The sequence below is a fragment of the Enterococcus sp. DIV1067f genome (assembly GCF_050543505.1).
In the GTDB taxonomy this organism is placed as follows: Bacteria; Bacillota; Bacilli; order Lactobacillales; family Enterococcaceae; genus Enterococcus_D; species Enterococcus_D entomosocium.
This window is the reverse complement of sequence record NZ_CP172940.1, coordinates 3186593-3242920: the sequence shown is the minus strand read 5'-3', so window position 1 is coordinate 3242920 and position 56328 is coordinate 3186593. Positions and strand designations below refer to the sequence as shown.

59 protein-coding genes and 1 other RNA gene (2 of these 60 only partly in view) are annotated in these 56328 nt (G+C 44.7%); 47 read left to right on the top strand and 13 right to left on the bottom strand.

Annotation, left to right across the window (positions count from 1 at the left end):
* From IGJ42_RS14980 to IGJ42_RS14970, 3 genes are all read right to left on the bottom strand, one after another.
* On the bottom strand, positions 1-742 hold the 5' portion of the coding sequence (locus IGJ42_RS14980; RefSeq protein ID WP_420657249.1) for a peptidylprolyl isomerase. The gene continues 293 nt to the left of window position 1, outside the view; the window shows 742 of its 1035 coding nt (coding positions 1-742); the start codon lies at positions 740-742; its stop codon lies beyond the left edge, outside the window.
* 115 nt (positions 743-857) lie between these two features.
* Positions 858-1232, bottom strand: a complete 375-nt coding sequence (locus tag IGJ42_RS14975) for a YtxH domain-containing protein (RefSeq protein ID WP_005227717.1) — start codon at positions 1230-1232, stop codon at positions 858-860.
* Positions 1233-1658 (bottom strand): HIT family protein, encoded by a 426-nt coding sequence (locus IGJ42_RS14970; RefSeq protein ID WP_005233401.1) that lies wholly within the window; start codon positions 1656-1658, stop codon positions 1233-1235.
* A 211-nt stretch (positions 1659-1869) separates the two neighbouring features.
* Between IGJ42_RS14970 and IGJ42_RS14965 the strand changes: the two genes are divergently transcribed.
* The 15 genes from IGJ42_RS14965 to IGJ42_RS14895 all read left to right on the top strand — a co-directional run bounded on the left by IGJ42_RS14965 (position 1870) and on the right by IGJ42_RS14895 (position 14000).
* Positions 1870-2349, top strand: a complete 480-nt coding sequence (locus IGJ42_RS14965; RefSeq protein ID WP_005233404.1) for a hypothetical protein — start codon at positions 1870-1872, stop codon at positions 2347-2349.
* 84 nt (positions 2350-2433) lie between these two features.
* Positions 2434-3168, top strand: a complete 735-nt coding sequence (locus IGJ42_RS14960; RefSeq protein ID WP_005233406.1) for an ABC transporter ATP-binding protein — start codon at positions 2434-2436, stop codon at positions 3166-3168.
* Positions 3165-4376 (top strand): ABC transporter permease, encoded by a 1212-nt coding sequence (locus IGJ42_RS14955; protein WP_061053365.1) that lies wholly within the window; start codon positions 3165-3167, stop codon positions 4374-4376. Before IGJ42_RS14960 ends, IGJ42_RS14955 begins: the two co-directional genes overlap by 4 nt.
* A gap of 104 nt (positions 4377-4480) precedes the next feature.
* Positions 4481-5260 carry a phosphotransferase family protein gene (locus tag IGJ42_RS14950; RefSeq protein ID WP_005233409.1) on the top strand — a complete coding sequence of 260 codons (780 nt, stop codon included), beginning with the start codon at positions 4481-4483 and terminating at the stop codon, positions 5258-5260.
* A 57-nt stretch (positions 5261-5317) separates the two neighbouring features.
* The gene (gene trmB, locus IGJ42_RS14945; RefSeq protein ID WP_005233410.1) at positions 5318-5974 is read left to right on the top strand and encodes a tRNA (guanosine(46)-N7)-methyltransferase TrmB; all 657 of its coding nucleotides are present in this window, start codon (positions 5318-5320) and stop codon (positions 5972-5974) included.
* 88 nt (positions 5975-6062) lie between these two features.
* Positions 6063-7025 (top strand): competence type IV pilus ATPase ComGA, encoded by a 963-nt coding sequence (gene comGA / locus IGJ42_RS14940; protein ID WP_016612984.1) that lies wholly within the window; start codon positions 6063-6065, stop codon positions 7023-7025.
* Complete coding sequence (gene comGB / locus IGJ42_RS14935; protein WP_016612983.1) at positions 6979-8007, top strand: competence type IV pilus assembly protein ComGB; 1029 nt, start codon at positions 6979-6981, stop codon at positions 8005-8007. The genes comGA and comGB overlap by 47 nt, the downstream gene beginning before the upstream one ends.
* Positions 8004-8309, top strand: a complete 306-nt coding sequence (gene comGC / locus IGJ42_RS14930; RefSeq protein WP_005233413.1) for a competence type IV pilus major pilin ComGC — start codon at positions 8004-8006, stop codon at positions 8307-8309. The genes comGB and comGC overlap by 4 nt, the downstream gene beginning before the upstream one ends.
* Positions 8293-8757: a competence type IV pilus minor pilin ComGD gene (comGD, locus tag IGJ42_RS14925; RefSeq protein ID WP_430615785.1), complete on the top strand. Its 465-nt coding sequence runs from the start codon at positions 8293-8295 to the stop codon at positions 8755-8757. Before comGC ends, comGD begins: the two co-directional genes overlap by 17 nt.
* Positions 8738-9052, top strand: a complete 315-nt coding sequence (locus IGJ42_RS14920; protein ID WP_005233415.1) for a hypothetical protein — start codon at positions 8738-8740, stop codon at positions 9050-9052. The genes comGD and IGJ42_RS14920 overlap by 20 nt, the downstream gene beginning before the upstream one ends.
* The gene (comGF, locus tag IGJ42_RS14915; protein WP_005233416.1) at positions 9042-9467 is read left to right on the top strand and encodes a competence type IV pilus minor pilin ComGF; all 426 of its coding nucleotides are present in this window, start codon (positions 9042-9044) and stop codon (positions 9465-9467) included. Before IGJ42_RS14920 ends, comGF begins: the two co-directional genes overlap by 11 nt.
* Complete coding sequence (gene comGG, locus IGJ42_RS14910; protein ID WP_008382038.1) at positions 9430-9801, top strand: competence type IV pilus minor pilin ComGG; 372 nt, start codon at positions 9430-9432, stop codon at positions 9799-9801. The genes comGF and comGG overlap by 38 nt, the downstream gene beginning before the upstream one ends.
* 167 nt (positions 9802-9968) lie before the next feature.
* A complete protein-coding gene (locus tag IGJ42_RS14905) occupies positions 9969-10973 on the top strand; it encodes a class I SAM-dependent methyltransferase (protein WP_005233418.1) in 1005 nt (334 codons plus the stop codon).
* Between the two features lie 24 nt (positions 10974-10997).
* The gene (locus tag IGJ42_RS14900) at positions 10998-12182 is read left to right on the top strand and encodes an acetate/propionate family kinase (protein WP_005233419.1); all 1185 of its coding nucleotides are present in this window, start codon (positions 10998-11000) and stop codon (positions 12180-12182) included.
* A 357-nt stretch (positions 12183-12539) separates the two neighbouring features.
* Positions 12540-14000, top strand: a complete 1461-nt coding sequence (locus IGJ42_RS14895) for a peptide MFS transporter (protein ID WP_005227746.1) — start codon at positions 12540-12542, stop codon at positions 13998-14000.
* Between the two features lie 95 nt (positions 14001-14095).
* On the opposite strand, the gene abc-f is transcribed toward IGJ42_RS14895, so the two are convergent.
* Complete coding sequence (gene abc-f, locus IGJ42_RS14890; RefSeq protein ID WP_429946847.1) at positions 14096-15679, bottom strand: ribosomal protection-like ABC-F family protein; 1584 nt, start codon at positions 15677-15679, stop codon at positions 14096-14098.
* Between the two features lie 313 nt (positions 15680-15992).
* Positions 15993-17993, bottom strand: coding sequence for a KUP/HAK/KT family potassium transporter (locus IGJ42_RS14885; RefSeq protein ID WP_008382045.1), 2001 nt, complete (start codon positions 17991-17993; stop codon positions 15993-15995).
* A 270-nt stretch (positions 17994-18263) separates the two neighbouring features.
* On the opposite strand from IGJ42_RS14885, the gene IGJ42_RS14880 reads away from it, so the two are divergent.
* Together IGJ42_RS14880 and IGJ42_RS14875 are read left to right on the top strand one after the other, a co-directional pair.
* Complete coding sequence (locus IGJ42_RS14880) at positions 18264-19019, top strand: ABC transporter ATP-binding protein (RefSeq protein WP_005233426.1); 756 nt, start codon at positions 18264-18266, stop codon at positions 19017-19019.
* Positions 19020-20600 carry an ABC transporter gene (locus IGJ42_RS14875; protein WP_194199184.1) on the top strand — a complete coding sequence of 527 codons (1581 nt, stop codon included), beginning with the start codon at positions 19020-19022 and terminating at the stop codon, positions 20598-20600.
* 284 nt (positions 20601-20884) lie between these two features.
* On the opposite strand, the gene IGJ42_RS14870 is transcribed toward IGJ42_RS14875, so the two are convergent.
* From IGJ42_RS14870 to IGJ42_RS14855, 4 genes are all read right to left on the bottom strand, one after another.
* Positions 20885-21364 carry a universal stress protein gene (locus IGJ42_RS14870; RefSeq protein WP_008382048.1) on the bottom strand — a complete coding sequence of 160 codons (480 nt, stop codon included), beginning with the start codon at positions 21362-21364 and terminating at the stop codon, positions 20885-20887.
* A 64-nt stretch (positions 21365-21428) separates the two neighbouring features.
* On the bottom strand, positions 21429-21719 hold the full coding sequence (locus tag IGJ42_RS14865; RefSeq protein WP_005233435.1) for a hypothetical protein: 291 nt from the start codon (positions 21717-21719) through the stop codon (positions 21429-21431).
* A 168-nt stretch (positions 21720-21887) separates the two neighbouring features.
* Positions 21888-22082: non-coding RNA, 6S RNA (gene ssrS, locus IGJ42_RS14860), on the bottom strand.
* An 85-nt stretch (positions 22083-22167) separates the two neighbouring features.
* A complete protein-coding gene (locus IGJ42_RS14855) occupies positions 22168-23445 on the bottom strand; it encodes a replication-associated recombination protein A (protein ID WP_008382049.1) in 1278 nt (425 codons plus the stop codon).
* Positions 23446-23661: 216 nt separating this feature from the next.
* Here IGJ42_RS14855 and IGJ42_RS14850 point away from each other — a divergent pair, with 216 nt between their 5' ends.
* The 25 genes from IGJ42_RS14850 (at position 23662) to IGJ42_RS14730 (ending at position 50691) form a co-directional block, all read left to right on the top strand.
* Positions 23662-24360, top strand: a complete 699-nt coding sequence (locus tag IGJ42_RS14850; protein ID WP_005233451.1) for a DNA-3-methyladenine glycosylase — start codon at positions 23662-23664, stop codon at positions 24358-24360.
* Positions 24296-24784, top strand: coding sequence for a DUF3013 family protein (locus tag IGJ42_RS14845; protein WP_034872159.1), 489 nt, complete (start codon positions 24296-24298; stop codon positions 24782-24784). Before IGJ42_RS14850 ends, IGJ42_RS14845 begins: the two co-directional genes overlap by 65 nt.
* A gap of 11 nt (positions 24785-24795) precedes the next feature.
* Entirely contained in the window at positions 24796-25743 is a 948-nt protein-coding gene (gene prmA, locus IGJ42_RS14840) for a 50S ribosomal protein L11 methyltransferase (RefSeq protein ID WP_005233456.1), read from the top strand.
* 1 nt (position 25744) lies between these two features.
* Entirely contained in the window at positions 25745-26500 is a 756-nt protein-coding gene (locus IGJ42_RS14835) for a 16S rRNA (uracil(1498)-N(3))-methyltransferase (protein ID WP_008382053.1), read from the top strand.
* Between the two features lie 4 nt (positions 26501-26504).
* Positions 26505-27170 carry a hypothetical protein gene (locus IGJ42_RS14830; protein WP_005233460.1) on the top strand — a complete coding sequence of 222 codons (666 nt, stop codon included), beginning with the start codon at positions 26505-26507 and terminating at the stop codon, positions 27168-27170.
* Between the two features lie 187 nt (positions 27171-27357).
* Positions 27358-29568, top strand: coding sequence for a RelA/SpoT family protein (locus IGJ42_RS14825; RefSeq protein WP_005233463.1), 2211 nt, complete (start codon positions 27358-27360; stop codon positions 29566-29568).
* A 6-nt stretch (positions 29569-29574) separates the two neighbouring features.
* Positions 29575-30021 carry a D-aminoacyl-tRNA deacylase gene (dtd, locus tag IGJ42_RS14820; protein WP_008382058.1) on the top strand — a complete coding sequence of 149 codons (447 nt, stop codon included), beginning with the start codon at positions 29575-29577 and terminating at the stop codon, positions 30019-30021.
* Between the two features lie 313 nt (positions 30022-30334).
* Positions 30335-31885 (top strand): ABC transporter permease, encoded by a 1551-nt coding sequence (locus tag IGJ42_RS14815; RefSeq protein WP_429946845.1) that lies wholly within the window; start codon positions 30335-30337, stop codon positions 31883-31885.
* Between the two features lie 12 nt (positions 31886-31897).
* Positions 31898-32572, top strand: coding sequence for an ABC transporter ATP-binding protein (locus tag IGJ42_RS14810; RefSeq protein WP_005227776.1), 675 nt, complete (start codon positions 31898-31900; stop codon positions 32570-32572).
* Positions 32565-34112: a PASTA domain-containing protein gene (locus IGJ42_RS14805; protein WP_087664554.1), complete on the top strand. Its 1548-nt coding sequence runs from the start codon at positions 32565-32567 to the stop codon at positions 34110-34112. The genes IGJ42_RS14810 and IGJ42_RS14805 overlap by 8 nt, the downstream gene beginning before the upstream one ends.
* Before the next feature lie 186 nt (positions 34113-34298).
* A complete protein-coding gene (locus IGJ42_RS14800; protein WP_429946844.1) occupies positions 34299-36038 on the top strand; it encodes an ABC transporter ATP-binding protein in 1740 nt (579 codons plus the stop codon).
* The gene (locus IGJ42_RS14795) at positions 35977-37899 is read left to right on the top strand and encodes an ABC transporter ATP-binding protein (protein ID WP_430616156.1); all 1923 of its coding nucleotides are present in this window, start codon (positions 35977-35979) and stop codon (positions 37897-37899) included. The genes IGJ42_RS14800 and IGJ42_RS14795 overlap by 62 nt, the downstream gene beginning before the upstream one ends.
* A 201-nt stretch (positions 37900-38100) precedes the next feature.
* Positions 38101-38595, top strand: a complete 495-nt coding sequence (locus IGJ42_RS14790; protein ID WP_005233483.1) for a methylated-DNA--[protein]-cysteine S-methyltransferase — start codon at positions 38101-38103, stop codon at positions 38593-38595.
* A 103-nt stretch (positions 38596-38698) separates the two neighbouring features.
* A complete protein-coding gene (locus IGJ42_RS14785; protein ID WP_301388138.1) occupies positions 38699-40204 on the top strand; it encodes a phosphomannomutase/phosphoglucomutase in 1506 nt (501 codons plus the stop codon).
* Positions 40205-40223: 19 nt separating this feature from the next.
* Positions 40224-40427, top strand: a complete 204-nt coding sequence (locus IGJ42_RS14780; RefSeq protein WP_005227790.1) for a hypothetical protein — start codon at positions 40224-40226, stop codon at positions 40425-40427.
* 159 nt (positions 40428-40586) lie between these two features.
* On the top strand, positions 40587-41261 hold the full coding sequence (sapR, locus tag IGJ42_RS14775; protein ID WP_005227794.1) for a two-component system response regulator SapR: 675 nt from the start codon (positions 40587-40589) through the stop codon (positions 41259-41261).
* A complete protein-coding gene (sapS, locus tag IGJ42_RS14770; RefSeq protein WP_430615783.1) occupies positions 41258-42295 on the top strand; it encodes a two-component system sensor histidine kinase SapS in 1038 nt (345 codons plus the stop codon). Before sapR ends, sapS begins: the two co-directional genes overlap by 4 nt.
* Positions 42296-42410: 115 nt before the next feature.
* Entirely contained in the window at positions 42411-43277 is an 867-nt protein-coding gene (locus IGJ42_RS14765) for a GRP family sugar transporter (RefSeq protein WP_008379298.1), read from the top strand.
* 23 nt (positions 43278-43300) lie between these two features.
* A complete protein-coding gene (locus IGJ42_RS14760; RefSeq protein ID WP_005233503.1) occupies positions 43301-44686 on the top strand; it encodes an APC family permease in 1386 nt (461 codons plus the stop codon).
* 272 nt (positions 44687-44958) lie between these two features.
* Entirely contained in the window at positions 44959-46413 is a 1455-nt protein-coding gene (locus IGJ42_RS14755) for an ABC transporter permease (RefSeq protein WP_060792591.1), read from the top strand.
* Between the two features lie 12 nt (positions 46414-46425).
* Complete coding sequence (locus tag IGJ42_RS14750; protein WP_008379303.1) at positions 46426-47100, top strand: ABC transporter ATP-binding protein; 675 nt, start codon at positions 46426-46428, stop codon at positions 47098-47100.
* Complete coding sequence (locus IGJ42_RS14745; protein WP_430615782.1) at positions 47093-48406, top strand: PASTA domain-containing protein; 1314 nt, start codon at positions 47093-47095, stop codon at positions 48404-48406. The genes IGJ42_RS14750 and IGJ42_RS14745 overlap by 8 nt, the downstream gene beginning before the upstream one ends.
* A gap of 40 nt (positions 48407-48446) precedes the next feature.
* Positions 48447-48605: a hypothetical protein gene (locus tag IGJ42_RS14740; RefSeq protein WP_005233508.1), complete on the top strand. Its 159-nt coding sequence runs from the start codon at positions 48447-48449 to the stop codon at positions 48603-48605.
* A gap of 74 nt (positions 48606-48679) precedes the next feature.
* On the top strand, positions 48680-49366 hold the full coding sequence (locus tag IGJ42_RS14735) for a response regulator transcription factor (protein ID WP_140966112.1): 687 nt from the start codon (positions 48680-48682) through the stop codon (positions 49364-49366).
* Positions 49360-50691, top strand: coding sequence for a sensor histidine kinase (locus IGJ42_RS14730; protein WP_430615780.1), 1332 nt, complete (start codon positions 49360-49362; stop codon positions 50689-50691). Before IGJ42_RS14735 ends, IGJ42_RS14730 begins: the two co-directional genes overlap by 7 nt.
* A gap of 84 nt (positions 50692-50775) precedes the next feature.
* On the opposite strand, the gene IGJ42_RS14725 is transcribed toward IGJ42_RS14730, so the two are convergent.
* Together IGJ42_RS14725 and IGJ42_RS14720 are read right to left on the bottom strand one after the other, a co-directional pair.
* Positions 50776-51969, bottom strand: a complete 1194-nt coding sequence (locus IGJ42_RS14725) for a toxic anion resistance protein (RefSeq protein ID WP_005233515.1) — start codon at positions 51967-51969, stop codon at positions 50776-50778.
* A 97-nt stretch (positions 51970-52066) separates the two neighbouring features.
* Complete coding sequence (locus tag IGJ42_RS14720) at positions 52067-52708, bottom strand: 5-bromo-4-chloroindolyl phosphate hydrolysis family protein (RefSeq protein ID WP_008379306.1); 642 nt, start codon at positions 52706-52708, stop codon at positions 52067-52069.
* Between the two features lie 218 nt (positions 52709-52926).
* On the opposite strand from IGJ42_RS14720, the gene IGJ42_RS14715 reads away from it, so the two are divergent.
* Both IGJ42_RS14715 and macP read left to right on the top strand, forming a co-directional pair.
* Positions 52927-53505, top strand: coding sequence for an NUDIX hydrolase (locus tag IGJ42_RS14715; protein WP_430615779.1), 579 nt, complete (start codon positions 52927-52929; stop codon positions 53503-53505).
* Positions 53498-53794: a cell wall synthase accessory phosphoprotein MacP gene (gene macP, locus IGJ42_RS14710; protein ID WP_005233519.1), complete on the top strand. Its 297-nt coding sequence runs from the start codon at positions 53498-53500 to the stop codon at positions 53792-53794. The genes IGJ42_RS14715 and macP overlap by 8 nt, the downstream gene beginning before the upstream one ends.
* 57 nt (positions 53795-53851) lie before the next feature.
* Here macP and IGJ42_RS14705 read toward each other — a convergent pair whose 3' ends face one another.
* Positions 53852-54454, bottom strand: coding sequence for a class I SAM-dependent methyltransferase (locus IGJ42_RS14705; RefSeq protein ID WP_429946839.1), 603 nt, complete (start codon positions 54452-54454; stop codon positions 53852-53854).
* A 152-nt stretch (positions 54455-54606) separates the two neighbouring features.
* Between IGJ42_RS14705 and IGJ42_RS14700 the strand changes: the two genes are divergently transcribed.
* From IGJ42_RS14700 to IGJ42_RS14690, 3 genes are read left to right on the top strand one after another with little or no spacing between them, the layout of a single operon-like run.
* On the top strand, positions 54607-55302 hold the full coding sequence (locus IGJ42_RS14700; RefSeq protein WP_005227823.1) for a 5'-methylthioadenosine/adenosylhomocysteine nucleosidase: 696 nt from the start codon (positions 54607-54609) through the stop codon (positions 55300-55302).
* A gap of 43 nt (positions 55303-55345) precedes the next feature.
* The gene (locus IGJ42_RS14695; protein WP_008379309.1) at positions 55346-55909 is read left to right on the top strand and encodes a cysteine hydrolase family protein; all 564 of its coding nucleotides are present in this window, start codon (positions 55346-55348) and stop codon (positions 55907-55909) included.
* On the top strand, positions 55910-56209 hold the full coding sequence (locus tag IGJ42_RS14690) for a hypothetical protein (RefSeq protein ID WP_087664562.1): 300 nt from the start codon (positions 55910-55912) through the stop codon (positions 56207-56209). It abuts the gene before it with no gap.
* Positions 56210-56259: 50 nt separating this feature from the next.
* Here the strand turns inward: IGJ42_RS14690 and IGJ42_RS14685 are convergent, their stop codons facing one another.
* On the bottom strand, positions 56260-56328 hold the end of the coding sequence (locus tag IGJ42_RS14685; RefSeq protein ID WP_429946838.1) for a M13 family metallopeptidase. The gene runs 1824 nt beyond the window's last position; only the last 69 of its 1893 coding nucleotides appear in the window; the start codon falls outside the window, past its right edge; it ends in the stop codon at positions 56260-56262.

Below are 56328 nucleotides of genomic sequence, written 5' to 3'. Positions count from 1 at the left end.
CCATATCGTTGCCTTTGTCTTGGTTTTTCACCATTTTCACAATATAGTATTCCGTCGTGTAAGTTGACGTGTTGGTTGCAGAGATCACTTCAGAGATTTCACCATCTTTTAAGTCAAAAGCGGCTGTTTTTACTTCACTTGGTACAGCTGATGAAGTAGAATCGAATTTGATCGTTCCGCCATCTTCTTTTGTTGCCGCATCCGTTGATTTTTCTTTAGCGATTTCGCCAAAGTCTGCATCATCTTTTTTCGCTTCTTCTAAGACGTCTTTGGCATCATCTTCACTTGCTACTTTGATGATTTGTGCTTCTACTTCAGGGTGGAAAGAATCCCAAGCAGTTTTCATGTCTTCATCAGTGATATCCATGTTGGCTTTTAAGCCTTCACGTAACGCAAGTTGTTGTTTTAATTCTGCACGGTAAGATTTCACCGTATAACCAGAGGCAGTCAATGTTGATTCAAAGGAATCACTGCCGCCGTATTGCTCAGCCACGTTGTTGAATTGTTCGTCGATCATTTCTTCCGTTACGTCATCGCCGTATTTTTCATTAAAGACTTTCAAGACGATCATTTCACGCAACGCTTGTTGATTTTCTGTACTTGTTTTTGCTTTGTCATAAAAATCTTGAACAGTGATTTTACCGCCCTTCATTGTTGCGATTTCCTCACTTGAGTTACCACAAGCCGCTAATGCAAAAAGACTCATTGCACTGACTGCTACTAAAATTAATTTTTTCTTCATTCGTTTAAGCACTCCTAATTCTAAAAAGTTTCATAATAATCACTGCACCTACTATACCACTTCTAGAAATGGTTGGAAAGAAAACAGCGGATGTTTCAAACAAAATTCATAAAAACTACAAATTTTCGATTTGTTTGTCGTCCTCTGCGCTTTGGGCTTGAATCGTCGTGATGTGCTGATTCAATTGTTCCATTTGGGTTTTTATCCGAGCAAGGCGCGGTTGTGCTTGGAATTTGAAGGCTTCCAAATCTTTCGTGAAAGATTCGGTCACAACTGGGATCGTTTCGTCGATCGTTTTGCGGGTTACCATCACAGCATCTTTGAGCTGTTTGACACTGTCATTGAATTCTAAGGTCGCTTCTGTCGTGTCATCTAAATAGCGAATCAATTCTTCACGGGTTTCATTGCCGCTTTTTGGTGCAAAAAGCAAACCGCCTAAACCGCCGGCGATGGAACCGAACAAAAGTCCTTTAAGAAAATTACCGATCATTTAGTTCACCTGCTTTCCAATTTTTTCGGCGATTGCCGCCAGCTCTTCCCCCGTGTAATTCTCTGCATGATTGCCAAAATGGATCTTGAAATCATCGTCTTTGCTGTAGCGAGGAATCAAATGGACATGGGAATGGAAGACGGATTGGTACGCCAATTCTTTATTGTTGTTGATGATATTTAAGCCTTCGATCTCAGGGAATGCTTTTTCGATCGCCCGAGCAATCTTAGGGATACGGGCAAAAACCGCTGCTGCCAACGTTTCATCGTACTCGAAAATATCCGTCACATGCGTTTTGGGAATGACCAATGTATGACCAGGGGTGACTTGGGAAATATCTAAAAAGGCATAGACTTGCTCATCCTCGTAGACTTTGTAGCTAGGAATCTCACGATTATTGATTTTACAAAAAATACAATTTTCCATTGTAAAAAACCTCCTTGATCTATTACCTCTACTTTACCATATTTTGCTTTTTTTCGTCTGGTTTCCTCTTTGAAAAAGTCGCAACAAGGCAACTGTTCCTTCAACAAAGGCGCTTTTTTAAAGAAATGCGAAAAGCGAGCGAGAAACGCTTGCATTTAGATTCCAACAACCCTAGACTTAATATCAGAAATCATTTGGAAAGAAGGAACCTATGAAACCGATCATTAAAGAAACCTTACAGAAAAAAACAACGACTTCAGCGAAGCTTCGCTACTTAGCCTATGCCTATAAAGAGTGGTTGATCGCGATCACGCTGTTTGTGGTGTTTGCTGGTTCAATCACTTATTCTCTGACACGTCCGCAAGAAGAAGTAGTCAATGCCGCCATTGTCACTGAAACAGCAATGGACCCTGCGGTGCAAAGTGAATTGGAAGCAGCCGTTGAAGCATGGGCAATAGACCAAGGGTATCAAAAAGAAGAGCTGAGGATCAGCCTGGTTTCTTATGCCGAACCAGCCGCTGTCCAAGCCTTTACCACCCGTCTTGCCGCTGGTGCGATCCAAATGGTCGTTTTTCCAGCCAGCGAAGCACAAACGTGGCAAGAGCGCTTTGGCAGCCAAGAACTAGCGCAAGAAATCATTACAGTGGGAGAAAATGAATTTATCCTGCAAGTCACGAATAAAGAAAAATAAACAACTGTTTTGCCAGCTGACTGAATTGAACAAAAAGAGCCTACGTTGACAAAGAGCCATAATCAGGCGAATCGGAGGGAAAAAATGACTTTACAAGTAGCAAACGTGACAGGCGGCTATAATCAGCTGCCAGTCTTAAAAAATATTGATTTTACGATCGGCGATGGGGAGCTCGTTGGCTTGATCGGCTTGAACGGGGCAGGGAAGAGTACGACGATCAAAGAAATCATCGGTTTACTGCAACCTCACAGCGGCACCATCACGATTGACGGCTTGACCCTTAAAGAAAACCCAGAGCAATACCGCAAACAAATCGGGTATATCCCCGAAACCCCTTCTTTATATGAAGAATTGACCTTAAGAGAGCACATTGAAGTGACGGCGATGGCCTACGATCTTCCACAAGAAGAAGCCATGAAGCGAGCAGAACGCCTGCTAAAAACCTTTCGCTTAGAAAACAAACTCGATTGGTTCCCGGCAAACTTTTCAAAAGGGATGAAACAAAAAGTCATGGTACTGTGTGCCTTTTTGATTGAGCCGAGTGTCTACATCATTGATGAACCCTTTCTAGGATTAGATCCTTTAGCGATCAATGCGTTATTGGAACTGATGAATGAGATGAAACAAACCGGGGCATCTATTTTGATGTCCACCCACATTTTAGCAACCGCAGAGAAGTATTGTGACAAATTCATCCTCTTGCATAACGGTGAGATCCGCGCACAAGGGACATTGGCGGAACTAAGAAGCCAATTTCAAGCACCAGAAGCCTCCCTTGATGATCTGTACCTCGCACTGACAAAGGAGAGTCAAGCATGAAGCAGTTTTTCTCGCAACGCTTACAGCGGCATCAAAAACAGATGACACGCTATTTGCGCTATGTCTTCAATGATCATTTTGCTTTGATCAGCACCTTCTTAGTCGGAGGTCTGGGGCTCTATTATTCTGAATTGCTAAAAACATTGCCGCGGCCGTTTCCATTAGGCGGCATCATCGTGGTCGCTGTTTGGCTCTTTGTTTTACCGCTGGGACGCTTAGCGACACTGACGAAACCGGCAGATTTGATTTTTCTGTTAGCCAAAGAAGGACAAATGACAAGTTATCTCAGCCAAGCGTTACGTTATTCCCTCTGGCTGCCCTTTGGGGTTTTATTTTTAGCCGTAGGGGCAACGATGCCTTTGGTCGTGGTCACAGCAAACAGCACCTTTGCCTCATTCCCATACTTTTTAGGGATGATGTGGCTCTTAAAACTGGGGGATCTTTCACTACAACGGATTCGTTTGTATCAAGAAACTCAGCAGCAAGTCAAACAGCAGCGAGGCATCTGGTTCGCAAGTACGTTTGCTGCCACACTTGCCAGTATTTATGTAGCACCTTGGCTAGGATTGGGGATCAGCATCCTCCAAGCAATCTGGTTCCTCTTTGGACTGAAAGCCAATAGCCAGCTTTTGGATTGGGACTATATGATCCAAGCCGAACAGTCGCGCTTAATGCGTATCTATCGTTTTATCAACTTATTTACAGATGTTCCCCAAATCACGACGGAAGCCAAACGGCGCAAATACCTCGACTGGCTGCTGGCAAAGATCAAACCAGTGCACAGCAATACGTACCTCTATCTTTACTTGCGCCGAGTGATCCGTGGGGGGCAATATGGCGGGCTTTATGTCCGTTTGACTTTGATTGGTGGGTTCGTCTTATTCTTTGTCGATGAGCTTTGGATCAGTCTGCTGATCGGCTGCTTGTTTCTTTATCTGATCGGTTTCCAACTGATTCCTTTGATCAATGAGTTTCAATACATGGTTTTGACACATCTGTATCCCGTGCCAGAAAAACAAAAAGCCGCAGCGATCAAAAAAATTCTTGGGGCACTCTTACTGGTGACCGCAGTTCTTTTCGGTGTGATCTGTTGCTTGCGCTTGCCTTTTGTTTGGCAAGGCGGTATCGCGTTTCTTGGCTTCTTAGGGTTTGCGGGTCTTTTTTTAGGCATCTACTTGCCAGGGCGATTAAAGAAAATGCACGCCTGATCCACAAGTGGCCTCTCTTACAAAAAGCGAACGCATATGCGCTTGACGGCGACCCATTAGGAAGCTAGAATAAGAGGTACTGCGAAATAAGGAGAGAAGCTAGGATGGATATTCGCTTGGATCAAGATTGGCGTATGCGGCCAATCAAAGGCGACACCGGGAAAGCCTATATCGGGCTCAAGGACAACGACAAAGTCTTTATCAAACGAAATACGACCCCGATGCTTGCGGCACTCTCTAAAGAGGGCATTGCACCCAAACTCGTCTGGACGAAACGGACGGGAAATGGGGATACGCTCTCCGCACAAGAATGGCTGGATGGACGGGTCTTAGATCCCGATGAAATCGGCCAAAGAAATGATGTCATTGATGTGTTGTATCACTTGCATCATTCAAAAACGTTGGCACAGATGCTAAGCAAAATCGGCGGACAAGTCAGATCGCCTGAACAGATGCTGATGGATTATCAGGATCAGCTGCCTTCTGCGGTCGCCCAAAACCGTTTTATTCATTTGGTCACCGAGTATTTAAAAACCAATATTCCAGCTTTTGACGAGCAGAAAGCCGCGGTCGTCCATGGCGATGTCAATTATCGAAATTGGCTAGTTTGTCAAAACTATTTGTATTTAGTCGATTGGGATTCCGTGATGTTTGCAGATCCGGCAATCGATATCGGCACTATTTTAGGTCACTATGTGCCATTATCTGGCTGGTCTCATTGGCTCGTGCGCTATGGTATCCACAGCAGCAGCGAAGTGATCGAAAAGATTTATTGGTACGCATTGTTGAGTATGCTGCAAGAGGTCAAAAAATATTATCTGCGAGGCGATTACAAAGCCATGAATGCAGAGATTTTACAATTAAAACGAATTTATAGCGAATGAAGAGAAGATGGAGCGAGGCAATTTGGTTCCATCTTGTTTTTTCGGAAAGGAAGAAACATGAGAGTAAGAAAACGTGCAGGTGCAAAAGAGCTGATTGACGCTCATCCAGAATACGTCGTGGCAGAGCCTACTGAATGGAAAGGGCGTTGGCATGAACGCTTTGGCAATGATCACCCGCTGCATATCGAAATTGGAATGGGAAAAGGCCAATTTATTACGGAAATGGCGAAAGCTCATCCCGAGATCAATTATATTGGTGTGGAAATGCAGATTAGTGTCGTTTCGATCGCATTAGATAAAATGATCGAGCAGGAGATCCCGAACTTGCAACTGCTGCATGTCGATGGTTCCGCATTGACCAACTATTTTGCAGACAATGAAGTAGACCAGATCTATTTGAATTTTTCTGATCCATGGCCTAAGAAGAAGCATGAGAAGCGCCGTTTGACTTCCAAAGCCTTTTTAGCAGTCGACGAGCAGATTTTACGTCCCAACGGCGAGATCCATTTCAAAACGGATAACCAAGGATTGTTTGAGTATTCCTTAGCGAGCTTTTCTCAATACGGCATGATTATCAAACAAGTTTGGTTGGACTTGCATAACAGTTCCTTTGAGAACAATATCATGACGGAATATGAAGAAAAATTCTCAAGCCGCGGGCAGCGGATCTATCGGGTGGAAGCCCAATTTGTGGCAAAAGAACCACAGAAATAAACGAATGATGAAAGATGAAGCAAATTTGCTTCATCTTTTTTTTCTATTCTCAAAGCGTTTGCGTATTTCTTTTTAGGAGGGATAAGTCGTGGATATTCGAGCATTCTCAGACGAGTTGATTCTTTATGGAAGACAAGAACGCATGCAGGATCTGTCCATTTTGCCTAGCGGTACACAGATGGAGGTGATTTTCAGTAAAAGCTATCTCAGAAAGACCTATCAAGTACTGACCAACGAAGAAGCTCAGCAGCTGATCACCCGCTTCAAATTTTTAGGAGGAATGGAGGTGGGAGAACGGCGCAAAGCTCAGTTAGGCGCAGTCAGCTATCTGTTAGGCGATCAGCTACAGCGGTTGCGCGTCTCAACGGTGGGTGATTATCAAGGGCGTGAAAGTCTCGTGATGCGGTTTCTTTATCCTTTGAACAAGGAGCATCTGCGCTATTTTTTTGCAGAAGACGTCCAGCAGATCCAACAGACAACCAAACAAAGAGGCCTATATTTATTTTCTGGTCCCACTGGCTCAGGAAAATCGACCCTCATGTATCAATTAGCACGGGCAACCAAGGGACAAGTCATTACCATCGAAGATCCTGTGGAGATTGAAGAGCCGCATTTTTTGCAGCTGCAGACCAATTTGAAAATCGGACAAGACTATGATGAATTGATTCGCTTGTCTTTACGGCATCGTCCGGACCTGCTTTTGATTGGCGAGATCCGTAACAAAGAGACGGCGCAAGCCGCTGTACGAGCCGCTCTGACAGGTCATCGAGTATTTGCCACGATCCATGCACGAGGCGTAGCAGAAACCAAGACACGGCTGCTGGAATTGCTAGGGGCAGACGATCTTCTGGCGCACGCGTTGCAAGGGATCGTTTATCAGCGATTGTTGCCGAATGAAGTCAACGAACCCCATGGATTGCTGGCGTATCACTTTTATGAGGGGCAAGTGGAAAAACAGTGGCAGCACGTATTAAAACGAGTGAAAGAAAGTGGGTGGATCACCGATGAAGTTTATGAAAAAGAAGCCCCAGCTACCACGCCGTGCAACTGAAGCCCTCTTGGTCACCTTCACGGTGTTATTGGAGAGTGGCTTTTCCCTACAAGAAAGCCTCCAAGTGTTGCTGCGCAGTCGCCAGTTTTCTGAACCTGTGATCGAACAGCTGATTGCCCATCTTGCCCAAGGGCAAAGCTTGGCAGCAGCAGTAGCGCCGTTGTCTTTATCGGCTACCGAAAAAAATCAGCTTTATTTAGCAGAAAGTCATGGGAATCTCACGACGACCTTGCGGCGGATGGTCGACTACCACAAATTGGTCAACAAGCAAAAACAGCTGCTGTACAAAGTAGCGGCCTATCCGCTTTTGCTACTGGTCTTTTTAGTGGCGGCTCTCTTTGGCATGCATCGCTTTTTAATGCCTCAATTGTTAGCCTCTGGCATGATCGACGAAGGTCATTGGGGCATTCGCGCCATCACTTGGGCACCAGCAGTACTTATCCTCTTCTTGTTGGTAAGTGTGCTGCTTTTTGTGATCAGCCGCTGGGTATTTGCCCGCCGCACTGCCTTGCAAAAAGCTGTATTCTTCAGCCACCTGCCATTGTTCGGAGCATTGTACACGAGTTATCACACGAGTTTTTTCGCATTGGAATGGGGCAAGTTGTTTCAGCAAGGGTTAGATATCCAACAGATCATTGAGTGTATGGAGCACACCAATAAAGCTACCTTGATCCAAGAATTAGCGCGAGAGTTGCGAGTGACCTTGACACTTGGCGGAGAACTCCCAGAAAAACTTCGTCATTTCTCGTTTCTCACACCAGAATTTTCTTTGATCGTCTTTCAAGGAGAAGTACGGGGAAAGTTAGGAGAAGAGCTTTTTTTATACAGTCAATTATTGATGGATCGCTTGTTTCAACGAATCGAAAAAGCTATTCACTGGGTTCAGCCTCTGATTTTTTTGTTGGTTGCTTTAATGATCGTTGGGATCTATGCCGCTATGTTTTTACCAATCTATGGAAATATCCAAGGAGTGATCGAATGATAGAAAAGAAAGTCGCATCTTCTCGCAAGCAGGGGATTTGGCGTGTCAAAAAAGGCTTTACATTGGTTGAAATGTTGGTTGTTTTATTAGTGATCAGTATTTTGGTTTTGTTGTTTGTCCCAAATCTTGCCAAGCAAAGAGGAATCATTGATGAGAAAGGAAATGCGGCCATCGTGAAAGTGGTGGAAACCCAGATCGAACTCTTTCGTCTGAATGAAAATCGGGAGCCCTCGAGAGAAGAATTGATCGCTGAAGGGTATGTATCTGAGGAGCAATATGCGATTTATGAGCAAGGGGACTAAGGGCTGTCGACGGTGTTCTTTTGTTGGTTTTACTTTAATAGAAAGCCTTTTGGTCCTCATGGTCAGTAGTATGTTTCTCTTTTTTCCCGTCGTGGCCATCGAGTACTATCAACGATCTGCTGAAGTCTTAGGCTTTTGTGCACGCTTAGAAAAAGGCCTCTATACCATACAGCAATCGGCCATCATCGATAACACACAAACCCGAGCCGTTTATCAAGCAGCGCCAACGCCAACTGTTTCATTTTATGGCGCTGCAACTGAGCCGGTCACCAAGATCGAAGTCCCTCCTCAACTAGCGATGCAGGCGTTTCCCGATATTCTTTTTAGTAGTCAGTCCGGCAACAATAGCAGTCTGCGAAGGATTGTTTTCTATTGGCAGGAGAAAAAGCAAACCATCAGCTATAAGTTTTTATTTGGGAGCGGACGCTATGAAAAAATCGTTGAATAGCGGGTTCATCTTAGCAGAAAGCCTGATTGGCTTTGGGGTGTTGGCAACCTGTGTGTTATTGTTTTTAGCGATGCAGACCGCTTCACTGACGCAAAGTGCGGCATTGCAGGAAAAAGCCCAAATGCTGCGGGTGCTGTATGAAGAAGTCCAGAACCACTCCTTTGATGCGTCAACCATTACCTACACGACGCAGCGTCAGACGGTCTATCAAGTTCGCTTTTGGCAAGCAGCGCAGCATCAACAGGCACGCATCCAAAGTGGCGAACAGCTCTGGGAGATTGTGTATGAAGAGTAAAGGCTTTACTTTGTTGGAGTGTCTGTTGTCTTTATGGGTATTGGCGATCTGCTTATTGATGATCAGCGGGATCGTCAAGCACCTCGCACCGGTCAATCAGCAGATCATGGCTCGCAAAGATCAAGAATGGCATGTTTTTTTGTTTCAGTTGGAACGGGAATTAAGTACCTGTGTCTATCTATCAGTCAGCGAGAACACGCTATATTTGCGAAGCAGTCAAAACAATTCGGTAACGATCGATCGCATCAACCGCGTGTTGCGGAAACGGGACAACAATGGCTATCAACCGTTGTTGACAGAAGTGGCAGATGTGTCTTTTGAGAAAATTGGCGCAGCGATCCGCTTTACCGTTTCCTTTGAGAATGGAGACCAGAAAATTGGACAATGGAAAATACACTCACAAGAGGCGGCATAAAGGCGGTATTTTACTCACAGCATTGTTGTTTGTGCAGCTGTTGAGCTTGATGTTATTGCTGGTGTTAGAAAACAGCCGCACAACAGCCCTTTTTTATACAAAAACCATTGAAACCTATGAAGCCCGTATTATGAGTGAACTTTTCCATGCGGAATTCTTGCAAAACGAGTTGGAAGATCGAGGGACACGGTTTTATAATGTAGGAAAGTTGACTTATGAACGGCAAGGACAGAGCTTACAGATCGAATGCTATGTCAAAAGTCGGCGATTTACTTTTACCTTTTTGTTGCCTGAAGAGCAGCCTGAAATAGACACAGATGACCAAGAAGAATAGTACAGGAAAAGGATGGTTGTTTCGACCATCCTTTTTCATACAGAAATAGAAAAAGAATGTTTACAGCTTCACAAATTATTCTAAACGAAAGCGATTGATTATTTTGGATGAATCGGCTAAAATTAAACAGGTATATATGTTGTTATAGTTTTGAAAAGAGGTGCAAGATGTCCGCAGAAAAAATGGAAACGTCTTTTCATTTGACCGTTGAAGCGATCCAACTGCTTCAAAACGCATTGGAAACGTCTTTTTTTGATGCTTACGTAGAGACGATCGAAAATTTTGTTGATCAATACCAAGTTCGCGTGATCGATGGGGTACCAGATGAAGCAACTGCTGCTCGTTTAGAAACCATCTATCAAGAAATTCGAGCAATGGAACTATCGGCAGAAGAAAAACGCAAGCTTGCGCAGTTGGTTTTGTTGAAAGGCAGCCAAACGGAGCGCCTGCAGGCCAATCACCAACTGACACCAGATAGTCTTGGGTTTTTATTCGTCTATTTGATCGAGCAGTTGAGTAGTGCCGATCAACCAGTGAAACTTCTTGATTTATCGGTAGGCATGGGGAATCTCTTATTGACAGTCTTGCTGAATCTGCAATTAGCCAAGCGTCCAGTAGAAGGAACCGGTGTGGATATTGACGAAACCTTGTTGGCGATCGCAGCTGCAACTGGCGAATGGACCAAAGCGCCCTTGCATTTGTTCCATCAAGATGGCTTGCAAGAGCTTTTGATCGAACCGATGGATCTGGCGATCAGCGATCTACCGGTGGGCTATTACCCACAAGATGACAAAGCCCGCAGCTTTATTACGGCGGCTCCAGAAGGACACAGTTACGCCCATCATTTGTTGATGGAACAAGCGATGAACTATGTCAAAGCTGGCGGTTACGGTTTGTTCTTACTACCAAGCAATTTCTTGGAAACGGAACAGAGTGAATTTTTGAAAAAATGGCTGAAAGAAAAGGTTTATTTGCAAGGAATGATTCAGCTTCCTGAAGAACTCTTTAAAAATGAACATTCACGTAAAAGTATATTGCTTTTACAAAACCACGGAGGGACAAGCAAACAAGCAGAAGAAGTCTTGCTGGTCAAGCTAGCCTCACTGAAAGAACCAAAGAACATCACAAAACTTTTTGAACAATTTGCGGCTTGGAAAGCAGCAAATCTGTAATATAATTCGGATAAGGAGATCATCATGTCAAAAACAATCGCAATCAATGCTGGAAGTTCAAGTTTAAAATGGCAATTATATCAAATGCCAGAGGAAACAGTTGTCGCTAAAGGAATCGTTGAACGAATCGGTTTGAAAGATTCTATCTTTACCATCAAATATGGGGAAGATCAAAAATTCGAACAAATCATCGATATCAACGATCACGAAGTAGCTGTAAAAATGTTATTGGATCAACTGATCGAATTAAACATTTTAGGTGCTTATGATGAAATCACTGGCGTCGGTCACCGCGTCGTTCACGGCGGAGAAGATTTCCCTGATTCAGTTGTGATCACAGACGAAGTGATGGAACGCATCCAAGCATTGGCTGAATTTGCGCCATTACACAACCCAGCAAACTTGATGGGGATCACTGCTTTCAAAAAAATCTTGCCTGAAATCATCAGTGTCGCTGTTTTTGATACTTCTTTCCATGCAACGATGCCAAAACACAATTACCTATACAGCTTGCCATTAGAGTACTATAACGAGTTTAAAGTACGTAAATACGGCTTCCACGGTACAAGCCACCGTTATGTTTCTGAGCGTGCGGCAGAAATGTTAGGCAAACCAATCGAAGAATTAAAAATCATCACTTGCCATCTAGGGAACGGTGCGTCGATCACTGCAGTTGACGGCGGAAAATCAGTAGATACATCAATGGGCTTCACGCCGTTAGCTGGTGTAACGATGGGAACACGTTCTGGTGACATCGATCCTGCTGTTTTGCCTTACTTAATGGAAAAATTAGATTTGAACATCGATGAAATGGTGGATGTTTTAAACAAAAAATCTGGTTTATTAGGCTTAACTGGTATTTCCAGCGACATGCGCGATCTAGAAGCAAACTACGACAAAGAAGAAGTCAAAGTTGCTTATGACGTCTTTACTGACCGCATCCGTAAATACATCGGTGGCTATGTAACGACCATGAACGGTGTCGATGCGATCGTCTTTACTGCTGGTATCGGTGAAAATGATGCCCACGTCCGCAGCGAAGTTATCAAAGGCATGACTTGGTTTGGTTGCGAATTAGATGCCGATCAAAATGCAAAACGCGGCGAAGAATTAGTGATCTCAACTGAAGAGTCAAAAGTCAAAGTACTTTTGATCCCAACAGATGAAGAATTAATGATCGCTCGTGATGTGGAACGTTTACGCGGCTAAGCGAAAACATTTCTTAGAATAGAAGCTGAAACACATGCAAGAGAAATGCTTGCATGTGTTTTTTTGTAGGAAAGTCCGCAAAACGGGACTAGAGAGAAAAATTGGTGAAGACCATTTTCTAATTTTTTAAACAGAAAATTTAATAATTATACATATGAAAATTGGCTCATACTGCACCTAGGTGGATGGCTTCTCATTTTGCTTTCATTTGAATTTAAATTTCCTTCCTTTTTTACAAGATGTTCTCAGGGAAATACCCTTGTAAAAGTTGCCAAATGGGAATAAACTGGCATTTGTGAATTTTCAGAAAAATTCCGCTATTTTATTTTCATTAATTTTTATAAGGGGCCATTACATATGGAAAAAGAAAAAACATTCTTAGGTCAGCCGCGAGGGCTGTCGACGTTATTCTTCACGGAAATGTGGGAACGATTCAGTTATTATGGTATGCGGGCGATTTTGGTGTACTTCATGTACGATGCAGTTGCCAACGGCGGCTTAGGGTTGCCAAAAGGAACGGCTGTGGCGATCATGTCGATTTACGGTTCCTTAGTGTATATGTCAAGTATTGTTGGCGGTTGGATCTCGGACCGTCTTTTAGGATCAAATAAATCCGTCTTTTATGGTGGGATCTTGATCATGTTAGGACACATCGTCTTGGCAACACCTTTAGGGATTCCAGCGTTGTTTGTGTCCATGATGCTGATCGTCATCGGAACCGGACTATTGAAATCCAACGTGTCGGGTATGGTGGGGCATTTGTACAGCAAAGACGATATCCGTCGGGATGCTGGTTTCTCAATTTTCTACATGGGGATCAATATCGGTGGCTTGTTAGCACCGATCATCGTCGGGATCTTAGGACAAGAGGTCAACTACCACTTAGGCTTTTCGATTGCTGCTATCGGGATGTTTATCGGTTTGGTGCAGTATTATGTGCAAGGAAAAACCACGTTGAAAAGTGTAGCGATCGCGCCAACGAATCCCTTATCGGCAGCCGAAAAGAAAACCTTCTTCCGAGCAGTCGTTCTGGTTCTTCTCGCATTGGCAGTGTTGTTTGGCGCAGCTGCTGCAACTGGCCATCTGACGGTTGATTTCTTCATCAACTTCATCAGTGTTCTAGGTATTTTCTTGCCGATCTACTACTTTACCAAAATGCTGCGTTCGAAAGATGTCACACCAGATGAAAAGAAAAAAGTGTTGGCCTACATTCCGCTGTTCTTGTCAGCGATCGTCTTTTGGTCCTTAGAAGAACAAGGCTCATCGATCTTGGCATTGTTTGCTGCTGACCGTACGCAATCAACGTTATTCGGCATCAATATTCCAGCAAGTTTGTATCAAACCTTAAATCCACTTTTTGTCGTCTTACTGACACCTGTCTTTGTCTGGTTGTGGACCAAACTAGGTTCTCGCCAACCCCGGACAGAAGTGAAGTTTGCCATTGGTTTGGTCTTAGCCGGTTTGTCCTTTCTATTGCTAATGCTGCCAAGCCTCTTGTTTGGAGTAGAAGAACGGGTCAGCCCATTATGGTTGGTATTGAGCTTCTTCATTATGATCGCGGGGGAAATGTGTCTTTCACCTGTGGGCTTGTCGGTGACGACCAAACTAGCGCCGAAAGCTTTCGAAGCACAAACCTTGGCGATTTGGTTGTTAGCAGACGCTTCTTCACAAGCCATCAATGCGCAAATCGCTCGGTTCTATACACCACAAACAGAAGGGATGTACTATGGCATCGTCGGCGGAGTAGCCGTTGTTGTCGGCATCATCTTGTATTTAGCTAGAAAACCGATCCGCAACTTGATCGGCAACATTCATTGATCAAAAAATAAAAACTTGATTTTCCGCCTATGCATGGATTGAACAACCCATGCTTACTGTAGGAAAATCAAGTTTTTTTGTTGCGAATCAATGTCTTAGTCAATCAATGGGCTTAGTGGCTGGCGTGTGATCTGCTGCTGTGCAATGACCAGGGCTTCTTGGAAGTGCTGCTGCAAAAAGTAGCGGTCATGGCTGACTGCCAGCAGGGTTCCTTGATAATCTTGCAGCATTTCTTCAATTTCTTCTCGGGCATAGCTGTCGAGGTGATTGGTTGGTTCATCCAAAATCAGGACGTTGATTTTTTCTAAAAAGAGTTTCAGTAACGCCAAACGGATTTTTTCACCACCGGATAGATCTTTGATTCGTTTGGCCACATCACCTTGATAAAAACCACTTTTGGCTAATTGCCGACGAGCCGTTTCTTCGTTTCCTGTCAATGTATGGACGTAGGCTAATAGGCGGCTCTCGGGATCGGCAAACTGCAGCTGCTGGGGCAAATAGCCGATCTGTAAGCTGCTGCCGCGCTTGATAGTGCCGCCGCTAGGAAGCTCCTCACCGAGAAGTAATGTGAGTAAGGTTGATTTTCCGGTACCATTGTCGCCGATGATGGCTAGATGCTCCCCACGGTAGACCGCAAAACTGCTGTCTTTGAATAAGACTTGGCCGGCGTATTGCTGGTGCAAATCGTGAACGATGAACACCTCTTTGCCTGATTTTCCGCCATTTGCCAAGCCTTGCAGCCGATTTTTCGGGGGCGCTGGCGGTTTGACCAGTGTAAGTTTCGCTAGGCGGCGTTCCAATTCTTTGGCTTTTTTGAAGAAGGATTCATTGTCTCCTTCATGGCCCCACTGACGAAATCGACGAATCATGACTTTCAGTCGCTGGACTTCTTTTTGCTGCAGTTCGTAATTTTTGGTCAGCTCCGCCAAGCGAGCTTCTTTCAAGACACGAAATCGGCTATAGTTCCCAGGATACTCAATCAGGGCGCCTTCTTCCAGTTCCCAGGTCTTGGTGGTGACTTGATCGAGAAAGTGTCGATCGTGAGAAACGACTAGAACCGCTTTTTTCGTATTCTGTAAATAATTTTCCAACCAGCGGATACTTGAAAGATCCAAGTGATTGGTTGGTTCATCCAGTAACAGCAAGTCAGCATCGGTGACTAACACTTTGGCTAAAGCGACTTTGACCCGTTCACCCCCGCTAAGGTCTGTTAACCGTGCGTCCTGCCGATGGGGAATTCCTAACCCTTGTAAGATCGCGGAAATTCGGTCTTCTAATCCATAACCGCCCAACTCTTCAAAGCGCTGCTGCAACTCGCCATAACGGATCAGACACTTCTCTAAATCAGTATTGGGTTCTGCCATCAAGGCTTCGTAATGGCTCATTTGCTGCTTGAGTTCTTGAATGGTAGCAGCAGAATGGAGCAGGTAGTGGGTAACGGTTGCTTCAGAAACTGTCAGCTCTTGCTCGACCGTCCCGATCCTCAAGCCTTTTTGGCGGCTGATAACGCCGCTATCAACGCCTTCACTGCCAGTCAAGATTTGTAAAAAGGTTGATTTGCCCGTTCCGTTGATGCCGACTAGGGCAATTTTTTCCCCAGCTTCGATTTGGCAGGATAACTCCTCAAATAACGGATTCCCGCCGATGTTTTTTTTTATAGCAATTGCTTGTATGATCATGATCTCTCTCCTTGAGACCACTCAAAAAGGCCATGGATATCCATGGCCAGTGTTATTTAAACTCAGATTCTCTTGAGAAAAATACCTTGAGATGGCCATTGATTTTACGTAAATTTAACTGTTTTGGACAGACTCGTCCCGTCAACAGCAACTGTAAAACCAATTGCATGGCTAAATGCGATATGGTATCGTTGGTAATTTTCATTACTTGTTATTTTAGTCATGCGCATCATGGTCGTTTTCCCTCCTTTGTGTCTTTGTCTTTTCAGTGTACCTGAAAGTATCAGAAAGTTCAACCAGGACTGGCGGTTTCTTAGCGTTCCTCGATGCGTAATTCTGTCAGAGAGCTTTCTTTCATCTGACCGATGACCAAAGGAACGGTCTCATGAACCACATCGCTGTATTCTAAGCCGAACCAGCGTTCAGGTGAAATAGTATGGCGTTTGATAAAAAGCTTCGTCTGCATGACTTGCTTCTGCCATTTGCTTAATGCAGTTGCATTCGACAGCTCTTCTTCGATCATCACGAATTGGAAATCACCCACATTGCGTCCAGGCGTTAAGGAATAGCGTTGCGGCTGCAGCGGCAAGCGACCATCTTTCATCAATTCTTGAATGATTTGGCGAATGTAGAGATTGACTTCTTGCGGCACCCGAAAGCCGAGATAAAGCTTTAGTTTAACGATAAAATCGGTATCTGCCATCGAAACTTCATATTTTTTCGTATAAGGTTCATCGGTGACTTCCACATTGACGAACCAATACACTTTGGCACGCTTCGGCCGTTTGTCTAAAATGGAATAGATGAACTGCTGACCGATCTGATCGTCTTGCAGTTTAGGAACCATGAAGACGACGTTCGTCTGAGATAATGGCAAAGAATCATCTTCCCGCAACTGTTTCAATTGAGGGATGTAGGTAGAAAGTGCAACTTCTTCGGCAGCATTTTCTTGAATACGATTGCCCCATTCCCAAATCAGCATCACACCGATGATCACGCTGGCTAATAAGATGGCAACGTAACCGCCATGGAAAAATTTCGTCGCACTAGAGATAAAGAAAATGCCTTCGATCGCTGCAAAAAAGAGCGTGATGAACGGTGCCAAGAAACGGGTCTTCTTGTTTTGGTGCAAGTAGAAATACAGCAAAATAGTGGTCATCAACATCGTTACCGTAATGGCCAATCCATAAGCGGCTTCCATCCGAGTAGAGGTCTGGAAGAATAAGACTACGCCGGAACAGGCGATCCACAGCAAGGTGTTCAAGGCAGGAATATACATTTGCCCGATAGACGCACCCGGATAGATGATTTGCATCCGCGGCAATAGTTTTAACTTGATGGCTTCAGAAACCAAGGTAAAGGAGCCAGACAGCAGAGCTTGCGAAGCAATGATGGCAGCGAGTGTGGCGAAGCTGACACCAAAGACTGTCCACCCTTGCGGCAACGCTTGGAAAAATGGATTCAAGTTTTCGATTTCTTGATAAGTCGGGTTTTGATAGACTTGCAGCAGCCACGCCGCTTGACCAAAGTAATTCAGCATCAAGCAGATTTTGATATAGGGCCAGCTAGCATAAATGTTTTTCTTACCCACATGACCTAAGTCCGAGTAGAGGGCTTCCGCACCAGTAGTCGCCAAAAAGATATTGCCGAGAATAAAGAGACCAGCGCTGTTATCGGGACTAAAGAGCAAATTGATCGCATACCGGGGATCAAGGGCCCGAATCACCGAAAGGTCACCGGCAAAGTTCATCACACCGACGATGCCCAAGAAGGTGAACCAGCCTAGCATGATCGGTCCGAAGGCTTTGCCGACAAACTCAGTCCCAAAGCGCTGCAGGGCAAAGAGGACCAATAAGATTGCTAAGGTGATGCCGACGATGATCGATTGGTCATTGCCGAAGCGATCAAAAAAGGCTGGAATCCCCCGTAATCCTTCGATGGCAGTGGTTACGGTCACGGCTGGCGTCAATACCCCATCTGCTAGCAGGGCTGCGCCCCCGATGATCGCTGGAATAATCAAGTAGCGGCTGTTTTTACGAACTAAGGTATAAAGGGAAAAAATCCCGCCTTCTCCATGGTTATCCGCGTTTAATGCGATCAAGACGTACTTGATCGTCGTTAACAAGGTCAGCGTCCAAAAGACGAGTGAGACGCTGCCTAAGATAAAATCGGGCGTTAAGGTGCGGAGTCCGCCATTATCCTCCACCAGGGCTTTCATTACGTAAAGTGGGCTCGTACCGATATCACCGTAGACCACCCCCATGGCGACTAAAAGTCCGCCGGCGGTCACTTTTTTCATTTTACTTGAACTCATTGACTGTTTTCCCTCCATTTTAAACTGCAAAAAGACCTAAGCGGCCCCTTGCCACTTAGGTCTTGCAAGAAACATCTTAAACCAGCGGATTCCCGCTTGCTGTTGATCTAAGATCATGGAACGATCCATGTGCTACTCCCCTAAAGTGTTCTTATTATCTTTGTTTTTGCAGCTCCTGTCAATTGATTTGATAAAAATGGCAATAAACATTTTTCTTTTACTACGTTTCAGCGTAAGATAACAATAGGTATGGAATAAGGAGGCAGGAAAATGATTGAGATCAAGAATCTGACGAAACAATATGGACCCAAAAAAGCATTGTCTGATCTTTCCCTGACGATTCGTCAAGGGGAGATCTTTGGCTTTCTGGGACACAACGGGGCAGGGAAGTCGACAACGATCAAAAGCTTAGTTAGTATTTTACAACCGACGAGTGGGGAAATCTTTTTTGACGGTCAATCCCTCGTGGAACATCGGGAAGCGATAAAAAAACAAATTGCCTATGTGCCGGACACGCCAGATTTGTTTTTACAGCTGACGGCTGGGGAATATTGGGACTTGATTGCAGCAGCGTATGAAGTACCGACAGCTGAAAAGGCCGAGCGTTTGCAAAAATTAGGGCGCTTGTTTGATATGCTGTCTCATGAAGAAGAGACCATCGCTAGCTTTTCCCATGGAATGCGGCAAAAAACGCTGCTGATTGGGGCATTGATCCCCGATCCGGACATTTGGATCTTGGACGAACCATTGCAAGGCTTAGATCCCCAAGCAGCGTATGATTTAAAAGAAATGATGAAACAGCATGCTGCCAAGGGCAAGACCGTGATTTTTTCTACCCACGTCTTAGACACCGCCCAGCAGTTGTGTGATCAATTAGCGATTTTGAAAAAAGGTGAGCTGCTGTACAATGGCTCAGTGGCAGATTTGCTGGCACAGCATCCGTCGCTTTCTTTGGAAACAATCTATCTGCAAATGACTGGGAGAAGTCAAGAAGAAGCGATTCTTGCAGAAGCGGAGGAAGCGTAGATGCGAAAACAACAATTTCTGACGCTGACCTCCGTTAATTTGCGGTATGCCAATCCCCAACTAACAGACAAAGCCCGCAAAAAAGGCAAGGCTGGTTCGACCTTGACCAGTTATTTGTTGTTTCAATATGCGCTTTCTGGAGTGGTGTTTCTGCTAGTCTATGGTTTGACGATGATCACATTGGATTTTAGTCAGATGCCGGGCTTTTTTACCTATTATGTCGCTTTGTTCGGGATTTTAGGCTTTTCCCAAGGGATTTCGTCTATTTACAATGTCTTTTTCGAGAGTCAAGACCTGCCAGCGTATTTGCCGCTGCCCTTTCGACAGAGTGAAATTTTTCTGGCAAAGATCGTGGTGGTGTTTCTCACCGTTGCGCCGTTTATTTTTCCCCTGCTGGTCTTATTTCTCCTGACAGGGATTCGGGCAAACGTCTTTTTCTTACTGACGATTTTATGGGCGTTCTTGCTGTTCGGCTTGTTTTTAGTCTTGATCTTCAGCATTTGCAGCTTGATCGTCTTCAGCCTGACCCGCACCAAGTTTTTCTTGAAGCATAAAAAATTGGTCACTAGTTTATTGCTAGGCGTGACGATGCTGGTTGTTGTGATCGGGGTCTTAATGATGAATCAGGTGAATACTTATGAGACAGACGTGGTAGACCGGGGAGCGATCACCTTTTTATTGCCCTTTTATTATGTGATGGTGGCGCCGTTTCAATCCACCGGTTTGCTTAGCTTGCTAGGGATCATCGTCACAGCAGGCGTGCTGCTTTTTGCCCTCTATCGGTTGATCTTGCCGAAGTTTTATGAGCAAGTGGCAGCCGCGGCGCCTAACCAAGGAAGTGTTCGCCGCAAACATAAACCTAATCAAGGATTAAGTAAGCTACTGTTCAATTACAATTCTCAGCTGATTCGTGATCCAAATTTGATCATGCAAGTCTTTTCTTCTTCGTTGCTGATGCCCATCATTTTCTTAGTGTCCTTTGTGTTTACAGGAGCGGTTCAGTTAAGTGAATTGGATGAGCGATTTATCGGTGTCGTTTTTGTGGCGGGGATCGCCTTGGCGGCACTGATGGTCAACCCGACTTCTTTTATCAGTAATTTGATCTCATTGGATCAGGAGAATTTCTTGTTTGTCCGCTCCTTGCCGTTATCGATGAAGCGCTACTTGCGGGAAAAATTCCGCTTTGGCGTCGTTTTGCAGCTGAGCTTAACGGCAGTCATCGTGCTGGCAGCAGTGCTTTTATTCAAAATGCCGCTGATTTTGGCTATCTCTTTCCTAGTAGGAGCACTTTGGAGCAGTTTTCTGTTGTGCTTGAAATATTTTGCTCGTGATTATCGATTGCTGCTTTTGGATTGGACCAATATCAGTCAATTGTTTACGAGAGGGGCGGGGAGTCTTGGGTTAGCCATTGGAACAGTCGCAACGCTATTTCTTTCCGTCATTGTTATCATCCTTTATGGCTTTGCTGCGACTTCGATTGATTTTTGGTTATTGAATGGTCCGGTTTTCTTTGTGATCCTCTTGACCAGCGTCCTTTGGATAGCCCATTATGACCATAGATTTTGGCGTCGTTTTTCCTAAGGGAAGCGACGCTTTGCTTTTTTTTATTTAAGGATGGATAAATTAACTATTTATTCAGAAAATTCAGAAAAACTATTTACAATCAAAAGGAAACATGGTTAGATAGGAGTACCTATTACTTTGCTTTCATTTTTTGCTGTACAAGTTTGGATAACCGACTTGTCAAAGAGCTGTGACCAAAGGCAAAAAGACCGATGAGACCTAAGTGCTCGTTGACTCTTTTGCTTTTGTCACGGTTTTTTTTGCACAAAAAACCTGCCGTTCGTCGGCAGGTCGTCTAGCTATCAAGCTTTGGTGTGGTCTTTTTCTGGGATTTTGTTTTCTAGATCTGTCCGCACAACTAACACATCACAGCCAGCATGGCGAATGACATACTCAGACACGGAACCGATAAAGATTCGTTCCACGGCATTTAAACCAGTGGCACCGATCATAATCAAATCGATGTTGTGATCTTCGGGCAATTGTTTGGCAATGATTGGTTTTGGCGAGCCGTATTCAATCACTGTTTTGACTGCAGTTACTTGGTGTTTGCGGGCATAATCCTCATAGTCTTTCAAAGTTTGTTTGGCCATTTCGGTTGCTTGCTCAGCAAGCATGCCGTCAAAAGAAGAAACGGTTTGAAAGGCCCGAGTGTCGATCACATGTGCTAAAACCAATTCAGAATCATTCCGCTGTGCCACGTTCACGGCTTTTTTGAAGGCTAATTCTGACTCGCTAGACCCATCGACGGCTACCATGATTCGTTGATATTGTTGTAACATAAGAAACACTCCCATCTGTTATCTTCTACTTTTATTGTAATGCTTTTTTCTGGAAAAAGAAAACCTAATCTTCCTTTTTTTTCATTTTTTGTGCCAGCAAGATGCTGAATGAAGCGGAAGAGAGCAGCAACAACGCCAAATAAAACAAGGCAATCAGCTCTCTATCGACAAAGCCCACAACCAATGCCACTACGCCTAAAAGGAAATGAATGAGGCTATAGGTTTTTAAGAAGACTTTATTCGCCTCAGTAGTAGGGATCAAAGTGAAAAAAATCGCTTGTTTGGCATAAAGCAAATAACTGGTGCCGAATAATACGAGTGCCACGATCGTAAATAATAGAAGAATCATAAACATACGCCATCCTATTCTAAGTTGATAGGTTTAGTATAGCGAACCCTAGAAAGAATAGCAAAAGCCACCCTTACTTTGATATCAGATGGAGGACGTTGCACGGTTTCTAACGGCTAGAAAACGCAAAAAAGCCATCTGTTAAAAACAGATGGCACATTCTAAAAAGAATGGGTAATATCCGTTGATGCCGTTCTTTTTCCCATAGTATTGATCCCGCAAATTCTAGCAGGTGGGTTCCACGGTCTAAGCTTCGAACTACCAAAGGAAAAGGCATGTTACCAGCATTGACACAAGACGGATCCCAAGATATCAATAAAAATGTTCGGTCAACACACAAAAGGGACAACTCGTACATCACAGAATTCCCACCCTTATAGTAGCATAGGAATGACGAAGGTGCAATAAAGTTGTTTGAAAACGATACCAAAAAGTCACTATTTTTTCTAAGCACCTAGTTTTTTTTCTTTCGTTGCTGCAATTGTTGGTACCGTTGGCCCAACGCTTGCTCATATTTACCGGTGGCTTTCGGTTGATAATAGTGGGTACCTTTTAGCTTATCAGGTAAATATTGCTGATCGACCCATGCATCATCAAAATTATGTGGGTATTGATAGCCAACTCCTCGATTCAAGCTTTCGGCGCCTTTGTAATGACTGTCTCGTAAATGATCCGGGACATCGCCAGCTTTACCGCTACGAATATCTGCGATCGCTGCATCCAATGCCATGTAGGCCGAGTTGGATTTTGGTGACAAACATAGATCGACCACCGTATCGGCCAAAGGGATCCGAGCTTCCGGCAAGCCCAAACGTTCAGCGGCTAACACAGCATTGACGGTTCGAGCAGCGGCTGCTGGGTTAGCTAAACCGATGTCTTCATAACCGATGACCATCAAGCGCCGACAAATGATCGCCAAATCGCCTGCCTCTACTAAACGACCTAAGTAATGCAGCGCACCATCCACATCGCTGCCGCGAATCGATTTTTGAAAAGCAGAGATCACATCATAGTGCGCATCCCCATCTTTATCATGGGTCAATGCTTTGCGCTGTACGCACTCTTCGATGATCGCTAAGGTCAAATGAATAATGCCGTCTGGTCCTTTTGGTGTGGAACGGGCAGCGAGTTCTAAGCCATTGAGGGCGCTTCGTAAATCACCGTTGGTCGCTCGCGAGAGATGCAAGCGGGCATCATCGGTCAATACGATGGTTTCTGATCCAAGTCCGCGAGTTTCATCTGCTAAAGCTTGATCAATGGCGGTCAAAATATCTTCTTCTTGGAGCGGTTTGACTTCAAAAATCTGTGTCCGACTGCGAATCGCTGGATTGATCGTAATGTAGGGATTTTCCGTCGTGGCACCGATCATAATAATCTTGCCGCTTTCTAAATGGGGCAGTAAAAAGTCTTGTTTTGTCTTGTCTAGTCGATGGACTTCATCAAGCAATAAAATGACAGTACCGCTCATTTTGGCTTCCTCTGCCACGATTTGCAGGTCTTTTTTTGTATCTGTGGCGGCGTTCAGCATGCGAAACGCATAGCGTGTCGAGCCGGCAATCGCACTGGCAATGCTGGTTTTTCCGGTTCCCGGCGGTCCGTATAGGATCATCGAAGAAAGCATTTTGGCTTCGACCATTCGGCGAATGATTTTCCCCGGGCCAACCAAATGCTGCTGTCCGACGACTTCATCTAAGTTCCGTGGCCGCATTCGATAAGCAAGTGGCTGCTGCATAAAACGATCCTCTCCTTTTCCTGTAAGTATAACATAAGAACGTACATTCTCATAAACAAGCTGATTTGCGTCCTTACGAAAACAAAAGGGCGCGTATTTTCCACTCAGTCAGCAAAAAACAGGTTCGTTGAAAAGAAATCGTTGAGATCACCGCAACTCTGTAGTCAAAGATAGTAAGTTGACCGAGAATTGTGTAGAATAAAGAGGGTGATGAGAATGGATGAATTAATGGCACTATTTGCGACACAGCCGACAACGACCATCGCACGTGCCTTATTAGGAATGTATTTGGAACATGAGACCCCAGAAGGAACATTAGGTGGGTATATCGTGGATTGTGAAGCGTATCTAGGTCCCGATGATCTGGCGGCTCATAGTGTGGGCATGCGAAACACACCAAGGGTTCGGGCGATGTATCAGGAACCCGGCACGATTTATTTATATACGATGCATACGCATCGAATTGTCAACTTTATTACGCAACCAAAAGGCATCCCACAAGGAATCATGATTCGCGGGCTAGAACCGGTGGATGGGATTGACTTGATGGAACAACAGCGACAAAAAACGGGACCGGATGTAGCCAATGGCCCCGGGAAACTAGTACAGGCACTACAGATTCCAGCTGAGCTTTACGGCGAATCGATTTTTACGAGTCCGCTGCATTTGGTTCCTGAGCGCCGACGTACCCCAAAAGAAATTTTGGCATTGCCTCGAATTGGTATCCCGAACAAAGGGGAGTGGACTCAGATGCCGCTTCGATTTGCGGTAGCTGGTAATCCTTATTTAACAAATATACGAAAAGCCGCTGTTCAGCAAGATCATGGCTGGCTAGAAAGAAGGAATAGTGATGGCGAAAGAAACGATATTGACTTACTTAGATCAGCGATTAACGAAAAAAATCTCCGATTATGATGTGGCGATCGATTGGGATGCCAAAAATCATACCATCGAATTGGTGTTGCGCTTGTTTGCCGAAAATCCTCAACAAGTCCAAATCGACGATGCGCAAGGTGTGGCATCAGAGGAAGCGATCATTGAATTTGAAGATGGGATTTTGTTGTATGATCCACAAAAATCAACGTTTGATGAAGAAGATTATTTAGCGACGATTCCTTATGCAGGAAAAAAAGGGATCCAAAAAGCGTTGTTAGACGGATTGGTTGATTACATTCAAGAAATTTTAGAAGAAGGCCAAAGCGATCTGCTTGATTTCTTGAACGATGACAGTGAAGAAGCGATCTTTGAATTGCGATTCAACGAAGAAGCATTTGTGGAGAAAATGACGAACTATCAAGCCGGGGCTGGGGAAACCATGATCCCGTACCCTAGTTACTAAGGAGAACGAACATGAAATGGAATGAAGTAACCGTAGCGACAGCTAGCGAAGCAGTGGAAGCAGTCGCCAATATTTTAATGGAACACGGAGCAAGTGGGGTAGCGATCGAGGACGTTTTAGATGTCGAAAATTTTAAAAGCGATGCGTATGGCGAAATTTTGGATAAAGAAACCTATACGACCTTAGAAGAAGGTGCGCAAGTCAGTGCCTATTTCCCAGAGACGATTTTTTTGCCAGAAGTGCTGCCGACGATCAAAGCAGCCATCGACCGTCTGCCGGAGTATGGTTTGGCAATCGGCAAAAACACCATCACAACGAGCGAGGTCGTGGAAGAAGCATGGGCAACGGCCTGGAAAAAATATTACCATCCAGTCCGTATCTCCCGCTATCTGACGATCGTGCCGAGCTGGGAAAACTATCAACCGCTGCAAGAAGATGAAAAGATCATCACCCTTGATCCGGGAATGGCCTTTGGGACCGGCACGCATCCTACGACACGCTTGACATTACAAGCCCTAGAAGTCTACTTGCGGGGCGGTGAAACCGTCTTAGATGTCGGGACGGGCTCAGGGGTGTTAAGTATCGCCAGCAAATATTTAGGTGCCAAAGACGTGTTTGCTTATGATCTAGATGAAGTCGCTGTGAGGTCCGCCCAAGAAAATATGGCGATGAACCCCATTGCTCACGATGTGACCGTGCAAGCCAATGACCTTTTGCAAGGGGTGACGGTCCCTGCTGATCTTATCGTTGCCAATATTTTAGCGGATATCATTTTATTGATGATCCCTGATGCATGGCGTTTATTGAAGCAAGAGGGCACCTTGATCGTTTCTGGGATCATTGAGACGAAAAAACAATTAGTGATCGATGCCATGATCGCACAAGGCTTTGAGATCGATCAATTGTTCAATCAAAAAGACTGGTATGCGATCGCCTTTAAAAAACCAGAGGTAGAGTAAGATGCAGCGATATTTTTTACAGGAGCCTTATGAAGCAAAAGCGGTGTTTGCCGTTTCGGGAGAACCCTTCCACCATATGATCCGAGTGATGCGCATGACTCCCGGCACGAAAGTCGGTTTAGTTTTTGAGGATCATTTGGCGATCATCGCCAAGATCAAAGAGGCCGATGAAGAAACGGTTTACTTAGAGGAAGTCGAAAAAGAACAGCAGGACAAGGAATTGCCGCTGCAGGTCACGATCGCTAGCGGCTACCCGAAAGGCGACAAGCTGGACTTGATCGTTCAAAAAGGCACGGAACTTGGGGCGGCAGCATTTATCGGTTTTCCTGCGCAAACTTCGGTCGTGAAATGGGATCAAAAGAAGTTACAGAAAAAGCAGCAGCGGCTGCAAAAAATCGCCCAAGAAGCGGCGGAGCAATCCCAACGGCAGATCGCACCAGCCATCACACTACTGGATAACGCCAAAGCATTTTGGCAAAGCCTCAGTCAGTACGATGCGGTCCTAGTGGCTTATGAAGAATCAGCCAAGCAAGGAGAAGTAGCGATGCTGCTGCAAGTGATCACCGAATTGCCCGTTGGTAGCAAAGTTTTAGCGATCTTTGGCCCAGAAGGCGGTCTGACCCCCTCCGAAATCGAAGGAGCCCAGGAAAACAACGCTAAATTATGCGGGTTAGGCCCTCGGATTTTACGAACAGAAACAGCGCCGTTTTATTTTTTAAGTGCTGTCAGTGTGCTAACGGAATTAAAGAGGATGTGAGTTGATGAATAAGAACCAAGAAGCAATCAGTGTCCGTTTGTTGACGGCCGATCTGACCGACTGGGTCTTGAAGGATTTTATCAATCAATATAAAACGGCTTTAAAGGAAGTCGTCGTTTTGCCTAGTGCCATTCGGCGGGCGAAAATCTTGGCACAAGGCTCTTCCTTACAAATCGGCGCAGTGATCGATTACCCCCTTGCCCAAGGAACACTGGCAAAGGTAGCGTTTGAAATCGGTCGGGCGTTTATGGAAGGTGCCGATTTTTTGGAAGTCTGGCTACCGGCTTCTTCCTTCATGGAAAATGATCGTGGCTTTGCGGAATTGACCGAAACGATTCGCTCCTTGACCTTGACAGGAGGGGAGATCCGCTTAGCTGTGCAAACCGAGATCATGAATGAATTGACGAAGATCCAAGTGGCACAACGCTTGAAAGAAGAAGCATGGCCAAAGATCGTGTTAGGACAAAAACAACCACTAGCAGAAGCATTGCACGACGTGAGCTTGTTTTCCTTAGATGGTGGCAGTCAACTGTCGATCCAGATCAATCCTGACACAATAGATGAACAAGCTATGCAATCACTACAGGCTGCCGGCGCCGAGAAAATCGGGCTCTCGTATCATGTTTTTGAAGAATTGCTTAAGGACAAGCCGGCACCCGATGTGCTTTGAACAACAGCGATTGAAAAATAGCTGAAAAATTTGTATAATAATACTACTAAATAAGAACTGCAGGTTAGACAGGAGTCCCATGCTTAGAACGTTTGTCCGCAAGGCTTTGGGTGCGTGACGAAACGTTAACAGCGACTTCTGTCTGCCTTTTTGATAGCACAAAAAAGAAAAGCAGGAGGCGGAATGAATGGCAAAAGAAGTTATATTGACCGGGCCCAATGTCATCAAATTGGTCGCTCATTATATGAGTGAAGAACATGTTGCCTTTGTCCAAAAAGCATTAGATTACGCGACAGAAGCCCATAAAGAACAATTCCGTAAATCCGGCGAGCCTTACATTATTCATCCAATCCAAGTTGCGGGGATCTTGGCAGAATTGCAGATGGACCCTCATACCGTTGCAACTGGTTTTTTGCATGATGTCGTCGAAGATACCGATGTGACGTTAGCCGATCTGAAAGAAGAATTCGGTGCCGATGTAGCGATGCTAGTGGATGGCGTGACCAAGCTGGGTAAGATCAAGTACAAATCTCATGAAGAACAATTAGCAGAAAATCATCGGAAAATGTTGATCGCCATGGCGCAAGATTTACGGGTCATCATGGTCAAACTGGCTGACCGTTTACATAATATGCGTACGTTGAAACATCTGCGGGAAGACAAACAACGCCGCATCGCCCAAGAAACGATGGAAATCTATGCCCCATTGGCTCATCGTTTAGGGATCAGCCGAATCAAATGGGAACTAGAAGATATTTCTTTGCGTTACTTGAATCCACAGCAATATTACCGAATCGTGCATTTGATGCAGACCAAACGAGAAGAACGGGAATCCTACGTTTCCGAAACCGTGGAAGAGATTCGGATCGCTACGGAGGAACTAGATATCTATGCTGAGATCTATGGTCGACCAAAGCATATTTACTCGATCTATCGCAAAATGAAAGACCAAAAGAAACAGTTCAATGAAATTTATGATTTGTTGGCGATCCGAGTGATCGTTGACTCCATCAAAGATTGTTACGCGGTTTTGGGAACGATCCATACAAAATGGAAACCAATGCCTGGGCGGTTCAAGGACTATATCGCGATGCCAAAAGCCAACATGTACCAATCGCTGCATACGACGGTCATTGGTCCCAAAGGCAATCCTGTCGAGATCCAAATTCGGACCCATGAAATGCATGAGATCGCTGAATTTGGGGTTGCTGCGCACTGGGCCTATAAAGAAGGCAAGACCGAAAAAGTCCGAGCCGACAAGATGACCCAACAAGTTGGCTGGTTCCGTGAAATCTTGGAACTGCAAGATGAAAGCTATGATGCTTCTGAATTTATGGAAGGTGTCAAAGGCGATATTTTCAGCGACAAAGTCTATGTATTTACGCCAAAAGGTGATGTGACGGAGTTGCCTCAAGGCTCCAGTCCACTGGATTTTGCCTATAGCATCCATACCGACATCGGCAACAAAACTACTGGTGCCAAGGTCAACGGCAAAATGGTCCAATTAGACTATAAGCTGAAAAATGGCGACATTATTGAGATTCTGACATCACCGAATTCCTTTGGGCCAAGCCGCGACTGGGTCAAACTAGTGGCTACCAGCAAAGCGAAGAACAAAATCAAACGATTTTTTAAAGCCCAAGATCGTGATGAGAATATCATCAAAGGACATGAGGCAGTGGTTCGTACCTTACAAGATATGGGCTTTGTGCCAAAAGAATTCTTGACGAAAAGCAAAATGGCGGAAGCTTGCGAACGGTTCAACTACCAAACAGAAGATGATCTATTTGCCTCTGTCGGCTATGGGGAAGTCAGTCCCACGACCTTAGCCAACCGTTTGACCGAAGAAGAACGGCGCGAGAAACAAATCGAGAAGCAAAAGCAGCAAGTCCAAGAGATGATCAATCAACCGGCGAAAAAAGAACCAGAAAAAATGAAGGTTCGTCACGAAGGCGGCATTGTCATTGAAGGGGTCGATAACTTGTTGATCCGCATCTCCCGCTGCTGCAATCCGGTTCCTGGGGATTCGATCGTCGGCTATATTACTAAAGGGCGGGGAATCTCGATCCACCGCAGCGATTGCCCCAATGTTCAAAACAAAGAGGCAGCGAACCGTTTGATCGATGTTGAGTGGGAAGATGCCACCGACATCAACAAAGAATACGATGCCGATCTTGAGATCTACGGCTATGATCGGTCTGGGTTGCTCAACGATGTCTTGCAGACGGTCAATAGCGTCACGAAACGCTTAGTGAGTGTCGAAGCCAAAACCAATAAAGACAAAATGGCAACGATCCGTATCACGGTGGCGATTCAGAATTTGACTCATTTGAAATCGATCGTTGATAAAATCAAGCAGATTCCAGATGTTTACAGCGTCAGACGTACGAAGGGGTGAGAAAGAATGCGGGCAGTGATCCAGCGAGTCAGTCAAGCAAGCGTGTCGATTGAGGACAATATCGTCGGTGCGATCCAACAAGGGTTCATGGTTTTGTTGGGGATCACCCATGAGGATACAGGCGACGATGTGGCTTATCTCGTAAGAAAAATCAAAAATCTGCGGGTTTTTGAAGACGAAGAGGGCAAAATGAATCGGTCACTGGAAAGCATAAACGGCGCGGTCTTGAGTATTTCACAGTTCACCCTTTATGGGGAGACCAAGAAAGGCAATCGCCCTAGTTTCATTCAAGCGGCACCGCCAAGTATTGCGACCCCGCTTTACGAAGCCTTTAATGAAGGTTTACAAGCCGAAGGCATCACTGTTGCTACTGGAAAATTTGGCGCAGATATGCAAGTCGCCTTGGTCAATGATGGCCCGGTGACGATCGTGATCGATACGAAAGAAAAATAGGGAATACAAAACGAAGGATTTTCTCGCTGGAAAAGAGTCGGAGAATTCCTTCGTTTTTTTTATACTCTCGAAAGCGCTAAGCATTTTTGATGGAATCCAAGTGAAATCTAAGTTGAAATCGGGAAATCTTACAAAACTGTTAGCAAAAATTCCATTCTTTTATTTGTTATTTAACATCTTTTTCTTGTTCTTTTATAAGGGTTATTAAATGGAAATATCTTTTTCACCCGTTTTTTAATATTTTAAATTCGAAAAACGATCCTTTATTGCGATTGTTCTTGAGGGAGAAGTATGGAATAATTGTTAAAAAATAATGTCACTGGAGGAAATAACAATGAACTTTTGGCAGCGTGCATTAAAGAGTATCACCAGAAGAAAAGGGAAATCATTTATTTTATTTTTAGTTCTATTTATTTTAGGCAATGTGATCGCTGGTGCTGTAGCAATTCAACAATCCACTGCCAACGTGGAGCGAGAGACGAAACGCAAAATGGGGAACGTAGCTACGGTGGAAATGGATTGGGAAGGTTTTGAAAAAGACCATGCGGATGCTTCGGAGGAAGAGCGGTCTCAAGAAGATTTTTATCCGAAACCACCAGCGCTGGATCTTTATGAGCAAATCGGTCAATTAAGCTATGTGAAATATTTTGATTACCAAAATCAAGCGTGGTTAGAAACAACAAAATTGAAAGCCTATACGCCGGAGGATGGCTCGGTCGGCATGGGTGGCAACTATTTCTCTTTGAAGGGCGGAAATTTGGTTGAGCCATTAGACATGCAAGAAGGCTTGATTCGCTTGGAGGAAGGCGAGGGATTGACAGAAAAAGATGTCAGTGAGTTGACGAACGCGGTATTGATCAGTAAAGAAATCGCAGAATTGAATAACCTGAGTGTCGGTGATCAATTGGTATGGGATACACGGGCAGAAGTCATGATGGAAGGTGGTTCAAGCGAGGGAGTAAGTGATGATAGTGAGGATGCGACGGACGAAACGGCTGAGAGTGGCAATCGTGTCGCGACCTTTGATTATCCCGTGACCATTGCAGGGATCTTTTCTGTAATTAAAAAGGATCAAAGCAATCAAAGTAGTTCATCAGATCAAAGTGATTCACAAAATAGTGATCAGGTATGGCAAGTGATGGAACAAATCAATACCTTTTATGCTAGCAATAATTTAGTGCAAGATTTTAACAAATTGCAGTCTGAAAAACTTTGGGGTCAAGAAGTGATCGAAGAAGAGTCAGACGCCTATTATCAACCGATCTTTGTCCTAAATTCAACGGATGACGTCGAAGCCTTTAAACAAGAAGCCGGTGCGTTATTGCCCCAATATTATCGTGTCATTGCTAATACGGATCAATACGAGCAGATCGCCGGTGGCTTTACTCGGTTAGGGGTGATCGCAAATTACATCGTGATCATTGCGTCGATCGCAACCATCTTTATTATTTCCTTAGTGGTCTTGCTTTTCTTACGAGATCGGAAACAAGAATTGGGCATCTATCTCTCCTTAGGGGAAAGCCGTGGGAAAGTCATTGGACAGATCGTGATTGAAGTCTTGCTGGTTAGTTTAGCCGCACTGCTATTGTCCTTAGTGACCGGGAACTTATTAGGTGGTGCCGTTTCAAATACCTTGATGCAAAACGATTGGATGAGCAATCAAAATGATATGGGCGGTGTTTATTCTGGCGGTTTGATGGCAGCTGATATTGATTACATGGATATCAAGAATGCCTATCAAGTGTCCTTCTCAGCAGGCTACATCATTACGTATCTGCTGTTAGGTTTAGGAACCGTCTTGTTCTCAGCTATTTTACCGCTATTGTATATTTTACGCTTGAATCCAAAGAAAATCATGATGTAGGAGGAACCAACGATGACTTTATTAGAAACCAAAGCAGTCGATTACTATTACCAAGACGGCGATCAGCGCCGCTATATACTGAAAGAGACCTCTGTTTCTTTTGAAAAAGGGACTTTCTATGCCATCTTAGGGCAATCTGGTTCGGGAAAAACGACGTTTTTATCCTTGATCAGTGCGTTGGATAGTCCGAAAAGCGGTCAAGTACTTTATGAAGGCACCGATATCGAAAAAATTGGGCATGAAAATTATCGCCGCGACGACATCAGTATCATTTTCCAAAGCTATAATCTGATTCCCTATTTAAGTGCAGTTGAAAATGTCTTAGTGCCGATGGCGATCACGAAAAATCAGCTGCCAGACAATCAGCGAGAAGTGGCATACAATTTACTGGATTATATAGGCATCACCAAAGAAAAAGCCGATCGGCTCGTCAATCAATTATCTGGTGGAGAACAACAGCGGGTAGCGATCGCCCGGGCGTTAGCCACCAATGTCGATATCATTTTAGCGGACGAACCAACCGGGAATTTGGATGAAGAAATGGAACAAGAGATCATTGATATCTTTAAGGAGCTGGCACACGTCCACAACAAATGTGTGATCGTCGTGACCCACGCTAACGAGATCGCTCAACAAGCGGATGAAGTCTTGTATTTACGTAAAGGTGTGTTGAGTAAACATGAGTGATTTTTTATCAAATTTTAGCCCGGACAACTATGATGGCAAAAAGAAATCCGCTGGCAATAGCGAGAAAAAAACTAGCGAACCTGTCGGAGATCAAAATGCAAGAGGCGCGGAGCAAGCGAGCAAACCAGCGGAGCCAACGACGGTTCACCAATCAGAAGAGCCGACAGCTAGTGAGCCGATGAGTCGCTCGGCAGCCCGTCAACAAACACAGACGACTGAAGCAAAAGCGGCGAGTTCTGCGACTGAGAAGGTAGCATCAAAGGAACCAGTCAGCCGTTTTGGTAAAGAAGAAACGGAATTTGATCCGACCTACAAAAAGCGTCAGCAGAAAAAAATCTTGCTGATTGCTTTACTGACCGCCTTGGCGGTTGCCGTGATCGGGATCGTCTATTATCAGATGACCCATGTGAAGGTGCCGGATTTCACTGCCCAAGATCTGTCAGAAGCGCGGACGTGGGGCATGGAAGAAGGCGTCGCTATCAAAGTGGAGCAAGAATATGACTTTGACAAAGACGTCAACCAAGTAATCGACCAAAGTGTCGACCCTGAGAAAAAAATCAAGAAGGGTGCCACACTGACACTGACGGCGAGTCTCGGGCCTGATCCTGAAGAACGCTTAGAGCTACCGGATTTTTCAGCGATGCAAGTGACCGAAGCAAAAGATTGGATCGCTAGCAATAAAGCCGAAAACCTCTCTTTGATCGAACAATTTGACGACAATGTAGCAGCAGAAGCTTTTATCAAACAAGAGGCGGCCAACAAAGAGCTTGATTTAGCCGAATACAAACGCAAAGACCGTTTGAGTGTCTACTATTCAAAGGGCAAAGAAGTCTTTGAAAAAAATATTGAAGTACCTGATTTTACAGGCAAAGCCAAAAGTGAAGCTTCTGAATGGGCGAAAAAGAATGACTTGAAATACAAAGAAGAAACCGTCTTTTCTGACAGTGTCGCCCTGGATCTGGTCGTTTCACAAGAACCAGTCAAAGGCAGCAAACTTGCGAAAAAAGAAGAATTTGTGGTGAAGGTCTCAAAAGGCCAAGCTTTGACCGTTCCAGATTTTTCACAATACACGATCGAAGAAGCCCAAGGACTAGAATCAAAAATCCCGCTGCAAGTCAGCACGGTCTATTCCGATCAAGTGGCGTATGGTAGTTTCTTGAGTCAGTCGGAGGAAGCGGGCAAAGAGTACAGCGAAAGCGATACTTTGCCAACTGTCAAAGTCGTCTACTCATTAGGCAGACCGTATTTGAAAGACATCCGTTTCCAAGCAACGGAAGGCGACTTGCCAAAACTATTCTTTGATGAATACAAATCAAAAGGCGCCAATGTCTATTACGAAATCTACTATGTCGATTCGGCGGAACCAAAAGGAACCGTCGTTGAAATGAGCCGCTACGGCGAGTTCATTCCCCTAGAAACGTGGATCACCATCGGTATCAGCCGCGGCAATCTGCAAGGCAGTACCCAAACACCGCCGGCAGAGGATGGCGGGGAGGCGGATGAACCGGTCAGTACCGCTGGTTCATCTGCTGCCGAATAATCTCGCAACCGACACTTTTTCACACAGCATCAAAAGGTAAGCACCCTTCTTTGGAAGGGTGTTTTTACTTACTAATTGTAAAAAAAACACGAGCGAGCCGCTTGAAATCGCTGGATCGATAAAGTAAACTTGATGGTAACGAGAAAAAATGGCTCCGCAGTGCCATCTATAGAAGGGACGAAACAAATGATAAAAAAATTACTCGCGAATGTTGGCAGCTATAAGAAGGACAGCTTGCTGACCCCTGTGTATGTAGCAGGAGAGGTTGCCTTAGATGTCATTATGCCCCTGATCATGGCCATGATGATCGACCAAGGGATCGAAAAAGGAGACGCCGGTGTGATTCTAAGAGATGGCGGCTTGCTTTTTTTATGTTCCTTGATCGCATTACTTTTAGGAACGCTTGGCGGACGAACGGCAGCGATCGCTTCGGCTGGTTTTGCCCGCAACCTGCGGCACAATCTGTTTCGCCGAATCCAAGATTTTTCCTTTTCAAACATTGACCGCTTTTCTTCCTCCAGTTTGATCACCCGCTTGACCACTGACGTGACCAACGTCCAAAATGCGTATCAAATGATTATTCGTATTCTGGTCCGCAGTCCGTTAGTTCTGATTTTCTCACTTGCAATGGTTAGCACCATCAGCCCAGAACTTATGACGATCTACTTAGTTGTTTTACCGATCTTAGCGATTGGCCTTGCCTTAGTGATTCGTTTTGCCCACCCGCTATTTCTAAAAGTATTCCGCATTTATGACCGCTTGAATAATGTGGTGCAAGAGAATCTACAAGGGGTTCGCGTCGTGAAATCGTATGTCCGGGAAGAACAACAAGAAGAACTGTTTGGCGAAGTGTCCACCGATGTTTATCGGAATTTCACTCTTGCGCAACGAATCGTCTCTTTTAACATGCCATTGTTGCAATTTGCAGTCTATACATGTATGTTGCTCTTGTCATGGTTTGGTGCCCAGTTGATCGTGGAACAAAGTAGCCTGACGACTGGTGAATTAGTCAGCATGTTCAACTACACGATGCAGATTTTGATGAGCTTGATGATGATGTCGATGGCTTTCGTGCAGATTTTGATCGCACGAACGTCGGCAGAACGGGTCGTGGAAGTATTAGATGAAGAAAGTGACTTGAAAAATCCCGACGAGCCAGTCAAAGAAATCAAAGACGGCTCCATCATTTTTGAAAATGTCGGCTTTAGTTACGCCAATGACAAAAACAAGTTGGCGCTGACCGATGCGAATCTACGCATCGAATCCGGTGAAGTCATTGGGATCATTGGTGGAACCGGGAGCGGGAAATCCACCCTCGTCCAGCTGATCCCGCGCTTATATGATGTGATTGAAGGGCGTGTCATCGTCGGCGGTCATGATGTTCACGACTATGATTTAGAAGCATTGCGGGACCAAGTAAGTATGGTCTTGCAAAACAATGTACTCTTTAGCGGCACCATCAACGACAATTTACGTTGGGGCAATGAAGAGGCGTCGGATGAAGAGATCCAGCGCGTGGCGACGATTGCACAAGCCGATCCCTTCATTCAAGAGTTTCCTGATAAATATGAAACGCAGATCTCACAAGGAGGGAACAATGTTTCCGGTGGGCAAAAACAACGGTTGACGATTGCTCGCGCCTTATTAAAGAAACCGAAAATCTTGATTCTCGATGATTCTACTAGTGCCGTCGACACCAAAACCGATCGCAGTATCCGCGAAGGCTTGAAACGAGAAATTCCGGGAACGACGACGATCATTATTTCCCAACGGATCAATTCGATCGAAGACGCCGACCGGATCATCGTAATGGATGATGGCAAAATCAATGGCATCGGTACCCACGAAGAATTGTTGGCAAACAATGCCATCTATCAAGAAGTGTACCATTCGCAGCAGAAAGGATTTGGTGAAGGTGAAGAATAGACAAGCAGCAAATCCCAAGCGCACATTAAAACGTTTATTGCGAACGATGTTTGGCGACTACAAAGGACAACTCCTATTCGTCGTTGTTATGATCTTGTTAAGTGCTTTTGCCAACGTTCGTGGTTCGTTGTTTTTACAAGTCGTGATCGACGATCATATCACACCGCTTTTAGGGCAAGCCAATCCTGATTTTGGCGGCTTGTTTCGGGCGATCGTCCAAATGGCGATCATCTACCTGATTGGGATCTTGGCCGCACTGATCTATAACTTTATGATGGTCAAGATCAGTGAGGGCACGCAGAAAAAAATCCGTGACCAAATGTTTACACATATGCAGTCTCTACCAGTCGGCTACTTTGATGCCCGCTCAGATGGCGACATCATGAGTCACTTTACCAACGATACGGACACGTTGCGTCAAATGATCTCCCAAAGTATTCCAAACTTGATGATGGCGGCGGTAACCTTTTGTTCTGTCTTTATCGCCATGTTCTCCATCAGTGTTCCATTGACTCTGTTCGTGATGCTGTCGGTTATTTTGATGCTGAATGTGATCCGCATCATTTCTCGCCGCAGCGGCCGCTTCTTTGGCGCACAGCAACGAGATTTAGGCGCTGTCAACGGGTATATCGAAGAAATGATGCACGGACAAAAAGTCGTCAAAATCTTCAATCATGAAAAAATCGTCATGGAAGAATTTGATGCCTTAAATGATCAACTGCAAGAAAGTGCCACTAAAGCCAATGTCAATGCCAATACCTTGATGCCGATCATGATGAACTTACTAAATGTCCAATATGTCTTGATCGCCATCATTGGTGGCCTGTTTGCCATCAATGGTGTTTCTGGACTGACGGTCGGGATGATCGCTTCTTTCTTGCAACTGAGCCGTTCATTGAATGGCCCTATCAGCCAAGTATCACAACAAATCAACTTTGTGATCATGGCATTAGCCGGTGCTGAGCGAATTTTCAACCTATTAGATGAAACGCCAGAAATCGATCATGGCTACGTCACACTGGTCAATGCCAAATGGTCGCAAGGTCAACTAGTTGAAACCAAAGAACGAACAGGCACGTGGGCGTGGAAACATCCCCACGAGGATGGAACCATTACCTATACGGAAGTGACGGGAGACGTGCGGTTTGAAGATGTTGATTTCGGCTATGTCGATAATCAACTGGTCTTACATGAGATCAATCTGTATGCAGAGCCTGGGCAAAAAGTTGCCTTTGTTGGTGCAACAGGTGCTGGTAAGACAACGATTACCAATCTGATCAATCGGTTCTACAACATCCAAGACGGGAAGATTCGCTATGATGGTATCAATATTGAAAAAATCCATCTGGAATCCCTCCGTTGCTCATTAGGAATCGTTTTGCAAGACACCCATTTGTTTACTGGAACGATTCGCGAGAATATTCGCTTCGGAAAACTGGATGCTAGTGATGAAGAAGTGCTGGCAGCAGCGAAACTAGCCAATGCCGACATGTTTATCAACCATTTGCCAGAAAAATACGACACCGTGATCACGGGCGATGGCGAAGGGCTTTCCCAAGGTCAACGGCAGCTGTTGGCAATTGCTCGCGCAGCGATCGCTGATCCGCCAGTGATGATCTTAGACGAAGCCACCTCAAGCATCGATACCCGTACAGAGCGTATCGTCCAATCAGGGATGGATCGTTTGATGTCTGGACGGACCGTGTTTGTGATCGCCCATCGATTGTCTACAATCCAAAACTCCGATGCCATCATGGTGATGGATCATGGCCGTATCATTGAGCGGGGGACCCATGAAACGCTGTTGGAAGAAAAAGGCACCTATTATCAGCTATATACTGGGAAAATCGAATTGGATTGATTCTGCCATTGCTACGGCTTGAAGCTGCAGCGACTGGCGATCTGCCTATTTTCCCCTTGTTTGCAACGACCGATTGGCAGTAAGCCAGTCGGTTTTTTTGCGCAGCTCGAAAAAATGGTATACTGTCACTGAGACAGCCGTAGAACGGCGGCAGCACGTAAGCAGTTGTGCTGCGGAAAATGGATTCCATGAGGTGAAAATATGAAACTAGCATTGGCAAAGATCGTTTTAGACGAAGAATGGTATGAGGTGGTCCAATCGGAAAAAGGGCTAGTGTATTTTGGTCGGCAGCAGGATCATCATGAATTACTCAAATTCTTTCCATTGGCTGAAATCAGTAGTATAGCTGACCTTGATCCAGTAATTGAAACGCAGCTGCAAGCTTATTTTGCAGGGGAACCAGTGACGTTTACTTTTGCGTTTGATTTTGTAGGGACACCGTTTCAACAAACCGTTTGGCAAGCACTGACCCAAATTCCTTATGGTGAAACCACTACGTACAGTGACTTGGCGCTGCGCATTCAACGTCCGACCGCTGTCCGAGCTGTCGCCAACGCAGTGGGGCGTAACCCAATGATGATCGTGGTTCCTTGTCATCGGGTGTTAGGAAAAAACGGCCGCTTGACGGGGTATCGGGGCGGGTTAGCAACCAAACGCCGACTACTGCAACTGGAAGGGATTCCGTTTAAAGAATAAGGAAAGTAAACTATTTATAGTAAAAAATACTAAAAAGCAATTTCATTTCCTTTTTTCTCTGGTATAATAAAATTGATTCCGGTTACAAGAAGGGGTGGAGGAAATGAACATCGTTGATTTGCAAAATGGTTCTGATATTCGAGGGATTGCGATCGCAACAGAAAAAGAACAGGTGACGCTGACGGAGCAAGCGGTTCGGCAAGTTGCTTCGGGCTTGTGCAACTGGTTGGAAACAAAGGGCAGCGGACCTTTTCGCGTGGCAGTCGGTCGTGACAGTCGCTTGAGTGGCGAAGCACTGCAAGAAGTGTTGATGGCACAGCTGCAGCAAGAAGGCGTGGCAGTGATCGATTGTGGCTTGGCAACGACACCAGCCATGTTTATGAGCACACAGTTTGCGGATTTCGACTGTGATGCTGGTGTGATGCTGACAGCGAGTCATTTGCCTTATTACTTTAATGGAATAAAAATTTTCAGCCGCCAAGGCGGTGCCGAAAAAATGGATATCCACTATATTTTGACCCACACTACCGTTCATGAGGCAGCGGAAAAAGGAAGCTATCAGCAAAAAGACCTGCTGACGCCTTATGCCCAAGATCTACTGCAAAAAATTCGCCAAGGGATGGGAACCAATGAGGAAAAACCTTTGGCTGGATTAAAGATCATTGTTGATGCAGGCAATGGTGCCGGCGGCTTTTTTGCTGAAAAAGTGTTGCTGCCGCTAGGGGCAGATACGAATGGCTCGCAATTTTTAGAACCGGATGGGCATTTTCCCAATCATATCCCTAATCCAGACAATAAAGAGGCGATGGCAAGTATTCGTGAAGCCGTCTTACGAGAACAAGCCGATCTAGGCATTATTTTCGATACCGATGTCGACCGCTCGGCTGTCGTGACCAAAAGCGGTGAGCCCTTGAACCGCAACAATATGATTGCTGTATTAAGCAAGATCATCTTAGCGGAACACCCTGGCACGCGTATCGTCACTAATTCACCAACCTCTAATCATTTAAAAACCTTTATCGAAGCACTGGGAGGACAGCAAGTACGCTATATTTCTGGCTACCGCAATGTGATCAACAAAGCGATTGAATTGAATGAAGCAGGACTGGACACACAGTTAGCCATCGAAACCAGCGGGCATGCCGCGTTTAAAGAAAATTTCTTTTTAGATGACGGGGCGTACGTGATCGCCAAGCTCTTGATGATGCTGCCACAATTGCAACAGCAAGGCACGACACTGGATGAGCTGATCGCGGCGTTGCAACAACCCGCCGAGACCCAAGAATTGCGCTTTGCGATCCAAAAAGCCGACTATCAAGACTATGGTCGCCAAGTGATCGCGGATTTAGCCGATCATTTGCTGCCAGGCTGGCAGATCGATCCAGAAAATGAGGAAGGCATTCGCATCAACTTGACAGCGCCCTATGGCCAAGGCTGGTTCTTGCTGCGAATGAGCTTGCACGAACCACTGCTGGTGCTGCAGATCGAAAATGATGAAGCGGGTCATCTACCGGCAGTCGTTCAAGCAATCGGTCGCTTCCTATCGCAGTATGAAGCCATCGATCAAAGTAAACTGACACAGTTTTTAGCACAGCAACCAAAAATTTGAAGAAAAGCAGGGAACTAAAATGGTGATCTTGATGCTGCTGATCATGGCAGTGACGTATGGTGTGAATTTTTTCTTGTTTCGTTATTTGAACAAACGACCAAAAATCGATGTCGTTGAACGGTTATCAATGCTATTAGGTGTCAACATGAGTGTGCTTTTTTTCGATGGGATTTTATTGTTTATCGGAAAACTACTAATTGAGACTGTTGAGATCATCGAGTAACCTAGTCGTCCGTTTTTTGTTTGCCTCTTCACTGATTCCTCAGGACAGTGAAGAGGTTTTTTAGGGTTTGCTAAAAACGGCGATTAATGTTCGCATTCGTTTTTGATATTTGATAAAGTAAAGAGGAGAAAATTACGCAAAGTGAGGGAATTCACGGATATGGCAAAAATAATGGTAGTAGAAGATGAAGCGGTGATTCGCCAACTGATTATCGAAGAACTAGAAAAATGGCAGTTTGAGACCTTTGGCACGACGGATTTCCATCAAGTGTTGACTGACTTTGAAGAACAAGAGCCCCAACTGATTTTACTGGATATTAATTTGCCGGTTTTTGATGGCTACTATTGGTGTCAAAAAATCCGCGAAGCTTCCAAAGTACCAATCATTTTTATTTCCAGTCGCAATACCAATATGGATATGATCATGGCCATGAATATGGGGGCGGACGATTTTGTGACAAAACCTTTTGAGATCGACGTTCTGATTGCAAAAATCAATGCCTTATTGCGCCGTTCCTACAACTATGTAGAAAGCAGCAGCGAGACGTTAGTGCATAACGGTTTGACCCTCAATATCGACAACAGCAGCATGTATATCAATGGCGAAAGCATCGATCTTAGCAAAAACGAATACCGCCTGCTGTATATTTTGATGAAAAATCACGGCAAGATTTTAAGTCGTGAAAAACTCTTGCGGGCCTTATGGGATGACGAGCGTTTTGTAGATGACAATACCTTGACGGTCAATATCAATCGTTTGCGACGAAAAATCGAACAAGCGGGGATGAATGGCTACATTGAGACCAAGGTTGGTCAAGGGTATATCGTACCATGACAAAGTGGCGGGTTTTGCGCAGTTTTTTGAAAGATCGTTGGCTGCTGTTTATTGGCTGGCTGGTCTTTTTCGTGTTGACGGTCTTAGTTTTTTGGCTGACTCCTCATTCCCCGATGGATTGGGGTACAGTCGGCTATCTCTTTTTGATGCAAAGTGTCTTGATGGTGTTCTTTTTGGCAATCAGCTACTTATCTAAGCGGCGTTTTTGGCAAAAAATCACCCCCAAGCCCGGAGACAGCTTGCTGCAAAACTACTTGCAAGGAGCACGCTCGGCGGAAGAAGAACGGATCGAATCTTACATCAATCAGTTGATCCGAGAGCACCAAGAATTGATGCAGCAAGTCGTCAGCAATCAAGAAGAACAAAAGGAATACATCGATTCGTGGGTCCATGAAATCAAAGTACCTTTAGCCGCATCACGATTGCTTTTGCATTCGATCGAATTTGATATTCCAGATGAAAAATTCATCTTACTAGAAAATGAATTGAACCGCATGAACGAATACGTCGAGCAAGTCTTGTACGTCGCCCGTTTGGACAGCTTTTCAAAAGATTATCTGGTCCAAGAAATTTCATTGAAAGCCGTCATCCAGCCGGTTTTACGCAGTCAGGCAAATTATTTTATCCAAAAGAACCTGCACTATGCCGTTGAAGGTGAGGATCAGCAAGTGTTGACCGATGAAAAATGGCTCGGCTTTATCTTTCGACAATTGGTCAGCAATGCCGTTAAGTACACACCACAAAATGGGCAGCTGACGATTCGGATCGAAAAAGATGCCCAAGGAACCTATCTCCACTTGCAAGATAGTGGGATCGGCATTCCTAAAGAAGACATGCGTCGCATCTTTGATAAAGGCTTTACGGGCGAAAATGGGCGCCAAACGGACACCCACTCGACGGGATTAGGGCTCTTTTTAGCGAAAAGTTTAGCGAAGAAATTAGGCATCGAGCTAACGGCTTCGTCGACAGTTGGAAAAGGAACCACCATGACGCTGTTCTTTCCCTTGTTGAGTTATTATGAGGAAAAACGCTAATCTGCTTTTTTTCGAGTATCTTTTTGTGTTTTTTGACAAAAATCACTTGTCCCTAGAACGTTTTCACTGATACACTAAAGCCTGTGTTTAAAATTGAATGGTAAGGATGAATGAAATGGAGATACTCGTTGCATTAGTACCAATGTTTGCGTGGGGCAGCATTGGTTTAGTAAGTGCCAAACTTGGCGGGGATGCGAACCAGCAAACGCTAGGAATGACGATTGGTGCCTTTTTCTTTTCTCTGGTCGTATATTTTGTGACGATGCCAGTGATTGATGGAAAGGTGATTTTGATCGGTCTTTTGTCTGGTCTCTTTTGGTCCGTCGGTCAAAACGGTCAATTCCATGGCATGAAATATTTAGGTGTGTCTGTTGGACTGCCGCTTTCAACCGGCATGCAGCTGATTTTAAATACGGTCGCCGGTGCATTGTTTTTTGCGGAATGGACCCAGACCCGCGATTATGCATTAGGTGTTAGCGCATTGATCTTATTGGTGATCGGGGCTTATCTGACCGCTCGCCAAGATGGTGAAAGTCCGGTAGAAGCCGGCAGCAAGATGCTTGATTTTCCTAAAGGATTTCGGGCATTGATCTCATCCACGATTGGGTACGGCGCCTATACGATTTTGATTACTTGGGCAGGATTGGACCCATTGGCGATCATTTTGCCACAAAGTGTCGGGATGCTGATCGGTGCCAGCCTATTTGCTTTAAGAAAGACGAAGGTCGACCGTTTTGTAGGGAAAAATACCTTGTCAGGATTGTTATGGGGCATCGGCAATGTCTGCATGCTGATCACGGTTCAGCAAGTCGGACTCGCGGTGGGCTTCTCATTGTCGCAGATGGGAATCATCATTTCAACGCTAGGCGGGATTTTTATTCTCGGCGAAAAGAAAACCAAAAAAGAACTGCGGTATGTGGTGATTGGTTGTCTGCTGGTGATTATCGGCGGTGTTTTGCTGGGGTATATGAAAGCAACATAAACGTATATTTTTGAGGAGGAGTTATGGATTTATTTCGAAAAAAAGTCATACAACGGGAAAGTGTGACGAATTTAAAAAAAGAGTTGAAGTTAAAAGATTTGATTATGTTGGGGATCGGCGCCATTATCGGCACAGGTATCTTTGTTGTTACAGGGACTGCTTCTGCTGAGTATGCCGGACCGGCATTGATTCTTTCCTTTGTTGTAGCTGGTATCGTTGTTGTGTTATCAGGGCTTTCTTTTGCGGAATTTGCTTCTCGGATCCCCGTTTTAGGGGGCGCCTATTCGTATCTGTATGTCGTTTTTGGTGAATTTACCGCGTGGCTGGCAGGCTGGTTTTTGATTTGCGAGTTCTTATTGGCCGTTTCTTCGGTGGCATCTGGCTGGTCAGGCTATGTGCAAGGCTTTTTGGCCAGTGCGGATATCCATTTACCAACCGCGTTGACGGGCGGTTATGACCCAAGCAAGGGGACCTACATTGATTTGATCGCTGGTTTAGTCATTATTTTTGTAACCTTGTGGGTCAGCCAAGAAGCGAAAAAAGCGTTACGTTTGAACAATGCCATGGTATGGGTCAAATTCGGTGTGATCCTCTTGTTTATCGTCTTTGGTGCCTTTTTCGTGGAACCAGACAACTGGCAGCCCTTTATGCCCTTTGGTTTTTCAGGCGTCTTTAATGGTGCAGCGTTAGTCTTCTTTGCTTTTCTTGGCTTTGATGCCGTCGCAATGGCAGCGGAAGAAGTCGAAGATGCCAAGAAAAATGTCCCTCGAGGAATCATTGGTTCCATTGCGATCGCAACTGTCCTTTATATCATTGTCACACTGATCATGACGGGAATCGTTCCGTTTGCGGAATTAGGAGTCAATGATCCGGTAGCTTTTGCGATGCGTTATGTCGGTCATGGGGTTGTCGGATCAATCATTTCTGTGGGTGCGATCTTGACCTTATTAACAGTGACGATCGCTATGATGTACTCCTTGGCGCGTCTGTTATATGCCATCAGTAAAGATGGGTTATTGCCAAAAGCGATGCAAGCCATTGATCCAAAGCATCAAACACCAAAGAAAGCGACCTACATCGCGGGTGTTTTTGCTTTCTTCTTTGCGGCAGCTTTCCCATTGAATATCTTGGCAGAATTGACCAACATTGCGGCATTGTCGTATATGATCTTAATGTCCTTAGGAATCATCAAGCTGCGGAAGATGATGGGCCCACCTGCTAAAGGCGAATTCAAAGTACCACTGGTACCGTTATTGCCTTTGTTGTCCGTTGCCAGCTGTCTCTTCTTGATGACCCGTCTACAAACGGCGACCTGGATCGTTTTTGGGATCTCCTTAGTGATCGGAATCGCGATCTATTTTGTATATGGCTATCGTAACAGCGAATTAAATGAGAAAATTGACGAATAGGATTGTGAAAAGGCAAAGACCCGGATGCGGTTTTTGTCTTTTTTTATGTAAATATAGCCGAGCTTCCTATAAGCAGCGTTGTAGGAGGCTTTTTTTGTTATTCAAATAGTAGTCATTTCTGGTGCTGATCATTGCAATGACAGTCTTTCTTGATCAAAAGTCCTCTATGAATCTGCTTTTTTTGAGAAATTTTCCAAATGACAGATTCGCTAAAGGTTCATCCAGTATGCTTTTGTTAGAGAAAAAAGAGAGGATGTTGGCAATTGAATTATATGAAACGGGCATGGCTGAGTGTGACGAGAAAGCGAGGAAAATCTGCAATATTGTTTGCTGTTATTCTAATTTTAGGAAATGTAATCGCTGGAGCAATTGCGGTCAATCAGTCGACTCAAAATGTCGAAAAGCAGATCAAAAACCAATTAGGTTCCCTCGCAACGATCGATATCGACTATGAAGCCTTGATGGCAAATAGTGAGGGCGGCACAAGTATGGAGGAGATTCAGCCGCTGCCGGAGGAGCTGATCAAACAAATTGGCGAGCGCTCGGAAGTCAAACAGTATGACTATTTGCGAGAAGCAATGATTGCTGTTGATAAATTCAAACCCTATAGTTTTAGACCAGAAGTTGAAAACGAGAATATCATGGTTTCTGGAGGTATGGATTCTTGGGTCTATTTAACAGGAACCAATCTCTTACAACCGTTGGATTTTGAAGAAGATACGGTGAATTTAACACAGGGACGCTTCTTTACAGAAGAGGAACAGCGTACCGGAAAACGTGTAGGGTTGATTTCTGAAGAGGTGGCTCAGGAAAACGGCTTGACCGTTGGTGACACCATGGTATTAGATGGACAGTTTATCGATTATTCATCTGGTGGAGATCCAGAGAAACAAAAAGGCAATGATTATCCTATCGAAATCGTCGGGATCTTTAAAAATACCAGCTTAGAAAAAGCGAATGAACAAGGACAAGAGGGGGGAGTCAGCTCGTTTGCTTTTGATGATCGTCCCTTCAATCGGATCTATATGCCAAATGATGCTGTGAAAACGATTGTTGAAGAGGAACGTGCGGGGCGACAAGCGGCGTTTCCAGCGACAGACCCCGGATCTGACGAGGATTTCTTTACCCCGCAATTTATTTTGAATCAACCAGAAGATGCAGAACAATTCAAACAAGAGGTGACACCACTCTTGCCAAATGGCTATAAGGTCAATGCTTCTACGGATGAGTATGACCGTGTGGGAACCAGTATGAATCGCTTATCACAAATTTCCTCGTATGTCGTAGTGATTGCGGTGATTGCTTCCTTGATTATTATCTCCTTGATCATTGTGTTGTTTACCCGTGATCGTAAATATGAGTTAGGCATCTACCTTTCGTTAGGGGAACGCCGGAAATACGTGTTTGCACAGATTGTGATCGAACTCCTGTTGATTGGTGTCAGTGCAATGCTGATCTCCTTGGTTACAGGGAATATGCTGGGCAAGATGGTTTCTGAATCTTTGTTAGCCAGCAGTATGCTAGAGGCAAACCAGGCAGGGATGGAACAATTCTTTGTGGGGGCACCGAAAATCGACCAAGCGACGATCAACGAGGCGTTTCGCGTTCAATATACCTTATCTTATGTGATCGCCTTTTTAGCGACTGGGATCGTGACGATCTTGCTTTCGGCAGTGGTGCCGCTGTTGTACATTTTACGGTTGAATCCGAAAAAAATCATGCTGTAAGGAGCGATGAACATGGCAATTTTAGAAACAAAAGACATGACGTATTACTACCAAGATGGCGAGAATCGCCGGAAAATTTTAGATAAAACCAATATCTCCTTTGAAAAAGGCAAATTTTACACGATCTTAGGAAAATCAGGCTCAGGAAAGACCACTTTTCTTTCCTTGATCAGTGCATTGGATCAGCCAACCGATGGGGAAGTGTTTTTTGAAGAAAAAAATATCAAAACGATCGGTTATGAAGAATATCGCCGCAACAAAATCAGTCTGATTTTTCAAAGTTACAACTTGATCCCTTATTTGACGGCTTTAGAAAACGTCCTTGTTTCGATGGCGATTTCAGACAACAAACTCCCGGATCAGCACGATCAAATTGCGTATCGTTTGCTGGACTATATCGGCATCAATTCCACGAAAGCCGATCGTTTCGTCAATCAGCTTTCCGGTGGGGAACAGCAGCGGGTCGCCATCGCTCGTGCTTTAGCGACCAACGTTGATATCATTTTAGCCGATGAACCTACCGGGAATTTGGATGAAGGCATGGAACAAGAAATCGTGGATATTTTTAAAGAACTAGCGGCGATCCACAACAAGTGCATCATCGTAGTGACCCATTCGACCGAGATCGCCAAGCAGTCAGATCAGACTTTTTACTTAAAAAAAGGTGCGTTGACGGCCTATGAGTGATTTTTTATCGAAGTTTGAAGAAGAACCGAAACAGCCAGACAAGGAATCAGCAGCAGCCGAAGTACCTTCTTCCCGTGCTTCCCGCAAAGAAAAAGGTTCAGCTTCTTTAGAAGAGGGGATCGAACATGATCCCTCCTTCAAAAAGAAGCGGCGAAAAAAACGACTGCTAGGGTTAGCTGCCTTGCTTGGACTCTTTATACTCAGCGGCTTTTTATTTTTCCAATTGGCGTATGTCCGGTTGGATAACTTTGTGGACAAAGAGATCTCAGAGGTCAGAGAATGGGCAGCGGAACATGATCTTGCGGTTGATGTCACACCAGCCTATGATGAAGCCCCAGCCAATCAAGTGATCGCCCAAGCAGAAGCTGCCAGAAGTCGAGTCAGAAAAAGAAGCACTCTGCATCTAACCGTGAGCCAAGGACCTGATCCAGAAGAGAAATTGGCATTGCCAGACTTTATGGAAATGACGAGGGACGAGGCAGCAGAGTGGATCGAAAAAAATCAAGCAAGCAATTTGACGATCGTCGATGAATACCACGATGAGATCGAGGAAAAAGCACCGATTCGAGTAGAATTTACCAATAAAGAAGTCTCACGAGAGAACTATCATCGTCGAGATGTCGGACGAGTCTTTTATTCCAAAGGCGAAGAAACCTTTGAAAAAGATATTGAAGTACCAGACTTTAGTGATAAAACCCGTGCAGAGGTAGAAACATGGGGGAAAGCCCATGAGCTGGAGCTTGAAGTCAAAGAACAGGCTTCGGATACTGTGGAAGAAGGCAAAGTCATTGAACAAAGCGTGGCACCAAAAGAAAAAATCGCGAAACGGGATGCGTTTCAAGTAACGATTTCCCTAGGGAAAGGGGTCACCGTACCAGACTTTTCAACGATTTTACCAGATGATGCCCAGGCCGCTGTTGAGGGTGTCATTGTGCGGATGCGGATGCAGTTTACTCAGAGTCTGCCCTATGGTCAATTGATCTCGCAAAGTGAGACCGCCGGGACCGTCTTAACCAGCAAAGATGACAAAGGCATTGAAGTCGTCTATTCGGCAGGTCAACCTTATATCAAAGATTACCGTCGAAGCGAGATCCTTGAAGGGGATCTGCAAAAACTCTTCTTTGATGAATTCCGTTCAAAAGGGGCGAACATCAGCTATCAAGTCCGTTATGTCAATTCAGCAGAACCCTACGGGACAATCGTGGGGATGAGCAAGTTCAATCAGTTTTTACCGTTAGAAGATACGATTACCTTCGATATCAGCTTAGGCAATCAGACAGCCCCAGCGGCATCTGATTCTGAATAGTCGCTTTCTTTTTTAGTCAACCTGCAAAAGGAGGAAACCCATGCGTCATCAAGAGAATTTTCAAGACCTTAGGAAAAAGCTGTTTGTGTTTTTACTAAGCGGTATGGTAGCATTGTTGCTACACATGTGGATTCATCAATCCAGCGAACACGTGCGGATCGTTTCAACAGAACGTTTTATTGGAGAACAATTGGAATGATCCTACAGGAATGATTGTGCTTACCGAAAAGTGATTGAAAAAAGAAATGATGAGTGCAAAAGGGGGACTGACCGATGCGGATCTTATTCGTAGAAGATGAGCCATCGATCGCAGAAGCTGTTGCCAGCTTATTGAAGAAACAACATTATTCCGTCGATTTGGCCTTTGACGGCGAAACCGGATTAGATTATGCAGCGAGTGGTGTATATGACATTCTCGTTTTGGATATCATGCTGCCCAAAATCGATGGAATCACATTGCTAAAGACGTTACGCAAGCAAAATATTCGCACGCCGATCATTATGTTGACGGCCAAAAGCGAAGTCGATGACAAAGTACTCGGCTTGGATGCAGGGGCAGATGATTACTTGACGAAACCCTTTCAAATGAAAGAGTTGCTGGCACGGATTCGTTCGCTAGGCAGAAGAAAAGATTTGGATTATCAAGAAGACCAGTTAGCCTTTGGCAACGTGGGCTTAGATCGTAATGAGCTGCAGTTAGCCACGCCTAGCAATCAAGTGGTGTTGTCACCCAAAGAAATGAAACTGATGGAACTGTTCTTATCTAGACCCAAAGTGATCTTATCAAAAGAAACCATCATCAATAAAATTTGGGGCTTTGATCCCGATGTGGAAGAAAACCGCGTTGAAATCTATGTGTCTTTGCTGCGGAAAAAATTGGCACTGCTTGAAGCAGATATCGGCATTCGCACGATCCGTAATGCGGGGTACATTTTGCAGAGCAAGGAGCCGCCATGTTAAAAAAATTGCGAAATAAAATGCTGTGGTTCAATATGGCACTGATCTCGATCATTGTCTTAGGTGCCTTTACCTTTATCTATATTTTGAATGCCACCCAAATTGAAAACGAGATCCAATCGCTCGTCTCGCAAGAATCAAATCTCCTAGCTGCAGCACCGTTAGATGAGGAAGAAGTGCGTCAATCACTGGCAGACCCAGAATATCCAATGATTTTGACTGTCATCAATAGTACGAGTGACGTCAGAGAAATTGGCTTAGTTGTCAGCGATCAAGTCGACGTTGAGATCCAAAGTGATGATGAGGGTGTCGATGAGAGCGAACTGTATGCCGCTTTGGTCGATACAGCAACGACGCAAGGAGCAGTACCAAACGAGGTGAAGTTGAATGATCGTTATTGGCGCTATTCCCTCTTTTTGGTAGCTTCTTTCAGCCATTATTCCATCAATAATGAGTCAATGGGAATGTACTCTACCAGTATCAATAGCTATGAGCCGTATTACCAAGTAATGTTTTTTGATGTCACCGATTATAAGACCAGTCTGAGAAATCTAAGAAACACGCTTTTGCTCATCGGCGTTTTAGCTTTAGCCAGTATTTATATCGCTAGTTTTTATGTGGCCAATCGAGCCTTGCGACCGGTGGAACTGGCTTGGCGCAAACAAAAAGAGTTTGTTTCTAACGCTTCCCATGAGTTGAAAACACCACTGGCGATCATTCAAGTCAATGCTGAGGTATTAGCTGGCAGTCCAGAAGAAACCTTGGAAAGCCAGATGAAATGGCTGAAAAACATTCAGTTAGGTTCCGAACGGATGGATGAGCTAGTGAATAGCTTATTGCTGTTGACCAAATTCGAAAGTGCCGAACAAGAAATGGTGCGTTCTTTGATCGACGCCAGTCAAGTCGTGCAAAGTGTTTATCAAAGCATGGAGGCGATTGCGCTGGAAAAAGGGATCCACTATCAGGAACAGATCGCTAAACAGGTGCACCTTGAAAGCAATGAGCAAGCCTTGCGGCAATTGACCATGATATTGGTAGACAATGCCTTGAAATACACGCCCGCTGGAGAAACAGTCAAAGTGGCCCTAATCGAACGGCAACGAAAGACAGTATTGCAAGTCTCCAACAGTGGTTGTCTGATCCCCGAAGAAAAAATTCCCTATGTCTTTGACCGCTTCTACCGCGGGGATCCTTCTCGCAACCATCAAGACGGTGGCTATGGGTTAGGTTTAGCCATCGCCAAAGCCATCACAGAAATGCTGGAGGCGCAAATCAGTTTGACGGTGGATCAAGACGGCGTCAATCATTTTGAAGTTTCATTTCATTGAGATTGGATCGCTGCTTTCACTTAAATAAAATTTTTCAAAAAAAGAGGACTCCATGAATGGAAGTCCTCTTTTAATAGGTGAAATTTACTTGTTGCTAGTTAAATCCAATAAGCGGTCTTTCAAGTCTTCTTCTAGATGACCCAATTCCACTTCGGCAGCACGACGTTTTTCTTTTCCTTCTTTTTGGATCCGTAATGTTTCTTGGATCGTTTCCACAAGGTCGTTTTGTGTTTTTTGCAATGTTTCGATGTCGACGATGCCGCGCTCGTTTTCTTTCGCTGTTTCAATAGCAGAAACTTTCAACATTTCTGAGTTTTTCTTCAATAGATCATTGGTGGTTTCAGAAACTTGACGCTGTGCCGTAACTGCATCTTTTTGACGCAATAAAGTCAAGGCAATCACCACTTGGTTTTTCCATAGTGGGATCGCTGTATTGACAGAAGCTTGGATTTTTTCTGCTAACGCTTGGTTCGTGTTTTGGATCAGGCGAATTTGCGGTGCCTGTTGGATCGTGATTTGACGTGCCAAGCGCAAGTCATGGGTCCGTTTGTCTAAACGATCTAGGAATTGCGTGTAATCGTTGGCGATCTGTACGTCCATTTGATCATTCGTTTCTTCTGCTTTTTTCATGGCTTCAGGAATGATTTTGGTTTGCAATTCTTGCATCTTCAACTCGCCAGCGGCAATGTAGATGTTCAATGCATCGAAGTAATCTTTGTTCTTTTGATACAACTGTTCCAACATCAGGTTGTCTTTTAGCAAACCGTCTTTTTCTTTATCCAATTTGACGGCGATCTTGTCGATTTGGGCACCGATTTTTTGATATTTAGCGGTGATTTCAAAAATGGATTGTTTTACTTTACCAAACATCCGCTTGAATAAGTTGCCTTCACCTGCACGCAGTTCATCTGGATTGGCTTCTTGTAAGCGATACATCAACTCAGTCAATGAGTCGCCCACAGGGCCGATATCAGCTGCTTGGACATGGTTCAACATAGATTGGGAAAACTCCCCAAGTTTGGTTTGGGCAGCTGCACCATAGGTGATGACTGCTTGCTGGTCAGTTGCATCGATCTTGCTGGCTAATTCTTGGGCCTGTGCTTGACGCTCTGGCGGTAATTTGTCAATCAAACGCGGTGCTGTTTGCTGTTCTTTCAGCTGACTGATCTCCGCTTGTTGAGTAGTGGTCAAAGTGTCGACAGGGGTTGAAAATGGGTTGTTCAATAAATCGTCAAGCGTATCCGTTACGGGTTTTACTTGATTTGGTGTGTCACTCATAATAACTCCTCCTAATAATTGTCTGCTTTCGAAAAAAATCTAGCCTGGGCTAGATTTTTTTTTAGATTCTTTTTTTGTTGCCAATCAGAATCTATCCCTATTCATTATCTCGTTTTATGCTTTGTTTGGCAATGGATAACTCAATATCCATGTCATCAAGATCGTCTGCTACAAATTGGGAGTAGTCTTTGGCGATCAAGGAAGCCATTTGCTCGATAATTTGTGTGCTTTCTTCGATTTTATCATAGGTCTCACGACTTTTGATCTCATGGCTATTGATTTCAATGAACTTATCGGTCAAATCGACCATATTGGGCAAGTGGGTATAAAGGAAATGACTTGCCAAAGGCAGTTTAGTTGGTTCTTTTACGAGTTCTTTGAAAAGAGCTTTTGAGGCACGCAAGGCATCGTGACGCAAGTCAATGGCTTTTAACTTGTTATTGCTAGTGATATTTTTTTGGTATTTATCGATTTGGTGTTTCGTCTGATTCATCGTTTCACGGAACAATTCGATCTCACGAGCAGTCATTCCGCTTTTCAAGTAATGGGCTTCTCGTTCTCTCGTTAAAGAAGGCAAAACTTGTGGATCCGCTGCCGGAACTTTACGTCCTCTGATACCGACGTAGACTAAAATCGCACCGACGATTAATAATAGGCTCGCAAATGAATCGCCTACTACGTTAAAAATAATACTGATGAGGACGATCGCACCAACGATCAGCCAGATGTTTTTTTTCATTTTTCCTCCTCCTAAAAATCTCTTGGACAAGTAGATTGGGTTATTCGACATCTTTATTTTAGCATGTTCACTAAAAGAAAAATATCAGACTTGGGGTGGATTTTCCGATTTTTAGTAAATTCATAAGCTTTCTTGCCATTTCTTAAGAAGATATTTTTTCTAAATTATGCTAAAGTGTTTGATAGATAAGACGTATGAGGAAAGTTAGGTGTCGATAGATGTTAGAATTTAAAGATTTTGAAGAAAAAACGATCCAACGGAATGAAATTTTCCATGGCAAAATCATTGATGTGGTGGTTGATGATGTCTCCTTGCCCAATGGTGGAACCAGTAAACGCGAACTAGTCTTCCACCCAGGTGGGGTGGCCGTGATCGCCTTGACGAGTGAGAACAAAATGCTGTTCGTTCGCCAATTCAGAAAGCCATTAGAGCGAGTGATTTTAGAGATACCAGCAGGCAAAATCGATTCAGGAGAAGGCGCACGTCCAGATTTGACTGGCGCCCGGGAATTGGAAGAAGAGACTGGCTATCGCGCAAAAACGCTAGAGCATGTTTCTTCTATGTACCTTTCACCAGGCTTTGCGAATGAAATCTTGCACGTCTATTATGCGAAAGAGCTGGAAAAAGTGGCAAATCCCTTACCGCAAGACGAAGACGAAGTGCTGGAAGTCTATGAATTGAGCTTAGAGCAAGCACAAGCCGCTATCGCTGATGGAACGATCTGTGATGCGAAGACCGTGTTTGCGATCCAATTTTGGGAGTTGCTGGAATTGAAACGGAGGAACGGACTTGCCTAAAGAACCATTGATCACCCGCAGTGAACTTCGACGCCGACGCGAAGAAGAACAAGCGGCGTCTGAACGTAATCAGCAAATCGTAGAAAAGCAAAGCAAGAAAGAATGGAAACAAAAAGAAAAACAAATTGATAACCACTACCGAAAAGTGCGCAAGAAAAACAAAGAAATCACGAAGACCCGTGCCGGTGAGAACCAGAAATCTCGGGATCTGAACCGTTTTTTAATGAAAGCCATTGTGATCGTCACTTTATTGTTAGTCGTCGTCGGTTTGGCGATCTTTTTGTTGTGATTCATCTAGTACTAAGAAAAAGCCGCCCCTGCATCTTCTGCAAGTGCGGCTTTTTTGTTATTCGGTCGGCTTTTTCAAAATAGCTAAAAACATGGCCGCTGGCTGATTCATGAACAAATGATCCGCTTCATGAAAAACGGTAAAGGAAGTGTCGGTAAACCCAATCGCCTCTGTCAGTTGAGTCAATGCAGCAGGTTCAAACCCATTATGAACCAGCGGGTGAGACACGGCGGGATTTTTGAGGAAATCCACTAGGTAAAGGGTTCCTCCTGGCTGCAGCAAGGCGTATAGTTTTTCCATCATAGCGGCTGTGTCAGGAATATGCAGCAAGACGAGGGATAGCAGCACAGCGTCTGCTTTTGCTTGTAAGGATTCTTGCAGCAGATCGTGGACAGTTGCAGAAGCATTGGCCAGCTGCAGTTGGTTGATTTTTTTTTCAGAAACCTCGATCATGCCAGGGGCAGTATCCCAGATGGCTAAGTGCTGGACATAAGCTGCTAAGGGCAGACTTACTAGGCCGGTACCGCCGCCGATATCGATCAGAGTTTGGTGCTGGTTGTCTTTAAAATAAGGTTCAAGGGTTTGGGTGACTAATTGTGCTAACGCGATCCGTTCAGGGGTATCGTATTTTGCTGCCATGGCGTTGAAAATTTCAGACATAAGTGCCTCCTTTGATAATGACAAAAAACTGTTCGTTTCGTCAAAACTAGTTTATCATGAAAGGAGAAAAAACACGTCAGTAGATACGTGGGAATTTCTGTTGTTTTTCATTTTAAAGGATGAAAAATAAACGAGAAGCAGGAGGCAAACACATGAAAATTGGTATTATTGGTGCAATGGAGGAAGAAATCAAGGCGTTGCGGGAACAGTTGATTTCACCGCTTTCTTGGGAACGCGGCGGCGCACTATTTATTTCAGGAAGTATCGGCAATCATGAAGTGATCGTCGTTCGTTCAGGTATTGGTAAAGTTCTGGCATCGATCACCACTAGTTTACTGATCCAACAATACGGGGTCAATATGGTGATCAATACTGGATCAGCTGGTGGGATCGGTGCCGGTTTACAAGTAGGGGATTTAGTGATCTCAGATAAAGTGGCCTATTTTGATGTCGATGTGACGGGCTTTGGTTATGAATATGGCCAGTTGCCTGGTGGGATGCCTTTGTATTATGAAGCCAGCCGCTATTTGATCAGTGAGATGACAAAAGCCGCAGAAGCGACCCATCATACCGTGAAAAAGGGACTGATCGTTACTGGTGACAGCTTCATTCATGACCCGCAAAAAGTACAGGAGATTTTAGGACATTTTCCAGATGCCTTGGCTTGTGAGATGGAAGGAGCCGCGATCGCACAGACTGCGCAGCAATTCAATATTCCATTCTTAATCGTGCGCGCGATTAGCGACACCGCCGACCACGCAGCAACCGTCTCTTTTGATGAGTTTATCTTAGAAGCTGGCAAGCGTTCCGCTGAAATGGTCTTGGCATTCGTTGAAACATTAAAGTAACTTAAAAAACAGGAGAGCCGATCCGTAAGAGGAGGAAGGAAGCATGAGAGCATTACTATCCATTGATTATACGTTTGATTTTGTTGCAGATGAGGGACGATTGACGACGGGTGCTGCTGGGCAAGCGATTGAAGCTGCCTTAGTGGCTCGGACGCAAGCCTTTATCGAAGCCGGTGAGTATGTCGTTTTTGCCATTGATCGTCATGAGGAAACAGACAACTATCATCCTGAAAACCGCTTGTTCCCACCCCACAATCTTGCGGGCAGTGCGGGGCGACATCTTTATGGTCGTTTAGCCCCGCTTTATGAAACCTATCAGGAAGCGCCAAATGTCTATTGGATCGACAAGCGCCATTACTCAGCGTTTAGTGGTACCGACTTGGACATCCGACTCCGGGAAAGAGGGATCACGGAATTGTACCTGACCGGCGTTTGTACCGACATCTGTGTCTTGCATACAGCAGTGGATGCCTATAATTTAGGCTACCAACTGGTGATCGATGCAGATACCGTTGCCAGCTTTGACGCGGTCGGACATGAATGGGCACTACGCCATTTTGAAAATACCCTTGGTGCGAAAATCATTTCTGCGAAGGAGGAAGCATAAATGGGATGGATGGATCAATTAAAAGCAAATTTCAGTTTCAGTGAACTGACTAGCCTTTATCAAGCGTATCAAAAAGGGAATCTTGATGTGAAGGCGTTGTTGAACAATGACTTCTTACAAAAGTATACAGATTTTCAGAACTTGGATGAGTTTATGGCTAAACTAGGAATCCAGAATGAAAACCAAATCTTCGACTTTCTAAAAGACCGCCCCAATCGACAAAAAGCCGATAAAGTCGTCAATGAGCATTCTCAATTCGATTCTGTGATTAGTATGATGAAAAAAGCTTTACAGAAATAAACAATTGGCGAAGAAAAAGCGCAAGCAGAAAAATCTGCTTGCGCTTTTGTTTACCAGATCTGCACACGATCTTCTGGTGCACGATACATAGGGTCACCAGGTTTGATATCAAAGGTTGT

What these genes read in the sequence shown, in the direction of transcription:
- IGJ42_RS14975 (WP_005227717.1), bottom strand. Translation starts at nt 1,232, where the DNA reads ATGATCGGTAATTTTCTTAAAGGACTTTTGTTCGGTTCCATCGCCGGC.
- IGJ42_RS14970 (WP_005233401.1), bottom strand. Translation starts at nt 1,658, where the DNA reads ATGGAAAATTGTATTTTTTGTAAAATCAATAATCGTGAGATTCCTAGC.
- IGJ42_RS14965 (WP_005233404.1), top strand. Translation starts at nt 1,870, where the DNA reads ATGAAACCGATCATTAAAGAAACCTTACAGAAAAAAACAACGACTTCA.
- IGJ42_RS14960 (WP_005233406.1), top strand. Translation starts at nt 2,434, where the DNA reads ATGACTTTACAAGTAGCAAACGTGACAGGCGGCTATAATCAGCTGCCA.
- IGJ42_RS14955 (WP_061053365.1), top strand. Translation starts at nt 3,165, where the DNA reads ATGAAGCAGTTTTTCTCGCAACGCTTACAGCGGCATCAAAAACAGATG.
- IGJ42_RS14950 (WP_005233409.1), top strand. Translation starts at nt 4,481, where the DNA reads ATGGATATTCGCTTGGATCAAGATTGGCGTATGCGGCCAATCAAAGGC.
- trmB (WP_005233410.1), top strand. Translation starts at nt 5,318, where the DNA reads ATGAGAGTAAGAAAACGTGCAGGTGCAAAAGAGCTGATTGACGCTCAT.
- comGB (WP_016612983.1), top strand. Translation starts at nt 6,979, where the DNA reads ATGAAGTTTATGAAAAAGAAGCCCCAGCTACCACGCCGTGCAACTGAA.
- comGC (WP_005233413.1), top strand. Translation starts at nt 8,004, where the DNA reads ATGATAGAAAAGAAAGTCGCATCTTCTCGCAAGCAGGGGATTTGGCGT.
- comGD (WP_430615785.1), top strand. Translation starts at nt 8,293, where the DNA reads ATGAGCAAGGGGACTAAGGGCTGTCGACGGTGTTCTTTTGTTGGTTTT.
- IGJ42_RS14920 (WP_005233415.1), top strand. Translation starts at nt 8,738, where the DNA reads ATGAAAAAATCGTTGAATAGCGGGTTCATCTTAGCAGAAAGCCTGATT.
- comGF (WP_005233416.1), top strand. Translation starts at nt 9,042, where the DNA reads ATGAAGAGTAAAGGCTTTACTTTGTTGGAGTGTCTGTTGTCTTTATGG.
- IGJ42_RS14905 (WP_005233418.1), top strand. Translation starts at nt 9,969, where the DNA reads ATGTCCGCAGAAAAAATGGAAACGTCTTTTCATTTGACCGTTGAAGCG.
- IGJ42_RS14900 (WP_005233419.1), top strand. Translation starts at nt 10,998, where the DNA reads ATGTCAAAAACAATCGCAATCAATGCTGGAAGTTCAAGTTTAAAATGG.
- IGJ42_RS14895 (WP_005227746.1), top strand. Translation starts at nt 12,540, where the DNA reads ATGGAAAAAGAAAAAACATTCTTAGGTCAGCCGCGAGGGCTGTCGACG.
- abc-f (WP_429946847.1), bottom strand. Translation starts at nt 15,679, where the DNA reads ATGATCATACAAGCAATTGCTATAAAAAAAAACATCGGCGGGAATCCG.
- IGJ42_RS14885 (WP_008382045.1), bottom strand. Translation starts at nt 17,993, where the DNA reads ATGAGTTCAAGTAAAATGAAAAAAGTGACCGCCGGCGGACTTTTAGTC.
- IGJ42_RS14880 (WP_005233426.1), top strand. Translation starts at nt 18,264, where the DNA reads ATGATTGAGATCAAGAATCTGACGAAACAATATGGACCCAAAAAAGCA.
- IGJ42_RS14875 (WP_194199184.1), top strand. Translation starts at nt 19,020, where the DNA reads ATGCGAAAACAACAATTTCTGACGCTGACCTCCGTTAATTTGCGGTAT.
- IGJ42_RS14870 (WP_008382048.1), bottom strand. Translation starts at nt 21,364, where the DNA reads ATGTTACAACAATATCAACGAATCATGGTAGCCGTCGATGGGTCTAGC.
- IGJ42_RS14865 (WP_005233435.1), bottom strand. Translation starts at nt 21,719, where the DNA reads ATGTTTATGATTCTTCTATTATTTACGATCGTGGCACTCGTATTATTC.
- IGJ42_RS14855 (WP_008382049.1), bottom strand. Translation starts at nt 23,445, where the DNA reads ATGCAGCAGCCACTTGCTTATCGAATGCGGCCACGGAACTTAGATGAA.
- IGJ42_RS14850 (WP_005233451.1), top strand. Translation starts at nt 23,662, where the DNA reads ATGGATGAATTAATGGCACTATTTGCGACACAGCCGACAACGACCATC.
- IGJ42_RS14845 (WP_034872159.1), top strand. Translation starts at nt 24,296, where the DNA reads ATGGCGAAAGAAACGATATTGACTTACTTAGATCAGCGATTAACGAAA.
- prmA (WP_005233456.1), top strand. Translation starts at nt 24,796, where the DNA reads ATGAAATGGAATGAAGTAACCGTAGCGACAGCTAGCGAAGCAGTGGAA.
- IGJ42_RS14835 (WP_008382053.1), top strand. Translation starts at nt 25,745, where the DNA reads ATGCAGCGATATTTTTTACAGGAGCCTTATGAAGCAAAAGCGGTGTTT.
- IGJ42_RS14830 (WP_005233460.1), top strand. Translation starts at nt 26,505, where the DNA reads ATGAATAAGAACCAAGAAGCAATCAGTGTCCGTTTGTTGACGGCCGAT.
- IGJ42_RS14825 (WP_005233463.1), top strand. Translation starts at nt 27,358, where the DNA reads ATGGCAAAAGAAGTTATATTGACCGGGCCCAATGTCATCAAATTGGTC.
- dtd (WP_008382058.1), top strand. Translation starts at nt 29,575, where the DNA reads ATGCGGGCAGTGATCCAGCGAGTCAGTCAAGCAAGCGTGTCGATTGAG.
- IGJ42_RS14815 (WP_429946845.1), top strand. Translation starts at nt 30,335, where the DNA reads ATGTCACTGGAGGAAATAACAATGAACTTTTGGCAGCGTGCATTAAAG.
- IGJ42_RS14810 (WP_005227776.1), top strand. Translation starts at nt 31,898, where the DNA reads ATGACTTTATTAGAAACCAAAGCAGTCGATTACTATTACCAAGACGGC.
- IGJ42_RS14805 (WP_087664554.1), top strand. Translation starts at nt 32,565, where the DNA reads ATGAGTGATTTTTTATCAAATTTTAGCCCGGACAACTATGATGGCAAA.
- IGJ42_RS14800 (WP_429946844.1), top strand. Translation starts at nt 34,299, where the DNA reads ATGATAAAAAAATTACTCGCGAATGTTGGCAGCTATAAGAAGGACAGC.
- IGJ42_RS14795 (WP_430616156.1), top strand. Translation starts at nt 35,977, where the DNA reads ATGCCATCTATCAAGAAGTGTACCATTCGCAGCAGAAAGGATTTGGTG.
- IGJ42_RS14790 (WP_005233483.1), top strand. Translation starts at nt 38,101, where the DNA reads ATGAAACTAGCATTGGCAAAGATCGTTTTAGACGAAGAATGGTATGAG.
- IGJ42_RS14785 (WP_301388138.1), top strand. Translation starts at nt 38,699, where the DNA reads ATGAACATCGTTGATTTGCAAAATGGTTCTGATATTCGAGGGATTGCG.
- IGJ42_RS14780 (WP_005227790.1), top strand. Translation starts at nt 40,224, where the DNA reads ATGGTGATCTTGATGCTGCTGATCATGGCAGTGACGTATGGTGTGAAT.
- sapR (WP_005227794.1), top strand. Translation starts at nt 40,587, where the DNA reads ATGGCAAAAATAATGGTAGTAGAAGATGAAGCGGTGATTCGCCAACTG.
- sapS (WP_430615783.1), top strand. Translation starts at nt 41,258, where the DNA reads ATGACAAAGTGGCGGGTTTTGCGCAGTTTTTTGAAAGATCGTTGGCTG.
- IGJ42_RS14765 (WP_008379298.1), top strand. Translation starts at nt 42,411, where the DNA reads ATGGAGATACTCGTTGCATTAGTACCAATGTTTGCGTGGGGCAGCATT.
- IGJ42_RS14760 (WP_005233503.1), top strand. Translation starts at nt 43,301, where the DNA reads ATGGATTTATTTCGAAAAAAAGTCATACAACGGGAAAGTGTGACGAAT.
- IGJ42_RS14755 (WP_060792591.1), top strand. Translation starts at nt 44,959, where the DNA reads ATGAAACGGGCATGGCTGAGTGTGACGAGAAAGCGAGGAAAATCTGCA.
- IGJ42_RS14750 (WP_008379303.1), top strand. Translation starts at nt 46,426, where the DNA reads ATGGCAATTTTAGAAACAAAAGACATGACGTATTACTACCAAGATGGC.
- IGJ42_RS14745 (WP_430615782.1), top strand. Translation starts at nt 47,093, where the DNA reads ATGAGTGATTTTTTATCGAAGTTTGAAGAAGAACCGAAACAGCCAGAC.
- IGJ42_RS14740 (WP_005233508.1), top strand. Translation starts at nt 48,447, where the DNA reads ATGCGTCATCAAGAGAATTTTCAAGACCTTAGGAAAAAGCTGTTTGTG.
- IGJ42_RS14735 (WP_140966112.1), top strand. Translation starts at nt 48,680, where the DNA reads ATGCGGATCTTATTCGTAGAAGATGAGCCATCGATCGCAGAAGCTGTT.
- IGJ42_RS14730 (WP_430615780.1), top strand. Translation starts at nt 49,360, where the DNA reads ATGTTAAAAAAATTGCGAAATAAAATGCTGTGGTTCAATATGGCACTG.
- IGJ42_RS14725 (WP_005233515.1), bottom strand. Translation starts at nt 51,969, where the DNA reads ATGAGTGACACACCAAATCAAGTAAAACCCGTAACGGATACGCTTGAC.
- IGJ42_RS14720 (WP_008379306.1), bottom strand. Translation starts at nt 52,708, where the DNA reads ATGAAAAAAAACATCTGGCTGATCGTTGGTGCGATCGTCCTCATCAGT.
- IGJ42_RS14715 (WP_430615779.1), top strand. Translation starts at nt 52,927, where the DNA reads ATGTTAGAATTTAAAGATTTTGAAGAAAAAACGATCCAACGGAATGAA.
- IGJ42_RS14705 (WP_429946839.1), bottom strand. Translation starts at nt 54,454, where the DNA reads ATGTCTGAAATTTTCAACGCCATGGCAGCAAAATACGATACCCCTGAA.
- IGJ42_RS14700 (WP_005227823.1), top strand. Translation starts at nt 54,607, where the DNA reads ATGAAAATTGGTATTATTGGTGCAATGGAGGAAGAAATCAAGGCGTTG.
- IGJ42_RS14695 (WP_008379309.1), top strand. Translation starts at nt 55,346, where the DNA reads ATGAGAGCATTACTATCCATTGATTATACGTTTGATTTTGTTGCAGAT.
- IGJ42_RS14690 (WP_087664562.1), top strand. Translation starts at nt 55,910, where the DNA reads ATGGGATGGATGGATCAATTAAAAGCAAATTTCAGTTTCAGTGAACTG.